General features: G+C 57.1%; 52 protein-coding genes and 4 pseudogenes (1 of these 56 running past the window's edge). 40 read left to right on the top strand and 16 right to left on the bottom strand.

What is annotated here, in order from left to right:
• The 4 genes from asnB to QRN22_RS14810 all read left to right on the top strand — a co-directional run.
• Positions 1-264: the 3' portion of an asparagine synthase (glutamine-hydrolyzing) gene (gene asnB, locus QRN22_RS14825; protein WP_042554261.1), read on the top strand. 1590 nt of this gene lie to the left of the window's left edge; 264 of the gene's 1854 nt are visible here — the last part of the coding sequence; its start codon lies off the left edge, out of view; the stop codon is at positions 262-264.
• An 84-nt stretch (positions 265-348) separates the two neighbouring features.
• A complete protein-coding gene (locus QRN22_RS14820; RefSeq protein ID WP_082045799.1) occupies positions 349-1545 on the top strand; it encodes an MFS transporter in 1197 nt (398 codons plus the stop codon).
• A 23-nt stretch (positions 1546-1568) separates the two neighbouring features.
• Positions 1569-2483, top strand: a complete 915-nt coding sequence (locus QRN22_RS14815; protein ID WP_042554262.1) for a LysR family transcriptional regulator — start codon at positions 1569-1571, stop codon at positions 2481-2483.
• Between the two features lie 507 nt (positions 2484-2990).
• On the top strand, positions 2991-3149 hold the full coding sequence (locus tag QRN22_RS14810; protein ID WP_156152710.1) for a hypothetical protein: 159 nt from the start codon (positions 2991-2993) through the stop codon (positions 3147-3149).
• A gap of 147 nt (positions 3150-3296) precedes the next feature.
• Here the strand turns inward: QRN22_RS14810 and QRN22_RS14805 are convergent, their stop codons facing one another.
• On the bottom strand, positions 3297-3515 hold the full coding sequence (locus QRN22_RS14805; RefSeq protein ID WP_156152711.1) for a hypothetical protein: 219 nt from the start codon (positions 3513-3515) through the stop codon (positions 3297-3299).
• 155 nt (positions 3516-3670) lie between these two features.
• On the opposite strand from QRN22_RS14805, the pseudogene QRN22_RS26655 reads away from it, so the two are divergent.
• A pseudogene (locus QRN22_RS26655) lies at positions 3671-4750 on the top strand (cache domain-containing protein); the annotation flags it as partial.
• A gap of 90 nt (positions 4751-4840) precedes the next feature.
• Complete coding sequence (locus QRN22_RS26650) at positions 4841-5608, top strand: methyl-accepting chemotaxis protein (RefSeq protein ID WP_502945150.1); 768 nt, start codon at positions 4841-4843, stop codon at positions 5606-5608.
• Between the two features lie 67 nt (positions 5609-5675).
• Here the strand turns inward: QRN22_RS26650 and QRN22_RS14795 are convergent, their stop codons facing one another.
• Positions 5676-6569: a LysR substrate-binding domain-containing protein gene (locus QRN22_RS14795; protein ID WP_042554180.1), complete on the bottom strand. Its 894-nt coding sequence runs from the start codon at positions 6567-6569 to the stop codon at positions 5676-5678.
• Between the two features lie 143 nt (positions 6570-6712).
• On the opposite strand from QRN22_RS14795, the gene ydiJ reads away from it, so the two are divergent.
• On the top strand, positions 6713-9742 hold the full coding sequence (ydiJ, locus tag QRN22_RS14790) for a D-2-hydroxyglutarate dehydrogenase YdiJ (RefSeq protein WP_042554179.1): 3030 nt from the start codon (positions 6713-6715) through the stop codon (positions 9740-9742).
• 151 nt (positions 9743-9893) lie between these two features.
• On the opposite strand, the gene fdhA is transcribed toward ydiJ, so the two are convergent.
• On the bottom strand, positions 9894-11093 hold the full coding sequence (gene fdhA, locus QRN22_RS14785; protein WP_042554178.1) for a formaldehyde dehydrogenase, glutathione-independent: 1200 nt from the start codon (positions 11091-11093) through the stop codon (positions 9894-9896).
• Between the two features lie 245 nt (positions 11094-11338).
• Positions 11339-12280 carry a LysR substrate-binding domain-containing protein gene (locus QRN22_RS14780; protein ID WP_042554177.1) on the bottom strand — a complete coding sequence of 314 codons (942 nt, stop codon included), beginning with the start codon at positions 12278-12280 and terminating at the stop codon, positions 11339-11341.
• Positions 12281-12758: 478 nt separating this feature from the next.
• Between QRN22_RS14780 and QRN22_RS14775 the strand changes: the two genes are divergently transcribed.
• Entirely contained in the window at positions 12759-13724 is a 966-nt protein-coding gene (locus QRN22_RS14775) for a GlxA family transcriptional regulator (RefSeq protein ID WP_231570161.1), read from the top strand.
• Between the two features lie 49 nt (positions 13725-13773).
• Here QRN22_RS14775 and QRN22_RS14770 read toward each other — a convergent pair whose 3' ends face one another.
• The 6 genes from QRN22_RS14770 to QRN22_RS14745 form a co-directional block, all read right to left on the bottom strand.
• Complete coding sequence (locus tag QRN22_RS14770; RefSeq protein WP_082045794.1) at positions 13774-14136, bottom strand: cupin domain-containing protein; 363 nt, start codon at positions 14134-14136, stop codon at positions 13774-13776.
• Between the two features lie 48 nt (positions 14137-14184).
• Positions 14185-15501 carry an NAD(P)/FAD-dependent oxidoreductase gene (locus tag QRN22_RS14765; RefSeq protein ID WP_042554174.1) on the bottom strand — a complete coding sequence of 439 codons (1317 nt, stop codon included), beginning with the start codon at positions 15499-15501 and terminating at the stop codon, positions 14185-14187.
• A gap of 320 nt (positions 15502-15821) precedes the next feature.
• Positions 15822-17168, bottom strand: coding sequence for a dimethylsulfonioproprionate lyase DddP (dddP, locus tag QRN22_RS14760; RefSeq protein WP_042554173.1), 1347 nt, complete (start codon positions 17166-17168; stop codon positions 15822-15824).
• Between the two features lie 69 nt (positions 17169-17237).
• On the bottom strand, positions 17238-18254 hold the full coding sequence (gene proX, locus QRN22_RS14755) for a glycine betaine/L-proline ABC transporter substrate-binding protein ProX (RefSeq protein WP_042554200.1): 1017 nt from the start codon (positions 18252-18254) through the stop codon (positions 17238-17240).
• A 55-nt stretch (positions 18255-18309) separates the two neighbouring features.
• A complete protein-coding gene (gene proW / locus QRN22_RS14750) occupies positions 18310-19263 on the bottom strand; it encodes a glycine betaine/L-proline ABC transporter permease ProW (protein ID WP_042554172.1) in 954 nt (317 codons plus the stop codon).
• A gap of 32 nt (positions 19264-19295) precedes the next feature.
• Complete coding sequence (locus tag QRN22_RS14745; RefSeq protein WP_042554171.1) at positions 19296-20456, bottom strand: quaternary amine ABC transporter ATP-binding protein; 1161 nt, start codon at positions 20454-20456, stop codon at positions 19296-19298.
• A 775-nt stretch (positions 20457-21231) separates the two neighbouring features.
• Here QRN22_RS14745 and QRN22_RS14740 point away from each other — a divergent pair.
• The 12 genes from QRN22_RS14740 (at position 21232) to QRN22_RS14685 (ending at position 33901) form a co-directional block, all read left to right on the top strand.
• Complete coding sequence (locus tag QRN22_RS14740) at positions 21232-22614, top strand: MFS transporter (RefSeq protein ID WP_042554170.1); 1383 nt, start codon at positions 21232-21234, stop codon at positions 22612-22614.
• A gap of 12 nt (positions 22615-22626) precedes the next feature.
• Positions 22627-22977, top strand: coding sequence for a cupin domain-containing protein (locus QRN22_RS14735; protein WP_042554169.1), 351 nt, complete (start codon positions 22627-22629; stop codon positions 22975-22977).
• 10 nt (positions 22978-22987) lie between these two features.
• Positions 22988-23329, top strand: coding sequence for a RidA family protein (locus tag QRN22_RS14730; protein WP_052493802.1), 342 nt, complete (start codon positions 22988-22990; stop codon positions 23327-23329).
• Between the two features lie 201 nt (positions 23330-23530).
• Complete coding sequence (locus QRN22_RS14725) at positions 23531-24922, top strand: NAD(P)/FAD-dependent oxidoreductase (protein WP_042554168.1); 1392 nt, start codon at positions 23531-23533, stop codon at positions 24920-24922.
• 10 nt (positions 24923-24932) lie between these two features.
• Entirely contained in the window at positions 24933-25901 is a 969-nt protein-coding gene (locus QRN22_RS14720; protein WP_042554167.1) for an NAD(P)-dependent oxidoreductase, read from the top strand.
• Positions 25898-27349: an aldehyde dehydrogenase family protein gene (locus QRN22_RS14715; RefSeq protein ID WP_042554166.1), complete on the top strand. Its 1452-nt coding sequence runs from the start codon at positions 25898-25900 to the stop codon at positions 27347-27349. The genes QRN22_RS14720 and QRN22_RS14715 overlap by 4 nt, the downstream gene beginning before the upstream one ends.
• Before the next feature lie 605 nt (positions 27350-27954).
• Positions 27955-29211, top strand: a complete 1257-nt coding sequence (locus QRN22_RS14710) for an aromatic ring-hydroxylating oxygenase subunit alpha (protein WP_042554165.1) — start codon at positions 27955-27957, stop codon at positions 29209-29211.
• Positions 29212-29219: 8 nt separating this feature from the next.
• Positions 29220-30356, top strand: coding sequence for an FAD-binding oxidoreductase (locus tag QRN22_RS14705; RefSeq protein ID WP_042554164.1), 1137 nt, complete (start codon positions 29220-29222; stop codon positions 30354-30356).
• Positions 30357-30596: 240 nt separating this feature from the next.
• Complete coding sequence (locus tag QRN22_RS14700; RefSeq protein ID WP_042554163.1) at positions 30597-31370, top strand: NAD(P)-binding domain-containing protein; 774 nt, start codon at positions 30597-30599, stop codon at positions 31368-31370.
• Between the two features lie 209 nt (positions 31371-31579).
• Positions 31580-32494: a dihydrodipicolinate synthase family protein gene (locus QRN22_RS14695; protein ID WP_042554162.1), complete on the top strand. Its 915-nt coding sequence runs from the start codon at positions 31580-31582 to the stop codon at positions 32492-32494.
• 110 nt (positions 32495-32604) lie between these two features.
• On the top strand, positions 32605-32895 hold the full coding sequence (locus QRN22_RS14690) for a DUF1330 domain-containing protein (RefSeq protein WP_042554161.1): 291 nt from the start codon (positions 32605-32607) through the stop codon (positions 32893-32895).
• A 115-nt stretch (positions 32896-33010) separates the two neighbouring features.
• Complete coding sequence (locus QRN22_RS14685; protein ID WP_042554160.1) at positions 33011-33901, top strand: DMT family transporter; 891 nt, start codon at positions 33011-33013, stop codon at positions 33899-33901.
• A gap of 83 nt (positions 33902-33984) precedes the next feature.
• Here the strand turns inward: QRN22_RS14685 and QRN22_RS14680 are convergent, their stop codons facing one another.
• Positions 33985-35388 (bottom strand): aminotransferase-like domain-containing protein, encoded by a 1404-nt coding sequence (locus QRN22_RS14680; RefSeq protein WP_042554159.1) that lies wholly within the window; start codon positions 35386-35388, stop codon positions 33985-33987.
• Positions 35389-35520: 132 nt separating this feature from the next.
• On the opposite strand from QRN22_RS14680, the gene QRN22_RS14675 reads away from it, so the two are divergent.
• Together QRN22_RS14675 and QRN22_RS14670 are read left to right on the top strand one after the other, a co-directional pair.
• Positions 35521-36294: a class II aldolase/adducin family protein gene (locus QRN22_RS14675; RefSeq protein WP_042554158.1), complete on the top strand. Its 774-nt coding sequence runs from the start codon at positions 35521-35523 to the stop codon at positions 36292-36294.
• Positions 36295-36337: 43 nt separating this feature from the next.
• A complete protein-coding gene (locus tag QRN22_RS14670) occupies positions 36338-37363 on the top strand; it encodes an ABC transporter substrate-binding protein (RefSeq protein ID WP_042554157.1) in 1026 nt (341 codons plus the stop codon).
• Between the two features lie 244 nt (positions 37364-37607).
• Here QRN22_RS14670 and QRN22_RS14665 read toward each other — a convergent pair.
• The 3 pseudogenes from QRN22_RS14665 to QRN22_RS14655 form a co-directional block, all read right to left on the bottom strand.
• Positions 37608-37814, bottom strand: a pseudogene (locus QRN22_RS14665) (PhzF family phenazine biosynthesis protein); the annotation flags it as partial.
• A pseudogene (locus tag QRN22_RS14660) lies at positions 37802-38570 on the bottom strand (AraC family transcriptional regulator); the annotation flags it as partial. The pseudogenes QRN22_RS14665 and QRN22_RS14660, both read right to left, overlap by 13 nt.
• Positions 38530-38613: pseudogene (locus QRN22_RS14655) on the bottom strand (hypothetical protein); the annotation flags it as partial. The pseudogenes QRN22_RS14655 and QRN22_RS14660, both read right to left, overlap by 41 nt.
• A 530-nt stretch (positions 38614-39143) precedes the next feature.
• Here QRN22_RS14655 and QRN22_RS14650 point away from each other — a divergent pair.
• The gene (locus QRN22_RS14650; RefSeq protein WP_042554156.1) at positions 39144-39782 is read left to right on the top strand and encodes an NADPH-dependent F420 reductase; all 639 of its coding nucleotides are present in this window, start codon (positions 39144-39146) and stop codon (positions 39780-39782) included.
• 181 nt (positions 39783-39963) lie between these two features.
• Here the strand turns inward: QRN22_RS14650 and QRN22_RS14645 are convergent, their stop codons facing one another.
• Positions 39964-40854 (bottom strand): LysR family transcriptional regulator, encoded by an 891-nt coding sequence (locus tag QRN22_RS14645; protein ID WP_042554155.1) that lies wholly within the window; start codon positions 40852-40854, stop codon positions 39964-39966.
• A gap of 192 nt (positions 40855-41046) precedes the next feature.
• Here QRN22_RS14645 and QRN22_RS14640 point away from each other — a divergent pair, with 192 nt between their 5' ends.
• The 17 genes from QRN22_RS14640 (at position 41047) to QRN22_RS14560 (ending at position 56329) form a co-directional block, all read left to right on the top strand.
• Positions 41047-42243 (top strand): MFS transporter, encoded by a 1197-nt coding sequence (locus QRN22_RS14640; RefSeq protein WP_042554154.1) that lies wholly within the window; start codon positions 41047-41049, stop codon positions 42241-42243.
• A 354-nt stretch (positions 42244-42597) separates the two neighbouring features.
• Entirely contained in the window at positions 42598-44592 is a 1995-nt protein-coding gene (locus QRN22_RS14635) for a conjugal transfer protein TraG (RefSeq protein ID WP_042554153.1), read from the top strand.
• Entirely contained in the window at positions 44589-45026 is a 438-nt protein-coding gene (locus QRN22_RS14630; RefSeq protein WP_042554152.1) for a CopG family transcriptional regulator, read from the top strand. Before QRN22_RS14635 ends, QRN22_RS14630 begins: the two co-directional genes overlap by 4 nt.
• Positions 45023-46030, top strand: a complete 1008-nt coding sequence (trbB, locus tag QRN22_RS14625) for a P-type conjugative transfer ATPase TrbB (RefSeq protein WP_042554151.1) — start codon at positions 45023-45025, stop codon at positions 46028-46030. Before QRN22_RS14630 ends, trbB begins: the two co-directional genes overlap by 4 nt.
• Positions 46027-46359, top strand: a complete 333-nt coding sequence (locus QRN22_RS14620) for a TrbC/VirB2 family type IV secretion system protein (RefSeq protein WP_042554150.1) — start codon at positions 46027-46029, stop codon at positions 46357-46359. Before trbB ends, QRN22_RS14620 begins: the two co-directional genes overlap by 4 nt.
• A complete protein-coding gene (locus QRN22_RS14615) occupies positions 46356-46622 on the top strand; it encodes a VirB3 family type IV secretion system protein (RefSeq protein WP_042554149.1) in 267 nt (88 codons plus the stop codon). The genes QRN22_RS14620 and QRN22_RS14615 overlap by 4 nt, the downstream gene beginning before the upstream one ends.
• A 10-nt stretch (positions 46623-46632) precedes the next feature.
• Positions 46633-49062: a conjugal transfer protein TrbE gene (gene trbE / locus QRN22_RS14610; protein WP_042554148.1), complete on the top strand. Its 2430-nt coding sequence runs from the start codon at positions 46633-46635 to the stop codon at positions 49060-49062.
• Complete coding sequence (gene trbJ / locus QRN22_RS14605; RefSeq protein WP_042554147.1) at positions 49059-49793, top strand: P-type conjugative transfer protein TrbJ; 735 nt, start codon at positions 49059-49061, stop codon at positions 49791-49793. Before trbE ends, trbJ begins: the two co-directional genes overlap by 4 nt.
• A gap of 190 nt (positions 49794-49983) precedes the next feature.
• Positions 49984-51144 (top strand): P-type conjugative transfer protein TrbL, encoded by a 1161-nt coding sequence (trbL, locus tag QRN22_RS14600; RefSeq protein ID WP_042554145.1) that lies wholly within the window; start codon positions 49984-49986, stop codon positions 51142-51144.
• Positions 51145-51156: 12 nt separating this feature from the next.
• On the top strand, positions 51157-51864 hold the full coding sequence (gene trbF / locus QRN22_RS14595; RefSeq protein ID WP_042554144.1) for a conjugal transfer protein TrbF: 708 nt from the start codon (positions 51157-51159) through the stop codon (positions 51862-51864).
• Positions 51861-52850: a P-type conjugative transfer protein TrbG gene (gene trbG, locus QRN22_RS14590; protein ID WP_042554143.1), complete on the top strand. Its 990-nt coding sequence runs from the start codon at positions 51861-51863 to the stop codon at positions 52848-52850. Before trbF ends, trbG begins: the two co-directional genes overlap by 4 nt.
• A gap of 3 nt (positions 52851-52853) precedes the next feature.
• On the top strand, positions 52854-54119 hold the full coding sequence (locus QRN22_RS14585; protein WP_042554142.1) for a TraB/TrbI/VirB10 family type IV secretion system protein: 1266 nt from the start codon (positions 52854-52856) through the stop codon (positions 54117-54119).
• The gene (locus QRN22_RS14580; RefSeq protein ID WP_042554141.1) at positions 54112-54345 is read left to right on the top strand and encodes a DUF2274 domain-containing protein; all 234 of its coding nucleotides are present in this window, start codon (positions 54112-54114) and stop codon (positions 54343-54345) included. Before QRN22_RS14585 ends, QRN22_RS14580 begins: the two co-directional genes overlap by 8 nt.
• Positions 54346-54435: 90 nt before the next feature.
• Positions 54436-54714: a type II toxin-antitoxin system RelE/ParE family toxin gene (locus QRN22_RS14575; RefSeq protein WP_042554140.1), complete on the top strand. Its 279-nt coding sequence runs from the start codon at positions 54436-54438 to the stop codon at positions 54712-54714.
• Positions 54715-54730: 16 nt separating this feature from the next.
• Positions 54731-55018 (top strand): HigA family addiction module antitoxin, encoded by a 288-nt coding sequence (locus tag QRN22_RS14570; protein ID WP_042554139.1) that lies wholly within the window; start codon positions 54731-54733, stop codon positions 55016-55018.
• A gap of 338 nt (positions 55019-55356) precedes the next feature.
• On the top strand, positions 55357-55653 hold the full coding sequence (locus QRN22_RS14565; RefSeq protein WP_082045793.1) for a helix-turn-helix domain-containing protein: 297 nt from the start codon (positions 55357-55359) through the stop codon (positions 55651-55653).
• 400 nt (positions 55654-56053) lie between these two features.
• On the top strand, positions 56054-56329 hold the full coding sequence (locus tag QRN22_RS14560; protein WP_042554137.1) for a pyocin activator PrtN family protein: 276 nt from the start codon (positions 56054-56056) through the stop codon (positions 56327-56329).
• On the opposite strand, the gene QRN22_RS14555 is transcribed toward QRN22_RS14560, so the two are convergent.
• The gene (locus tag QRN22_RS14555) at positions 56299-57483 is read right to left on the bottom strand and encodes a tyrosine-type recombinase/integrase (RefSeq protein WP_042554136.1); all 1185 of its coding nucleotides are present in this window, start codon (positions 57481-57483) and stop codon (positions 56299-56301) included. The genes QRN22_RS14560 and QRN22_RS14555 overlap by 31 nt on opposite strands.
• Positions 57484-57671 lie beyond the last annotated feature (188 nt).

Raw genomic sequence — 57671 nt, 5'->3', positions numbered from 1 at the left:
CCCGCATCAATCAGCGATCGCGTTAAGAGCCCCTATCCCTCAACTCAAGACCCTGCTTATGAACTGGCGCTTCGTGAAGCGCTCGCAGCTGTTCACGCTAATCGCAACGCACCGGTGACGCCGTTGCTTGACGATGCGCAGGTCCAGCGAGCGTTGGCCAAGCCGCTAGGCACCATCTCTCCCATGTACGAACGCATGGGCATGGAGCTGGCGGTCGGCCTCAATACCTGGCTAACCGAGTACGAGGTCAGCCTCGAACTTTAGCCCCGAACCGGTTACGGCTCTGGACGGGGCCGTAGCCACTCCTTTTGAGTCCAAGTGCGCCACGTGGCGCTATCGAGTATGAGTATGCCTACTCCGAACCAGTCACCCATTTATCTCATCGCCTTGGGGGCTTTCGCCCTCGGAATGGCTTCCTATGTCACCGCCGGCTTGATCCCGATGATCGAGGATTCCTTTGCGGTCTCCGTTGCGGTTGCGGCCCAGTTGGTCACGTCGTTTACCCTGGCTTACGGCCTAGGCTCACCGATATTTGTGGCGTTGACGCCACCACACCGCCAACGCACCGGCCTGTTGGTTGCACTGGGCATTTTTGTGATCGCTAACGTAGCAAGCGCGCTGTCTGAGAGTTTCACCGTGCTGATGATCTGGCGCGCGGTTGCGGGGATCGGCGCAGGCGTCTACCTAGCAATGGGGATTGGGGCGGCCGCAGCAGTCTCCACTCCGGAGCGGCGCGGTAAGGCCATCGCCATCATCATGGGTGGTATGGCAAGCGGCGTCGTGCTCGGCGTCCCCCTCAGCCTGCTCATCGCCGAACGACTGGGATGGGAAGCCGCGCTCTGGCTGGTCAGCGTTCTTGGACTAATCGCTTTCATCGGCTTGCTACTGAAACTCCCTGCCCTGCCCGCGGCAGCATCCAGTTCCTTGAGTCAGAAGTTCGCGATCCTGGGAGATGGCCACGTGGCAGTCATCTTGCTGGTTTCGCTGCTGGCGGCCATAGCTAGTCTGGGCATGTACACCTTCATCGCACCGTTGCTGGCTGACCCGAACTACGGGGCAGTTAGTTCAATCACGCCCTACCTGTGGGTATGGGGAATCGGTGGTGTATTAGGCAGCTTCCTGGTCGGACCGTTAGTAGACCGTTTCAAAGGTTCATTGCTCACCTTTGCCATCATGGTGATCCTGGCTGTCTCGCTGTTTGCACTCCCCTTCGCGGCCGCGCTGAGTTCCTGGCTGGTGATGCTGCCAATTGTCATATGGGGGGCAGTCGGCTGGGCCCTGCAAGTGCCGCAAAACAATGAGCTCATTCTGGCGCGCCAAGCACACGGCGATGACAACCTCGCGATTGCTCTGAATGAGTCAGCGTTATATCTCGGCAGCGCGATTGGCGCAGCAGCAGGCGGCTTTGTATTGCTCCTGCAAATGCCAACCTGGACGCTGGCCGCATGCGCCGGTGCGGTAGCCAGCTTGGGCGCCCTGCTGCAAATCATCAATCTACGTCGGCGCAACAGTGCCGTGGTCGGCGTGCCCCCTCATCAAAGCTGATAAACCATAAAGGAGGTTTGGCCGTGGAGCTGCGCCATCTTCGCTGTTTCATCGCCGTCGCAGAGGAATTGCACTTCGCTCGCGCAGCCGCGCGTCTGCACATCGAGCAGTCTCCACTCTCCAGGATCATCAAGGAGCTGGAGTATCGCCTTGGCGTGCAGCTGTTCGAGCGCACGACACGTCGCACGCGCCTGACCTGGGCTGGAGAAGTATTACTCGAAGAGGCTCGACGCATTTTTGCAGTTGTCGAGCAGGCTCAGGCTAGCGTCAGAAGTGCAGCGGCGGGTTTTCGAGGCCGAATTCGCGTTGCACTGTCTGACGGTATCCCCCAGACCCGACTCGCGGCACTGTTGGCGCAGTGCCGCGAGGAGGAGCCAGAAGTTGAGATCTGTCTGTCCGAAGTCGCTGTCAGCGAGCAGCTCAAAGGACTCGATGACGGACTTTTTGACGTGGGCTTGGCGCAGTACGAAGAGGTTGGTGAGGGGCTAATTGCCGAGCCAGTGTGGTTCGATCCTGTGGTTGTGACCGTCCCCTCACGCCACCCGTTGCTGACCTACAAGCGCATTCCACTAGAAGAGGTCGTGCGATACCCATTAGTGCTCTGTGATCCCAAGGTCTGCGAAGGATTCTGGAACCAGCTGCAGCGAATACTGGCAACAGTGGACACCCAGCTAACGATTGCTGATCAGGTGCCTACCCTGGATCTTATGATGGCATTGGTGGCTGCTGGATATGGACTTGGTTTCTCCAGTCAGGCTCGTATCACTGAGCTCAATAACCCTGACGTTGTTGCTAGGCCCCTTGCTGGTTGCCCCGCACTGCTGACCACATACCTGATCCGCCCCCGGAGGGAACCGGCCGAGCAATTAGCCCGCTTCATGAACCGAGTTAACCCGTCCGAAACTCGAACCACCCTCCCGCAACAGGAGACCGCCTGATGAACAAAATCATGCTGCTTTACGTTTGTGTTAACTGCATGCGAAAAGCCACTGCCGTTCGAGTCGGCGGAAGTGCTTGCGGAAAACTGTGCGCGCCTCGAGGAGCTAAACCAACTCTGTAAAAGTGACCGCGACAGAGTGGGCAACGTTCAGTGCAACGAAGTCACCAAAGTTGCATTATCACCAAGCACCGTGACTCGCGAGTTAATCGCTCAAGCGCTTCATGCTGCTGCAACGACCACCTCTCAATCACCGTCTCGTGTTAGCACCTAAAGGCCGCGTCATTGACGAAATCACCGAACGCCTGCCAGCGCACCGCTTCTCGAGCTAGGCGGGCAAGATAGTCGACTTCAAAAACGACGGTTTCCCGGATTCTCTCGCCAGCGTGATTCAGGTGCCGGGATTCGTACCGCTGCATCTGAGGCTTGGCAGAACGACGCCAAGGGCTTCTTCAAGGACGTAACGCTTGATGCAGTACCAGACATTCCCGTTGGTCGAAGCTCGAGCATGGGCTCTGGCGACCTTGATGGCCAGGGCAAGACCGACATTTTCATTGGCGGCTGGGGCGCACAAGCCAGGCTGCTGCTTACCGATAAACAAGGCAATCAGGAAGGCCTGCCCGGGCAGCAAAGATTGGCACCAGCTCGTAGCAAAGACCGCAACTAGAGCGTGTGACTTTATCCTCTTACCTGCGCATCGCCTCGCACGTCCGTGGCAGAACCTGTCCAAGCTCAGAAATCGTCAGGCGCTCATGACCGTCCACCTGGAGTGCCGTGGCATTGAGCTCGGCGCCAAGACCTTGATGTAGCCCAGTTAAAGCACTTCATCAATAATTTTTGGAATTTCACTGTGCGAACTCAAGCTCAGCGCGACGAAACTCCCGAAAAATGTCGCTCCTGTTATAGCAACGCCTGCTGGCACAGCCGACCATACGGCAAAGCCAAACTTCTTGAGTTCGAAGAACTCTCGGGAATTATTTTTTACCGGTTCTCTATTAGCAAGAGAGCTTGGATATTTTGCCTCATCATGCAACTAAGCTTCATCGCGAGCATTGAGCTTGATCGCCTCAAGCTCTCATCTTTGCAGCCGAATAACTACTCAGAGCATGACTGAATCTGCACACTCACGTTTCCTGCTTTAACGATAAAACCCATAAAAACGTTTTTTGACCCCGCAGGAAACCACCCGTGAACATCAAACAGAAACTGACTTGGGCCTTCGCGGCCATCGCCTGTGTGCCCGTCGTGCTGGTCGCCGTCGTTGTGGTGATCAACCTGCGCGCTCAAGCGCAGGACAACTTCCTCGACAGCAGTAATCGAGAAATTCGTCAGATCGAAAACGCCATGAATCAGTTTTTCGATGCCATTGCGCAGAACGTCGAATACTTTGCGAAGAGCCCACAAATACAGAATGCCCGAGATCTGAAGAACTACATCAGTCCGGATGCGCCTCAAACCCCCATGACAGAGACAGGCAAAGAGCTGTTACAGCTATTCGGTCAGTTCGCGTCCACCCACCCGACTACGGCGTATTTGTCCTTAGCCAATGTAGACGGCACTTACGTCAGTTGGCCTGATGACCCCAACTTCAATAGCTACGATCCGCGCGTGCGGCCTTGGTACAAAAGCGCCTTGGACTCGCCGGGCAAAGTGGTGCGCAGCCCTGCCTATGCCTATCAAGATGAAGTGTTAATGGCCACCGTCCGCACCGTTGACGACAGCCAGGGTAAAAACCTCGGCGTGATCAGCCTGGACGTTTCACTCAAGCAGCTCACCGAGCTGGTCAAGCAGATCAAGCTCGGCGATAGCGGCTACCTGATGCTGCTGGAAAGCAACGGCAACGTGCTGGTCGACCCTCGCGACCCCGCCCATGGCTTCAAGTTGATCAGCGAGCTGGGCGACGGCTACACGCAGCTGGCCGGCGTACAGAATGGCTTGGTCGAGGTAGAACTGGGCGGCGTGCCGTACATGGCCAACGTCTGGTCGTCGAGCACTCTGGGCTGGCGCTTTATCGGCCTGATCGAGCGCAGTGAAGTCATGGCCAAGGCCACCAGCCTGACCTGGCAAATCGCGATCATCGCGGCTGTGTTGGCCGTGCTGTTCGCCATCGTCGGTGCCAGCTTCGCCGGCCTGATTGTCAAACCGATTCGCAGCGTGGCCGGTGGCCTGGAAGGCATCGCCCAGGGCGAAGGCGACCTGACCCGCAACCTCGACGTGCGCGGCAATGACGAAACCGCTCTGCTGGCACGCTGGTTCAACCAGTTCCTTGGCGCCATCCGCACCCTGGTGCAACGCATCGGCAGTGCTTCGGCAGACCTGCAAACCGCCTCGGATGCCAGCACCCGTGTGGCCCGCGACATGAACAATGCCGCTGGCCGTCAGCGCGAGGCCGTGGAACTGGTATCTACCGCTTTTAATGAGATGGTCGCCACCGCCAACGAAGTGGCACGCTCCTGCAGCCACGCAGCCTCCTCGGCCGACTCCGGCCAGCGGCAGGTGCACGATGGTCAGTTGCAGATCGATGAAGCCACCGGCAGCGTCTCGCGGCTGAGCGAGAACCTGCAGAAGTCGGCTCAGGCCATGCAGGTACTGGAGCAGGACAGCAAGAACATCAATGCCATTCTCGACACCATCCGCTCGATCGCCGAGCAGACCAACCTGTTGGCCCTCAACGCCGCCATCGAGGCCGCACGCGCTGGCGAGCAGGGCCGGGGGTTCGCCGTGGTCGCTGATGAAGTACGTGCACTGGCCAAACGCACTGCGGATTCAACGGGCGAGATTGACAGCCTGCTTGGTGGACTGGCCAGACGCACCCAGGAGGTGACCAAACAGATGCAGAGCAGCCTGAGCATGTCGCAGCAGAGCGTCGAACGGATTCAGCAGGCTCGCGACAGCTTCGAGCAGATCCGTACCTCGGTGGACGAAATCCGCGATCAGAACAATCAGATCGCCACGGCGGCCGAAGAACAGCACCATGTGGCCGAAGACATCAACCGGCACATCGCGCAGATCCACACCGATGCACAGTTGGTCGAGGAACTGGCGCATTCGGCGCGCAGCGACTCACAGCGCCTGGAATCGCTGTCCGGCGAACTGAATGGGCTGGTGGGGCGTTTCAGAACCTAGCTAGCGGTAGCTGCTGACCCGCTGAAAATGAAGCGACGCCCTACCATCTGACCAACCGTCGACTGGCCTAGCTGTTCTCGAGCTCAGCCAGCAACCAGCGCCGGAATGCGTCAAGAGATGGCAGAGCGGCGTTGCGTGGTGGATAAACCAGGCAATACCTTCGCTGGCTCGAAACAGCGGCACCGACGGTGACCAGTACGCCTTGCCGCAGTTCTTCTTCAACCAATATGCGCGGCACCATACCGACGCCGATTCCAGCTCGCACGGCCTGGATCAAATGGGATGTAAGCTCGAAGTTCGACCCGCCACGCATCTGTTGCGGTGCAAGCCCCTGCTTCGCAAACCACTCCACCCAGAGCGGAGGATGGCTGGCGACTTGTAGTAGCGACTGCTGAGCGATCATCTCCGGTGTAGCCCCTGCGCTTGACGAGAAAATGGACGGGCTTGCCACTACAACCATCGATTCATCGAGAAGCGGATGCACCACCATATCCGGCCAATCACCGCTTAAGACACAAATCGCCGCATCAATCTCTCCTTCTTCGAAATTGACCGCCCGTATTCGCGAATGCACGTGTACCTGGACGCCGGGGGTAGCCGCATAGAACTGGTTCAACCTCGGCAGCAGCCAGGTCGAGCCGAAGGTTGGCAGCAGTGCAAGTCGTAGCGTACCTACGCTTGAACCATAAGCAACGGCTTGCAAGGTGGCGTTACGGATCTGGGCCAACGCGCCACTGAGCTCAAGCATGTATAGCCGGCCTACGTCGGTAAGTACGATTGCTCGACCTTCACGACGAAACAGCGATACGCCTAATTGGCTTTCAAGCGATTGGACTTGGCGACTCACTGCACTTTGAGTCAAGGAAAGCTCCATAGCCGCGCGGGTATAGCTTTCATGACGAGCGGAGGCCTCAAACGCTAACAGCAGCGACATAGATGGAGTGAGCCTACGATAATTCATTCATAAAGCTCATGAGTTACACTCCAAAAATACCGTTGTAGCATAGCGCCAGTGGCGTGAAAATCCCCTCTTAATACTAAAGAGCCCAAGATAAACCTTCGCATCCCGAAGGTATCAAGGCCGGCCATGAGAGAGATTTAGCCATGATTGCGCGCATCGCCGTACCGTCCGCACCTGCTGCTCCTTACCTAGCCTTTCTGGATGCGCTGCGCAGTAGTGGCTTTCGTGGCGAGATTGCTCAGGATCATGCCAGCCTTACGGTTCTGGCGACTGATAACTCGATCTATCAGCGCTTTCCGCAATCTGCGGTATTTCCATTAGATTCGCAGGACGTGCAGATGCTTGCCCGGATCGCCGCTGAACCAGAGCATCGGAGCGTGCGCCTGACTCCTCGAGGTGGCGGCACCGGCACCAATGGTCAGTCGCTAACCGATGGTGTTGTGGTCGATCTGTCTCGGCATATGAACGCAATCCTGGAGATCAACGTCGACCAGCGCTGGGTGCGTGTTCAGAGCGGCGTCGTCAAAGATCAACTCAACGCTGCGCTGAAACCCTACGGTCTGTTCTTTGCTCCCGAGCTCTCGACTTCTAACCGGGCAACTATTGGCGGCATGATCAATACCGACGCCAGCGGGCAAGGCAGTTGCACCTATGGAAAAACGCGAGACCATGTTCTAGAACTGGATACCGTTCTGCTAGGTGGGGAGCGCTTAACCAGCGGCCCTGTCGAAGCAGAGGTGTTGAGCCAGGAGCTCGCTCGAGGGGATAGAGTCGGAAATGTCTACCGCTGCGCTGAACGTATTCAGCGTGAGAAAGCTGAGCTGATTGATGCCTGCTTTCCCAAGCTGAACCGCTGCCTGACAGGTTACGACCTGGCTCACCTTCGCGAACCCGATGGACGCTTCAACCTCAACAGCGTCTTGTGCGGGGCTGAAGGTTCGCTGGGATTCGTTGTCGAAGCCAAGCTGAATGTTCTGCCCATACCCGAGTACTCGGTTCTAGTGAACGTACGCTACGCGGGCTTCATGGACGCCCTACGCGATGCACGCAATCTCATCACCATGACCCCGCTATCAATCGAGACGGTCGATTCCAAGGTCTTGCTTCTAGCGATGCAAGATATAGTCTGGCACGGCGTCGCAGAGTATTTTCCCCAGGGAGAGCAAGTGCCGACACTGGGTATCAACTTGGTTGAATTCAGCGGCAATGAGCCAGAAGAGGTGGACGCCCGAGTGGCTGGATTCCTTGATTATCTGCGCCGCGATAGCAGTGTGACGCGACTGGGCCATACTCTCGCAACCGGCCGAGCAGCTGTGTCACGTATATACGCAATGCGAAAACGCGCAGTGGGCCTGCTCGGAAACGTAGAGGGCGAAATCCGGCCGCAGCCTTTCGTCGAAGACACAGCTGTGCCGCCAGAAAATCTGGCGGACTTCATTACCGAATTCCGCGCCCTGCTCGACAGCCACGGTCTGACGTACGGCATGTTTGGCCACGTTGATGCTGGCGTGCTCCACGTTCGCCCAGCCCTGGACATGAAGGATCCGCTACAAGCAGCCAAGGTACGGCCGATCTCCGATGCAGTGGCACAGCTCACCCAGCGTTACGGCGGACTACTCTGGGGCGAGCACGGAAAGGGGGTGCGCTCTGAATATGCCCCGGCGTTCTTCGGCGCACTTTACCCATCACTGCAAGCGCTCAAGAGCGCGTTCGACCCCCACAATCAGCTCAACCCTGGAAAAATCGCCACACCGCTGGAGAGCAGTGAAACACTGCTCAAGATCGACGAAGTGACGCTACGTGGTGAGTTGGATAGGCAAATCGACGAGCGCGTGTGGCAAAGCTATGGAAGTGCCGTGCACTGCAACGGCAATGGAGCCTGCTACAACTTCGATCCGGACGATGCGATGTGCCCATCCTGGAAGGCGACACGTGAGCGCGTACAATCGCCCAAGGGTCGCGCATCCTTGCTTCGTGAATGGTTGCGCCTGCAGGGGCAGGCCGGTGTGGATGTCTTGGCGCCGGTAGCCGATGGCCCGGTGAATTTCTTGCGTTCACTACCAGAGCGCTGGCGTAACTCACGCAGCAACGATGAAGATTTCTCGCATGACGTTTACGACGCCATGGCCGGGTGTCTGGCATGCAAGAGCTGCGCGGGTCAGTGCCCGATCAAAGTCAATGTGCCTGAATTTCGCTCGCGCTTTCTTGAGCTATACCATCGGCGCTATCTACGCCCGCTGCGCGATTACATGATCGGATCACTGGAGTTCAGCCTACCATTCTTCGCCCGCCTGCCTTGGCTGTACAACTGGTCGATGGGTTCGTCCTGGATTCGCAAGGCGCTGGCTACCCATATTGGAATGGTCGATAGCCCTTTGATCAGCGACTTCGACTTTGGCGAGATTTGTCGTCAATGGAACGTATTACCGGCCACTCCTAAAGCCCTGAGAAAGCTGGGCGCCGCGGAGCGCGAAAACAGTCTGATCCTTGTACAAGATGCATTCACGCGATTCTTCGAAACGCCACTGTTTGCGGCCTACATTGAGCTGGCAACCCGACTGGGATATCAGGTTTTCCTGGCGCCCTACTCTGCCAACGGCAAGCCACTACATGTTCAGGGATTTCTTGGTGCCTTTAGCAGCACAGCCAAACGCAACGCCCGGCGCTTGCAGGCACTGGCGAAATTCGAAGTGCCGTTGGTGGGCCTCGACCCGGCCATGACGCTGGTATACAGACAGGAGTACACCAAGCTCACCGGGCTGGAATGCCCGAAGGTGCTGTTACCTCAGGAATGGCTTGTCGATGCGCTGCTCGCACCCACCAAGCGAGTTGGCGCGAATAGGAAATATCGGCTTTTGGCCCATTGCACCGAAAAGACCAACGCAGCGCCGAGTACCGCACTCTGGCATACCGTGTTTGAGCGCGCAGGTCTGGAGCTTGCAACCCAGGCCACTGGCTGCTGCGGGATGTCTGGTACCTACGGCCATGAGGCTCGCAATCTGGAAACCTCTAAAAAGATTTTCGCGCAGTCGTGGGCGCCTGCACTAAGCATGATCGCTGAATCAGAACCACTAGCCACCGGCTACTCCTGCAGGAGCCAAGCAGCGCGCTTACATGACCGCCAACTGCGTCATCCGATAGAGGCGCTATTGGATTCCGTCCGGATGACTTAGAAAAAGTTTAGGCGTCGACGTATAAAGATTTAGTTGGGCTGCCAGAAAGGCTGCTGAAGAAATAAATTACTTGCCGAGGTAACTATCACTCGCCTGAGATCGAAGAAAAAGAGGAGCCGAAGCTCCTCTTGAGACTTACACCACTCAAGCTTTAAGCACTGAAGCTCTTGTGTGGGTCGATGACGAATTTCTTCGGTACGCCGGCATCGAACTCACCGTAGCCACGCGGCGCGTCTTCCAGGCTGATCACCTGCACGCCAACCACTTCGGCTATGTTGATGCGATCCCACATGATCGCCTGCATCAGGGCACGGTTGTACTTCATCACCGGTGTCTGACCGGTATGGAAGCTGTGCGACTTGGCCCAGCCGAGGCCGAAGCGGATGCTCAGGCTGCCGATCTTCGCCGCTGCGTCCACCGCGCCGGGGTCTTCGGTGACGTAGAGGCCGGGAATACCGATCTTGCCGGCCACCCGCACCACGCCCATCAACGAGTTGAGCACCGTAGCAGGCGCTTCGTGCTGGGCACCAGCATGGCCATGACCGCGTGCCTCGAAGCCCACCGCATCGACGGCGCAATCCACTTCAGGCTCACCGAGCAGGTCGGCGATCTGTTCGTGCAGCGGCGTGTCCTTGGACAGGTCAGCGATTTCGAAGCCTTGGGCCTTGGCGTGGGCCAGGCGCACCGGGTTGACGTCGCCAACGATGACGACCGCGGCACCGAGCAGTCGTGCAGAAGCTGCCGCTGCCAGACCGACTGGCCCGGCACCTGCGACGTACACGGTGCTGCCTGGGCCAACGCCAGCGGTGACAGCGCCGTGATAACCGGTGGGCAGGATGTCGGAGAGGCAGGTCAGGTCGCGGATCTTCTCCATCGCCTTGTCGCGATCCGGCAGCTTGAGCAGGTTGAAGTCGGCGTATGGCACCAGAACGTATTCGGCCTGGCCGCCAGTCCAGTCGCCCATGTCGACGTAGCCATAGGCGCCACCGGCACGCGCCGGATTGACCGTCAGGCAGACGCCCGTGTGCTGCTCCTTGCAGGAGCGGCAGCGGCCACAGGCGACGTTGAAGGGCACTGACACCAGATCACCGATCTTAAGGTTCTCGACATCGCTACCCTTCTCGATCACCTCACCAGTGATCTCGTGGCCGAGCACCAGGCCGACCTGGGCGGTGGTACGGCCGCGCACCATGTGCTGGTCGGAGCCACAGATATTGGTGGAAACCACCTTGAGAATGACCCCGTGCTCGATCTTGCGACCACGCGGATCCTGCATCTTCGGATAGTCGATCTTCTGGACTTCGACCTTGCCAGCGCCCAAATAAACAACACCTTGGTTACCCGTGCTCATACCTTATCCTTCTTATAATTTCTTGTCGGTTCGGTTAATACCTCATCTCAGTGCTGGAGCAGACCTACAGCGAACTACCTGAGTGTAAGGTCTGCTCTACATGTCAATGAGCACAGATGAGGCTTCTCGGAGTATCGGAGTGGGCGAAAACACCGTCAACGCGCATATTTCTGCGCTTCGCATGACCTCTCGTTATACGAAACGCGACGGAAAAGAGGACGGAAAAGAGATGGTGAGCTTGCCTGCTACTCGATGTGCTCTAGCTTTTCGACAAGAGGCGAATCCCCCCGCAGCCATTCGATTACTGCACTTACAGACGGAGTGACCGCGCGGCCATTGGGCAAAACGACGTAATAGGAATCCTTGGCGGGCAACGTGAAGCTGGTCAGACGCACAAGCTCTCCGGTAGCCAGCATTTTTTCTAGTAGGCGGCCCCACCCCAGCGCCACGCCTTGGCCATGACGTGCGGCCTCGACAGCGTCGGTGTACAAGCTGCAGCGAAGGGCGTAGTTCAACGTAGCGGGCTTTGCACCGACTCCTCGAAACCACGCGGCCCAGTTGATCCAGCCTTCCGAGGTCATGTCAGAGTCGATCAGGTCTACTCCGGCCAGATCATCCAACGACTCGGGAGCTGGATTGGACGCCAGCCAATCGGGCGAGCAGATAGGAAATACCTCCTCACCGAACAGCAGAATCGAAGTGCCATCTGGCCACACCCCATTGCCATAGCGAACAGCCAAATCGATGTCGTGGTGACGCAGATCCGCAGTGAACATCTGGGTGGTCAGGCGCAACTTCAGGTTCGGCTGTAATCGCTTCAGTACCGCCAAGTTGGGAAGAACCCGGAACTGAGAGAACGAGCCAGTCGTGGTTATCACCAGTTCCTGACTACCTGTACCCGACGAGAGCGTGTCGAATACACCGGCTATTTTCTGCATGGACTCTGCCACCACCTGATACAGAGTCTCCCCTTCACGGGTGAGTTTTATAGAGCGGTGCAGCCTGTGGAAAAGCTTCACACCCAACAGGTCTTCCAAAAAGCGAATCTGCCTGCTCACTGCCGCCTGGGTAACCCCCAGTTCCTTTGCGGCGATGGTGAAACTATCGAGCCGGGCTACCGCTTCAAAATCAACCAGTGCCGTAAGAGAAGGAATTAATCGCCGATACCCTCTCATGTTTTTTTCCATATAGTGGTCGTCCGTATCAGGAATCGTTCTCTAAAGCTGTTAGGCCGCCGACTAGACAGGACGCCCACACATGATCGCCAAAGCAGCGAATGCCTTGCCGATTAGTATCTCGGTATCCGTGGATATGAAATAGGTGATGGCCTTTTCTTTATATAAAGAATCTGCCAACTGAAGCCGAACAGCTTCAAAGTAGCCCGACGCCCTCTCCGCTTGTCCGAAACGAAGCGCCATAAGTCCTAGATATTATATTTGATGTGTGCGGTGTTATATTTGGGACAGGCCTTCGCCCTCTACTCTAGCTACTATGGCGCGCGCAAAGCCCCGCGTTCGAGTCGCCCTGACTCGGCGCGAATTGGCTCTTCACGTCTCGCCATTCGCGAGGAAAATAATAATGAAAATAGCTAGCACATACGAGACAGCTGACGACGAGGGTACAGCAAGTCGGATCAAACCAGACTTGCGTGTCGGGTTCATTCTGATGAATCAGTTCACCTTGGTTCCGGTTGCCGGCCTGGTCGACTCCCTCAGATTTGCAGCCGATAAGTCCTTTCGCAGCCAACAGATTTTCTGCAAATGGGACTGGATGACCTGCAACGATCAGCCCGTTACGGCCAGTTGTGGCATGCCGATATCGCCTACCAAACCCCTGAGCGTCATCGGCGAATACGATTATGTGATCTTGGCCGGCGGGCTGCTCAGTGAAACACGTGATCCGCCGCAATGGCTGCTCCAGCTATTACGTGATCTGCGCGCCGCCAATACGCCGATAATTGCCTTGTGCTCCGGCTCCTTTGTGCTCGCTAAAGCAGGGCTGCTGGATGGTCGTCGATGCGCGATCCATTTCACCATCCGTGAAGAATTCATGCAGCGTTTTCCAGAAGCGGAGGTTCTGGTGGACAAAAGCTATGTTGATGACGACGGCATCATCACATGCCCAGGCGGCACCGCCATCGATCTGGCCGCCAGTTTAATAAGCCGGCACTGTGGGTCGATCAGAGCGCAAAAAGGCCTGGAATACCTTCTCGTCGACGATGACGAAATCCAACGCCAGGCAACGGGCGAGAAAGCTGCAGTGACCGAACTGCATGTTTACAAGAATGATCTTGTGGAGCGTGCGATCAGCTACATGCGCAGCCATATGGACGCCCCAGGATCACTGCGGGCGGTTGCTTTAAGCATTGGCACCAATGAGCGGCAGTTGCACCGCGCCTTCATGTCCAATACCAACGAATCGCCGGCACACTACTGGCGCAAGCTGCGTTTGGATCACGCCAAGAAACTGCTGATGAATACCAGCCAGCACGTGACGCAGATTGCCTACGCCACTGGTTTTTCGGACGCCTCACACTTCATTCTCTGGTTCCGCAAACAGTTCGGTGAAACGCCCTGCTCTTTCCGCAAACGGCGCCACGATGCAGAAAAACTGATCAATACCGGGCATTGACCGTCAGCCCTGAGCCAGTGATGGCGCAGGGCTTCTTCTTACAGGCATGCTAAGCGACAACCGATGGCTGGCTCTCTACGATCAGCAATACACATCCTGTAGGCGATGACAGGAGGTGGATCGATCCAGCGGGATAGACGACGGCTTCTGTGGTTTGGAAGATGCGTCTATCACAATCCTCAATCGATCCTTGCAGTACGACGACCATTTCGATTGCCGAATGGCGATGCATGATGGAGTGAGCGCCCGCCTCCATTTTCATCCAGTAGCTGCTCCAATGTTCAGGAACATCTACTAGGTTGCACACACTTACACCCGGCAGCCGAGTTTCACCGACGTACATAGGTTGCCAGTCGGCATCAACGATAGCGGTATGGCGACGCCCAACCAGATCAACATGCGAAAAACTCATCACACCACCTCGAACTGGCCTTGTAGCTCAGCAGTTATCGGAGCTTCGCTAGCTCTCCAGCCCCGCGCGGTGTTGGCCATACCACAGGTTGGCATTCACGCCCAGGGACAGGAACGGCTCTGGAGGGTTACGGCTTGGCCCGTCGGAGGAGATCAGGAAATCGATCAGCTCATTTCGATCACCGGCAAGCCAGTCGGCCAGAAGGGTTCCGGTGATGGTGCCACGCGTAATCCCAAGCCCATTGCAACCCAGTGCGCCATAGACGTTCTTGGCTAACTCTCCAAAGTGTGAAGCGTGGTTACGCGTCATACCCATCGCGCCGCCCCAGGTGTATTCGAAATCAACACCCGGGAGCATGGGGAAGCGACGATCAAAGGAAGTACGCTGCGCCTTGGCCGCCCGTTGCAAAAAGTGCTGGTTAGTCTTACCTGACATATGAAAGCTGAAGCTATTGCGAACCATCAGTCTTTGGTCAGGCGTACGTCGCAATGTGCTGCCAAAGGGATCAGCCGGAATAACGCCCCAAACCGGCTTGCCACCAAGACGCGCCTGTTCAGCGTCCGTCAATACGCGCGTCATGCTCGCATACGTGAAGACTGGCAACAGGCGCCCTTTCAGAAAGCCAAACTGTGAGGCGAAGGCATTGTTGGTCAGCACCAGCTTGTCGGCGATGATAGTGCCGGCGTCGTGCTTGAGGGTGATCGAGCTACCGTACTCGACGCTTTTGATTGGCGTTGTCTCGTAAAGGCTGACGTTTTTCGGCAAGCTCTCGGCAAGCCCCTTCACCAGCGCTGCTGGCTGAAGAAGAATGGTGCCCGGAGTGAACAGCGCTTTGCGGTAAAACGAGGTGCCAATATGTTCTGGCAGATCCTTCCCCTCTACGATCTCGTATGCCTGGCCAAGTTTTTCAAGACCACTCTTGTAAGCCTCGAGAACGCGAAGACCTTTATCCTCGATAGCCGCCTGATACTTGCCGACCGGGTTCATCTGACAGTCAATGCCATGCTGGTCAATCAGCGCACGGAGGATCTTCTGCGCAGCAAGATTGAGCTTCAGATTCAAACTTGCGGTGGCCGGGTCACCGATGTAGTCAGGCGCGCCGATGTCATGCGGCAAGTCGATCGCAAAACCTGAGTTACGCCCCGAAGATCCAAAACCAACCTGCTGAGCCTCCAGCAACACCACCTGGTCATTGGGAAACCTCATTGCCAGTTGCCGAGCTGCAGCCAACCCGGTCAAACCTGCGCCGATAACGGCCCAGCGTGCACGAGTGTGGCCTGTATGAGCGATCTTAGGGACTCTCGGCGGGCTGAGGTGAAACCAACCACAGCCATTATCGTCTGCAGGGAGCTCTTGTATCTTCATGGTGCTCGACTCTCAACCGTAATATGGCTGGATTATGGAGTCGCCAGCCTCCTCTGCCTGTAAGAAAAATGACGATTGTCGGCACGATTTTTCCGTTATACAGGTTTCAGCATTGAGCCATTAATTCGTGGCAAGACACGCATAAATCGACTCACCTATATCAGAAAATGGCGCACTGACCAGGATCTATCACAATGAGTCATATGGCCTCGAACAACGGTCGCAGGTATGTGGCAACAACCTAAAGCGTATTTTCCCGGCGCCGATCCTATCGCATGCTACGTTGCCGCTAGCGCCGTCTGCGGCGCACTCAAACCCGCTCAGTCGCCCAGGAAGCTTTGTTCAAATGGATACGTTGTCAGCAGTTCGTAGCCATCAGAGGTAACAAGCAACTGGTTCTCCAGCTTGATGCCGTCACGACCTCCCACTTCGCCAACATAAGCCTCGACACACAACGTCATCCCTGCCTGGAGCTCGCCTTCATAACCGTAGGATTGCAAATCTTCTGGGTAGCGAATGCATGGGTATTCATCGCACAGCCCAACACCGTGAAACATGACCCCGTAGCGCTGCGCTCGACAACTCTCAGGCAACCGATGCCCCCTTGCAGTCAGCTCGGTAAAACCAACTCCCGGCCTAACCAAGTCGGTATTGGTGAGGATGTGCTCATGCGCGATGCGGTATAAACGCCGCTGCTCGGCGCTCGGCTGACGGTCACCACAAATCCAACTACGTGACATGTCGACGCAAAAACCATAGACGCCGATCAGGTCTGTATCGAATGACAGGAGATCGCCATCACTGATCACCCGCGGGCCCGACTCCTGGTACCAAGGATTCGTACGCGGCCCGGAGCTTAAAATTCGGGTCTCGATCCACTCGCCCCCGCGCCTGATATTGCCCGCGTGCAAGACAGACCAAACGTCGTTTTCGGTCATTCCAGCGCGCAAGGCGCTATGCATCTCTTTCACCGCGGCCTCACAGGAAGAGACTGCGCAACGCATGCCAAGTATCTCGTCCGGCCCTTTGATCAGACGTGCACATTCCATGATTTCCTGACCGCTGTGCACCTCCAGACCAAGAGCGTCTAGCGCTCGAAGCCCTGCAACCTCAATACGATCTACGGCCAGCCGGCGATTTGTTCCAGAACGCTGACGCAGAAGCTCGTCGACCTGGCTAGCGAAACGCGTGGCATGCTCATCAGTACGGGTGCCTGTTTCGAAATAGAAGAAAGACGCGCCGCTGCGCAGCTCACTGACAAGCGGTAAATGCGCGGAAAGATGGCTGCAACCGTGAAAATCCCACAACACCACATAACCATCGGCAGACACGAAGCAAGCCCGTGCAGGGTTATGAGTTGTCCAGAGTTGCATGTTCGTGCTGTCGGTCGCGTACCGGATGTTAAGCGGATCGAATAGCAACACACCGCCGAGGTCGCGGGCGACTAACTGCTCGCAAATGCGCTGAAGGCGGTACTCACGCATCGCCACCAACGTGGGTAGCTGCAATCCGAGGTGCTTCCACTCGGAAAAAGCCAGTGGGGTTGGGCCAATCTCTACCCGGTCGTTGTCGTCGAGAGATCCATCTGCCTTTACCGGTAACAACATCTCTCTGGTCGGATCGATACGCCGAGCATGAGGGGGGATCGATAACGGTGAGCTGGTCATGATCGGCAGCCATCCCTAATCACTCTTTCAATTGGCCGCCCTTACCCAGGCGGCCGTGGTGGCATCACCTCAGTTTGCGGCCTGGCGGGCCGCCTGCAGCCATTGATCAAACTGCTGCCGATGAGCAGCGATCCACTCCTTGGCATGGCGCTGGATATCAGCGATGGTCTTCTCGCCTTCCTGCATTTTCAGGTTTTGGGCGCTTTCGTCAGCAGCGCTGATCTGCATCAAGGAGAGGAACTTCAAGGCTGCCGGATTCTCTTCCGCGAACTCGCGATTCAATACAGCCTCAACTTTATCCACTGCGAACCCGAGATTCTTACCTTGGTAAAGGGTATTGACGTCGTTCTTACCATCCGGAAGGTCGGTTTTGGGTACCTCGAGCCAGACGACATCACGGCCTTCGACCAATACGCCTGCGACCCACTGTGGAACCCACGTGTAATAGAAGACCGGTTTACCTTCCTTGAATCGGGTGATGGTGTCGGCCATCAGCGCAAAATACGACCCTTGGTTTACGTGAACAGTCTTATCCAGATCGTAGGCTTCGATCTGGTGGGAAATGATCAGCTCACATCCCCAGCCAGGGTTGCAGCCGGTAAGATCAGCCTTACCATCACCGTCAGCATCGAACAATTTGGCGATTTCGGGCTTTTTGAGATCGGTGATGTATTTGATGTTGTGAGCATCGGCGGTTTTCTTATCAATCAAGTATCCCTGCAATACGCCAGGCATGATATCCCCGGCCTTGACCATGTTCTCGTCGCCCCCGGCTTTCTCGTAGAAGCTCTTATGCAGCTGATCCCAAACGTTCACCGTGAAGTCGGCATCCCCGTACCCGACTGCGAGCACCATGGTTGCGTACTCGGTCTCTTTGGGTTTCTGGACGTTGTAGCCTAGCTCGCGCAACCCAGCCATCGCGATTTCACCACGAAATCGCTCTTCGTCCACGGACGGGAAAGCGGGTGTAACCTTGATGCCGTCACCCGGCTTCTCCGCAGAAGCGTTGGCACACAGTGACGCTACTGACAGTGCGAGAACCGAAACGCATTGGAGAATGCCGCGGGAGAGATTGGACTCAAACATGATCGCGTACCTAATGGGTTTATTTATGGGTATCAGCGGTTTAAAAAGGGCTAGCTCATGCGTCTTGCACAACGTTGCGGTTGGCCTTTCCCGTGAACAGTCGAAGCAGCAAGCCGAGGGGACCGGTTTGGTACCAGCGCTGGCTTGGATCGTCACTGGTACGCGCGCCCATAGCCTGCGTCAGGCGGTCGAGGAAAATCGCCAGTAATACCAGCCCGACGCCGCCGACTGTGGCCAAGCCCATGTCCAGTCGACCGATACCACGCAATACCATCTGCCCAAGCCCGCCGACCGAGATCATCGATGCGATTACAACCATCGAAAGCGACAGCATCAGGGTCTGGTTGACGCCCGCCATGATGGTTGAGGTGGCCAGTGGTAATTGCACTCGCTTGAGCATCTGCCAGGGCGTGCAACCAAATGCACGAGCAGCCTCGATCTTGTCCTCCGGCACCTGGCGAATGCCCAGATTGGTCAGGCGCACAAGAGGGGGCAAGGCAAAGACAATCGTCACCAGTACACCAGGAACGTTGCCGATACCAAACAACATGACCACCGGCACCAAGTAGACGAACGCCGGTAGCGTTTGCATGGCGTCCAGTACTGGTCGGATCACCCGTTCCAAGGCATCGCTACGCGCACAGATGATGCCCAGCGGAATGCCGATCAAGGCGCAGAAGAATACTGACGTCAGCACCAGAGACAATGTGGTCATTGACTCGGACCAGACGCCTATCAGACCGAGCAACGTGAGTGTGATGAAGCACAGCAACGCCATGCGCTTGCCCGCTAACTGCCAGCCAAGTAGGGAGGAAAGAATGATACCGATGGTTGGCGGAATGCTTTGCAGGATGAACTCAATGCCGTTGAGTACCTGATCGATAGGCCAGCGTATGGCACGAAATAGGTCGCGAAAGTTGTGCACCAGATAATTCAGGGTGCTTTCGACCCATTCACCTAGCGGGATAGTGGCGTACTGGAACGGATCCAGAAGGCTGAATTCGGACATGGGAGTTACCTCTCTCAGAGACCACGGAAAAATCAGTGGCGGCTCAAGGTATGGAGGAGCTGGCTCTTGGAAAGCGTTCCCTTGAGGACACCTTCTCGGTCAAGCACCGGCACCGGATACGGTAATGTGGCTGCAATGTGCAGCACCTCGTGCAGAGGCGTATCGACGTACACCGGTTGCTGCTCATGGAGGTTGTATCGAGCGCTGGTAGGAGAGCCTGCAGAATTGGTATCGACTACGCCAAGCAACTGGGCACGCTCGTCGACCAAATAGCCAAACGGCATTCCGGGTTTGAATTGCGGCGTCTTGCCATTGAGCTGACAGACGATATTGGGATCGAGACTTGCCACGTCTCCGGCGGTAAGAACCCGAGAGCTATCAAAGCTCTTGAAGAAGCTACGGACGTAATCGTTGGCCGGTTGACTGATCAGCTCCTGCGGCGTGCCTACCTGCACCACCTCACCGTCCTGCATGATCGCGATACGGTGACCGATACGGATGGCTTCTTCGATATCGTGGGAAATGAAAATAATGGTGCGCTGCTGCTCTGCCTGAAGGCGAATCAGCTCACCCTGCATCTCGCTGCGAATCAGTGGATCGAGGGCGGAAAAAGCCTCGTCCATCAGCAAAATAGTTGGATCGTTAGCCAGCGCCCGAGCCAGTCCTACACGTTGCTGCATGCCCCCGGAAAGCTGGTGCGGATAGCTGTTAGCGTGCTCACCCAAACCAACCTGGCTAAGCGCTTCGCGCGCTCGACCATGACGTTCTTTTTCGCTAACGCCCGCAATCTCGAGGCCGAACGAGGCATTCTCCAGAACGCTCATGTGAGGCATCAGGGCGAAGGACTGGAACACCATGCCCATTTCCTTACGCCGGACGTGGAGCAAATCCTTGTCCGAAAGCCCTGTGATCTCACGGCCATTAAGGTGAATGCTGCCAGACGTGGGCTCGATTAAACGGTTAAACAGTCGCACCATCGTCGACTTGCCCGAACCGGACAGCCCCATGATCACGAATATTTCCCCGCGCTTTACGGAAAAGCTCGCATTGAATACACCGACAACATGACCCGTCTTGCTGAAGATCTCGTTTTTATCGGCGCCTTGGTGCAACATATCCATAGCTAGCCCCGGGCTGGGGCCGAAAATCTTATAGATTTGCTTTACCGAAAGTATCTCATCGGCGTGGCTCATACGACCCTCTTTAATTATACTTATGACCAAAAAATTCACCGCACTCATTTCGCAAGCGAAACTGATCACGACAGCTGATTGGCAGGGCGCTCACAAATGAGCAGGTAAAAACTCAAGTAGAGTTCTTTTATTAGATTACGAATCACTGACCCTCAAAATTTTCCGGCATGCCAAATCACACTTTAGAAACTATAAATCTATCTTCGAGTCCCACGAACAAGTTTTAAGATAAATCACGCCCCCTAAAGTTATGCCTTCACTCTAGCCCTGGCATGCACTGGCAAAATAGAATATTCGCGTCAATTTATGGTATCTCGACGCAGCCCCGATCGCTTGATGACGAACGCTTTTTCGCACTATCTGACCATGTGGTCAACATAAATTAAAATTCGCAAAACCCTTACTACCATTGGCGTGGAGATATATTACGATACGCCATCACGGGCTATCCGCCCCCAAGTGACGCAATACAAGCAACCGGGGCCGGGGTCTATTTTTTGTCCTATATATCCCACCCACGACGTATGCGATACCCGCCTGCCTGCAAGCTCAACTCGAATTATTGAAGGTTCTTCATCACTCCCCATGGAGATGTACGGCAAAAAAATAAGATGACTCGTCACGGCTATTATATTTTTGCTCAACCAGGCCACCAAGCACCTCACTTATAATCCGCACCGTGCTCAGCCTTCATATCTTTGAGAGCGTAAGCGTCGCCTTATCTGGAAGATTGGTAGCTGCCCGCACGTAATACAAAAACAATGAGGTGGCTTGAATGCCAGGTATCAAAAATTCCGTCGAAGATGCACCACTCAACAACTTTCATCGGAAGCTCGCGGTCTATTCTGCAGGCGGTCCGTTTCTAGATGGCTACGTCCTAAGCATCATCGGCGTGGTGATGATGCAGATCAGTAGCGACCTGCAGCTCTCGTCACTGTGGGAAGGTTTGATCGCAGCCTCCGCACTGATAGGAGTATTCCTGGGCGGCTTTCTGGGTGGCTGGTTTACCGACAAATACGGCCGTAAGGTACTTTACCTTGTCGACCTCATCGCCATCGTAGGATTCTCTCTCGCTCAGTTTTGGGTCGAGTCGGCCTGGATGCTATTCATCTGGCGACTGCTTATCGGCATGGCGGTTGGCGCAGACTATCCAATTGCCACGTCCCTATTGGCGGAGTTCCTGCCACGCAAGGAGCGCGGCCCGCTGCTCGCAGCGATGGTGCTGATGTGGTTCGCGGGCGCAGCAGTCGCTTACCTGGTCGGAGAAATCCTCATTAGCATGATTGGGGAAGGCGCCTGGCGTTGGGTATTGGCCAGCGCAGTCGTGCCGGGCGCACTCTTTCTGCTCGCACGTAGCGGTACCCCAGAATCGCCACGCTGGCTGCTAAGCAAGGGCCGCACGGGCGAAGCAGATGGCGTGATAAAGCGCGTTTATGGTTCGGACTACTCGATTGCCGATCTACCCGAACCCAGCGATGGCCGCCCGGCTTCGGTCTGGTCGCTGTTCCACTCCGGCTATGGCAAGAGAATGGCGTTCATAACCTTGTTCTGGACTTGCGCCATCGTCCCGCTGTTCGCGATCTACGCGTTCGCACCCAAAGTTCTACAAGCCCTAAATCTGACCGGTGACTGGGCCAGTTATGGCTCGATTGCAATCACCGTTCTATTCACCCTGGGCTGCTTCGTCGCGACAAAGCTGATCAACCGCCTCGGCCGCCGAAAAATGCTGATCCACAGCTTCCTGTGGTCAGGTCTTGCACTGATGTTGCTGGGTAAGTTCCCGGACAGCGCACCAATGATCGTACTGATCATCTTCGGCTTCTACGCAGTCCTGATCGGCGGAGCCCAAGTGCTGACCTACGTCTATCCCAACGAGCTCTTTCCAACTGAAATTCGCGCCACAGCAGTTGGACTCGCCACTTCGCTGTCAAGGATAGGAGCGGCGCTCGGCACCTACCTGGTACCGATATCCCTTAGCAATCTGGGGATTGCCAACACCATGTTCATTGCCGCTGCAGTCTCCTTGTTCGGGGCACTGATTTCCTGGTGGCTCGCACCCGAGACCAGCAAGCTCGATCTGCAACAAGCCGCATCCCTGGCCGGCTCGACCGGCACAACCGCGCCCACAGCTCCTCAACCACTCGCTCGTAAAATCTGAAGGAGATCAAGCATGAGCCAAGTCCTTACCGTCGTCCGCAACGCTGCTGCATCCGAACTCGGTGACGCCGCGCCTGCACGCTTACCCATTGGTGATCCTGTCGCCAAAGCCGCAACAGGCCAGGCCCAGACCGACGATACTGTCGGTGCAAGCATAGGCGTCTGGGAAAGTAGCCCAGGCGTATTTCGTCGCCATCTGAAAAATCGCGAATTCAGTCATATCGTCAGTGGCTGGTGCATCTTCACACCCGACGGCGGCGAGCCGGTCGAGTTGCGGGCAGGAGACGCCGTGCTGTTTCCCGAGAACTGCGAAGGGGTCTGGGAGATTCGCGAGACCCTACGCAAAACGTACGTTCTGTTCTGAGGAGCACCTGATGATCGAACGCATCAACTCCGGCGCCCGGGCCAGCCAAGTAGTGCTGGCAGGCGGCCGTATAGAAACATCCGGCATCGTTGCCGAGGCTCCTTACGGTGATATCACCAGCCAAACCCAAAATGTGCTGGCTCAACTGGAACAGTGGCTATTGCAGGTGGGTGCCAACAAGGAAAATCTGACGCGCATTCAGATTTGGCTGTCGGACATGTCCGAATTCGCGGCGATGAACGAGGTATACGATGCCTGGGTTGGCGAGCATCCCCCTGCTCGCGCCTGTGTCGGTGCGGCGCTGGCGACGGCAGACTATCGAATCGAAATTCAAGCATTCGGCCAACTCTGATCGCCGCCAGAAAACCAAGCCGCCGAAGTCTTCACGACTGACAGCGGCTTTTTTGCGTTTGAGCCTGGCCAAGCCGTTGTGGCCGAGTGTTAACGACATGCACGCAGGGGCGTTCTATCAATTGTCATGGCTGTAATATCGCCAATCCGGGCATGCGGAGGATCATTTACAGAGATATCAACATGCTCAAAGGCACTCACTATGTACCGCGGATTCTGGTATGCCCAGGCACTTGACCTGGACAGCGACCTCGCCCCTGCTTTGCAGGAATCGATTCAGGCCGACGTCTGCATCGTCGGTGGTGGCTATCTTGGACTGTGGTCTGCGATCCGCCTGAAAGAGGCCAATCCAGAGAAAACGATCGTTATCGTCGAGCGTGACCGCTGCGGCTCCGGCGCCAGCGGGCGCAATGGTGGCATCGCCACCAACTGGTGGGGCAAGTACCTGTCGCTGAGAACCATTTGTGGCGACGTCGAGGCCAAACGCATCTGCGAAGCAGCTGAATCGGCGATCGATGAGATTGGGAGCTTCTGCAAGGAGCACGAGATCGACGCCCAGTACCGCAAGGATGGCTGGTTGTGGACGGCGACCAATCAGCGCCAGATGAACTCCTGGCGCGTGCTCACCGAAGGACTACAGAACCTTGGCGTGAATCCATTCCAGGATCTTGACCGCCAGACGATCCAAGGTCGCGTTGGCTCGCCACTCGTCCTTGGGGGAATCTACGACCCCAATGCTGCTACTGTGCAACCGGCAATGCTGGCGCGCGGCCTCAGGCGTGTCGCGCTGAAGCTCGGTGTGAAGATATACGAAAAATCACCGTTCACTCATCTGGAGCGCGGCCCTAATCCTGTTGTACACACACAGAAAGGGCGCGTGAAAGCCGATCGCGTTGTCCTGGCGCTCAACGCATGGGGGGCCAAATTCCCTGAGCTGCGCAGAATGATCGCCATCATGTCCAGCGACATGGTGGCCACGGCACCAGTCAAGGACAAGCTCGATGCCATGGGCTTCAGCCGCGGAGAGTGCATGACGGACTCTCGCACGGTATTGAACTACTGGCGCAATACCCCCGACGGCCGGGTGGTGTTTGGCAAACCACTGGGACAGTTCGCGTTCGCCGGACGCATCGGCAATTTGTATGAGAAACCCTCCCCTGCAGCTGACAGGGTCGCAGCTGAGCTGCGCAGACTTTACCCGCAGCTTGCCGAGGTTCCGGTGGTCAGCAGTTGGACTGGCCCTATTGATCGCGCAATGAAAGGCCTGCCAAATTTCGGCTATCTCGATCACCACCAGAATATTTGCTACGGCATCGGCTTTTCCGGTAACGGCGTCGCGACCACGGTGTTTGCCAGCCGCATCATCAAGTCACTGGTCGCACACGCGAATGACGAATGGGCCAACTGCGGCCTGGTCAATCAAAGTATGAAGCTGCTCCCCCCCGAGCCCTTCCGCTTCTTTGGCTCCCACATGGTTCGTGACGCCCTGGTACGCAAGGAGTCCCTCGAAGACCATGATCGGGACGCCGACTTCGTGACTCGCCGACTGGTGGCCATGGCCCCCGCAGGCTACGTGCCCGCGCAAAAAAAATGAGGATCACGTCATGACTGAACACGTTGTATTTCTCGACGATGAGGGGCTGGCGCCCTCCACCCGTTTGAAGCGCCCGAATTGTGAACATAGCTGGGAGCAGTACGGGTATACCCATCCGCGCGACGTACTCGCTCATCTCAAGGATGCCACCATCGCCTTGACCTGTAGCGTACCGTTACGCGAGGAACACCTGTGTCAGTTGCCCAAACTGAAGATGATTTCGCTAGCCTTGACCGGCCGAGACATCGTCGACGTCGACTACTGTCAAGCCAATGGCATCGAGGTCTCCAGCGTGCCCGGCTATGCTGCCAATACCGTGGCCGAGCACAGCCTGGCGATGATCCTGGAGCTGTTCCGCCGGCCTGCCGCGTTCAGTCGCTTGATGCGCCAGGTACATGCAGGCAAGGCACAGTACAAAAATATCTATTTTGACCATCGCATACGCGATGTGCGCGGCAAACAGCTAGCCATCATCGGCAGTGGGCCAATTGCTCTGCGCCTAGCCGAACTAGCCCGCGCAGTGGGTATGCAAGTGCTGTTCGAGAACCGCGGCGGCAGGCGGCAGGGAGGCGATTACCGCCCTCTCAACGATCTGCTAAAGAGCTGTGACGTGCTGTCGATCAACTGCCCGCTAACACCCGAGACCCACAACCTGATCGATGCAAAAAAACTCGCGCTGATGAAGCCCGATGCATTGCTCATCAACACCGGCCGTGGCGGCATCGTGAACGAAGCGGCGCTTATTACTGCCCTTGAACAGGGTCGACTGGGGGGCGTGGCTCTCGACGTCGTGGAGCAAGAGCCGCTGCATCCAAGCAATCCTTTGTTCAAGCTGATAGACCGTGACGACTTCATCCTCAATCCACATATTGCCTGGAGCAGTGAGGATGCCATGCAGCAGTTGATGGATAGCGCGGTAGATAACATCAGTGATTTCGTTGCCCGCAAGACCTCTGATAAAAGGATCCGTAGCGCATGACCCTCGAGACCAAGAGCAGCTATGTCAACGGTGCTTTCGTCGCGTTGGACAGCGGCACCGATTTGCTGGAAAACCGCAACCCATCGAACCCCGGCGAAGTTGTCGAGCGCTTCGTACGTGCCGACCAAGTCCTTACCGAGGTGGCGATCGATGCGGCACGTCGAGCCGCCCCTGCTTGGGCTCGCAGCAATCCTCAACAACGCGCTGACGCACTGGACTTCATCGGCAGTGAAATTCTCGCTCGTCGCGAGGAGCTGGCTACCCTGCTGGCTCGCGAGGAAGGGAAAATCGTCCGTGAAGCACTTGGCGAAGTGGATCGTGCCGGCCGCTCCTTCAAGTTCTACGCTCAGGAAGCCTTGCGGGCTGAAGGTGAAAAATATCAGTCGGTACGCCAGGATGTGGGCATAGATGTATTCACCCAGCCTCTCGGAGTGATTGGGATAATCGCGCCATGGAACTTCCCGATCGCTATCCCTGCGTGGAAGATCGCTCCTGCGCTTTGCTTCGGCAATTGCGTAGTCTTTAAGCCTGCCGAACTGGTGCCCTCCTCGGCTTGGGCGCTGGCTGAAATCATTTCCCGCGCAGGTCTTCCTGCTGGTGTTTTCAACATGCTGATCGGCCCTGGTCGAAGTGTTGGAGACACCATCATCCGTTCGCCCAAGGTCGACGGCATCAGTTTCACTGGCTCCGAGCACACAGGCCGGCAGATCGCCAAACTAGCAGCTGACGGCATGAAAAAAGTGCAGCTTGAAATGGGCGGCAAAAACCCACTGATCGTGCTGGACGATGCAGACCTCGAGCAAGCCGTGGACATAGCACTCAATGGTTCGTTCTTCAGTACGGGCCAACGATGCACGGCCAGCTCCCGGGTAATAGTCACCGAAGGTATTCACGACGCGTTCGTGCAGCGCCTGGCGGAGCGAACCCGCGCGCTGAAGGTCGGCAATGCGCTACAGGCAACTACCGATATCGGCCCAGTGGTCGATGCGCGCCAGCTGGAACAGAACTTGATGTACGTGGCCAGCGGACGTGAACAGGGCGCAAAATTGGTGTGTGGCGGTGAGCGCGTGGAGAATGCTGCCGGTGCTTACCTGTTCACGCCGGCGTTGTTCACCGAAGTAAAAGCGAATATGCGCATCTACCGGGAAGAGATCTTCGGCCCTGTGCTGAGCGTGTTGAAGGTACGTGATTACGAGGAGGCGTTCAGCGCTGCCGAAGACACTGCCTTCGGATTGTCTGCGGGTATCGTCACCACCTCGCTGCGTCATGCCGAACACTTCAAACGCAATAGCTCAGCCGGAATGGTCATGGTCAACCTGCCGACAGCAGGCGTCGACTACCATGTACCGTTCGGCGGCAATGGTGCCTCGAGCCTTGGCTCTCGCGAACAAGGCACCCACGCTCGTCAGTTCTTCACCCGCGTCAAAACCACATACCAATTGGCTTAATTCAAGGCACTCGCCTCGCGTGCAGGCTCACTCACCCCCGCTTGTTCAAGCGGGGGTGAGTCCTCACGATCAAAAAATCCAGTCGATCGTGAGCCACACCCTGAAAGGGCATTTGACATGCCCCGTGCGACGTCGCATCGGACTGCATGCAGAGCACTGATGTCTTTTAGATCTCGCCTGAGATAATACGATTCTGCGTTTTAGGGAAAACCCGCGCCAAGCAATTTCGGAATGGCCAGCCGCCCTACTGCCCAGCTCAAACTCCGCTTCTTCCTGAACCACTCCATCACATCGCTATCAAGCGTTTTCTCAGTAAAGAGAATGCTTGGAGAAACCCATTTTCGAGCACGTGGTTCAGGGGTTCCCTAGAGCGCACGAACGATGGATTGTTTCGTCGCCCAGCATCTGAGAGATGCCTCGTGAATTGGCAGATAGCCTCATGAACAAAGGCTTACAGGATGGTCACCACCGCTCCATCCAGGTCGTTTTCTTGCATAACCTAAAGTAATGCGAGCAGCAAAATTAGGCGCGTTGACGCTCCGCAATCCCCCTCGGAGAATGTGGCTACATCGTGATGTACCTACAAAAAGCCCGTCGAGGAAACAATGAACATTACGTCAGTTAAATCACATCGTGAACTGGTTGCATCGCGGCAGCCTGGCTTCGGTATGAACGGCGAGCTATTTGGTCGCCAGGACATATTCGACACCGACGTTGATATCTTTTTCACCAAACACTGGATACTTCTAGGCGTCACCGCCGACGTAGCCGAGCCTGGCGATGTGTCGACCATCGACATCGGCAAGTCGTCGATCATCCTGGTACGCGACGACGACGAGCAGGTACGAGCCTACCGCAACGTCTGTCGGCACCGGGGTGCGCGCCTCAAGGAGGCTGGCAAGTCTACCGTTGGCATGCTGGTTTGCCCCTACCATCAATGGACGTACGACCTCGACGGAAGCCTCAAGCACGCGGCGCATATGGGGAAGGATTTCGACCCTAAGTGCCGCAGCCTAATGCCTGTTCACTGCAAGGTCGTTGGAACGCATATTTTCGTATGCCTCAGCGACAACCCGCCTGAGGACATCTCCGTTCTGGAGGAGACGATGACTCCCCGGTTCTCACCCTACGATCTGACCAACACAAAGATCGCTTACGAGTCGGAAATCATCGAGAACGGAAATTGGAAGCTTGTGATGGAGAACAATCGCGAGTGCTACCACTGCGCTGCGACTCATCCAGAACTCACCGCGTCATTCCTTCCTGAGGACTTTGGTTTTTGCACTGACGGGCTTGGCGAAGACTCGCTCAAGGCCCTCGACGAATACCACCAGCGCAACGCCAATACTCAGAAGAATTGGGAAGACGAAGGCCATATTTGCTCTCCGGTCGAATACCTAGGCGAAGACGCTGTGACCCAATTTCGTACTCAGCGCCTGGTGATCGCCAACCGCGGTGAGTCTCAAACTATCAGTACCGAGGTCGCCTGCACGAAACTGCTCGGCGAACTTAGTCGTCGCGACCTGGGTGACACCCATATGTGGACGCACAACTCGTGGACCCACGTAATGAGCGACCACGCAGTGATCAGCTACATCATCCCACTGTCACCGGATCGAACCCTGGTTCGTTCCAAGTGGATCGTGCGAGCGGACGCTATTGAGGGTGTGGACTACGACCTCAAGACCCTGACTGAAGTGTGGGCAGCAACCAATTTGCAAGATGCGAATCTGGTCGGAATCACACACAGCGGCACTCAGGATCCTGCTTACTCGCCAGGTCCGTTCTCCGCTTTTACCGAGAGCTACGTCGACCAGTTTTCTCGCTGGTACGCCGCACGCCTAGCCGCGCATAACGTGTGAGGTCGACGATGAACGCCTTTCAAAATCTCGCCACCATCGACGATGACAAGCGCTTCGCTGATACCGATCACTGGAGCGCCTTCGGCGCACTTTGGCCGAGCGGTGACAGCAAACAGATCCAATGCCTGAGCGTTGTAGATGAAACACACGACGTTAAGACCTTCAATTTTCGTTGCCCGGATTACACTGCTCTTGCTTACGAACCCGGGCAGTTTCTCACCGTATCTCCGATTATCGAGGGGCAGACGGTGTCGCGCTGTTACACCCTGTCTTCGACGCCAACCCGGCCTTTCGCCTTTTCCATTACAGTCAAGCGAGTGCCGGGCGGGGTTGTCTCGAACTGGCTTCATGACAACCTCCAGGCCGGACATACTCTCGTTGCCTCTGGCCCCGCGGGTAATTTCACACCGGTGGCAGGCCCTGCGCGCAAGTTGCTCTTTCTGTCGGCAGGCTCGGGCATAACGCCGCTGATGGCCATGAGCCGAGCCGCTAGCGATTTATTCGCTGCGCTGGATATCGTATTCGTGCACAGCGCCCGAACGCCTAAGGACATCATCTTCCGAGAAGAACTGCAGCGCCTTGAACGCACTCAGACTCGAGGTCGCTTTCGCACACTGTTCTTCTGCGAAGGCTATGGCGACGAGCCCGACTGGAGCGGAGCGATAGGTCGGTTGTCGCTAACCGAGCTGCAAAATCAGGTTCCTGACTTCAAGGAGCGAGAGGTATTCACCTGCGGGCCTCAGGGTTACATGAATGCGACTAAGGCGCTGCTTGGCGAAGGTGGCTTTGATCTAACTCACTACCATCAGGAAAGCTTCGACATATCGGCGGAGGCGATCATCGAACCAGCCCCTGTTGAAGCTACGCCGGATCAGGCGCAGGGTACTTTCACCGTGCGCCTGGCTCGCTCGGGCAAGGAGTTCACCATGACGGCTGAACAAACCGTGCTCGCCGCGGCGAAGAAAGCTGGTGCAATCGTGCCCTCCTCCTGCAGCCAGGGTGTGTGTGGCACCTGCAAGACTGCAGTACTCGAAGGAACTGTGGAAATGAATCACAACGGCGGTATCCGTCAGCGTGAAATCGACAAAGGGCTGCGCCTACTGTGCTGCAGCAGGCCTACTTCAGATTTGGTTGTAGACCTCTGAAGTCACGCTCCAAATCGCCCCACGTCATAAGAGACAGATCGTCATATGACCTGTCCCGTCTGTTCTATGGTTAGCAAACCGAGCGATGAGATAGTCAGCTCGAAACGCAGCCTAGAAAGACGGGGCTCATTGGCGTATCGCGCACTTCGTCGCCATGGCTGACGTACACCTACAGTGGATCGGATCAGCCGATTTCGCTAGTCCCTTATCGATACGAAGCGAACAGCCGAGGGAGATCCAATGCAAAACCTGGGCATTTTGGGCGTTGGGGAGCTTACCGAAAAGGTTGTTTACGGCCTTCGCCGTAGTGGCTTCTACGGCAACATCTACCTTTCACCACGTAATCAGGAGCGCTCAGGGCGACTGGCTACTGACTACAACTGTCAGTTAATGGATAGCAATCAGGCCGTCGTCGACCACGCTGACATTTTACTGCTGGGGGTACGCCCGGACGCGGTTAAGAATCTGGCCCAGGAAGTCACTCTCTCTCCAGATCAGCTTCTGATCTCACTGGTGGCCGGTATCAGCCTGACGACTCTGAGCAACTACTTTCACAAGGCAAACTGCACAAGGGCGATGCTTTCTTACGCGGCGCAGATCAACCAGTCAGTCGTCGTGGTGTGCCCGCCGAACACAAAAGTCGAAGACTTGCTCAGCCCTCTTGGCAACCTGGTCGTAATTGAACAGGAGTCTGCTTTCGAACTGGCGACTGTCGCAGCCTGCATGAACGGCTGGTTCTATTTCCTGCTACACGATTTGCAGCAGTGGCTAGCAGAAAAGGGTTTGACTCCAGAGCAGGCTAGAGAGCTGGTATTGGGAAACTTGCAGGACTGTGTGGCCAGCGCCAAACAGCAACCCAAACAGAGCCTTAAGTCGCTTGGACTGAGCATCGCCACACCGGGAACATTCACCGCCAGCGGACTCGATGTGCTCAGGCATCAGCACTCAAGCGCAACATGGGGCGCAGCGTGCGAGGTGGTGCTCGATGCCCTGCAGGCGAGCAATTGCCGCTGAATGAACTGATCTGCCTCGCCTTGGGTGTTCGCACCGGAGGGCCACCTCATATCTGATTACACCTGTAACACCAGCCCCTACGCTGCGCCCCACTGAGGGTGCCTAAGTGGCTAACGCTCATCGCAAGCTCACCGCGTAAGCGCTACTCAGGCGAAAGGCCTGTCTATCTTGCTGTTTCTCGCTGCACAAACAAAAAAGGAGAACGAACCGTGAAATTTGAAGGTATCTATACGCCGGCCATCACACCGCTCACCTCTGATGGGCAGATCGATTTACCGGCGTTTGGTGAAGTACTCGAGTACCTGATCGAGTCCAAGGTTAACGGCATCATTATTGGCGGCTCCACTGGCGAGTATTACGCACAGACCGCCCAGGAACGGCTCAACCTGGCCAGCAAGGCCAAGGACGTCATCAATGGCCGACTGCCTTTGATCATTGGCACAGGCGCCATTCGAACCGATGACTCGGTGGCATTCGCCAAAGCCGCCAGGGAAATAAAAGCTGACGCACTTTTAGTAGGTACCCCGCCGTACGCCCTGCCAACTCAGCAGGAAATCGTGACTCACGTGCAGGCAGTTGATAACGCTGCTGGACTTCCAATCATGCTTTACAACTATCCAGGTCGCATGGGCGTCGCTATGGGCGAAGAGGTATTTTCAGCCCTCGCGTGCAACAAGAATATTGTTGCCATCAAGGAGAGCAGCGGAAACGCTGCCAGCCTGCACCTGCTGGCTAGCAAATACCCGCAGATCGCCTTGTCCTGTGGCTGGGATGACCAGGCATTGGAGTTTTTTGCCTGGGGCGCTCGTAGTTGGGTCTGCGCCGGCTCAAACTTCATACCAAAAGAGCACGTCGCCCTTTACCAAGCCTGCGTGGTCGAGAACGACTTCGTCAAAGGCCGACGCATCATGACTGCCCTGCTGCCGTTGATGGACTTTCTGGAAACCGGGAAATTCGTGCAGTCGATCAAGTACGGCAGCGAAGTGGCAGGTCTCAAAAGCGGCGGCGTACGTGCGCCGCTGCAGGCGCTCAGCGACGAAGAAAAGCAGACACTCACAGGCATAATCACGACGCTCAAACAAAACGTCGCAGGCATTACCGGTGAGACCCGACCTGCTATTTAGCTCAGCAGGAATCTGCGGGAAAGGGGCAACGCCACGCAGGCGAAATAGGAACCGGCAACATTCAATAAAACCTGATCGTGCCAGGCACTTCCAGATAGCAGGAGCAGCTCATGAAAGGTTACTGGATAATCCTCGCCACCGAAATTAGAGACCCGCAAGCACAGCAGGCATATGCTCAACGTTGGAAACCGATTGCCGACAAATACGGTGCGGCTCTTAAATTGCTGGATGCCTGCGTACTGAAAGAACAAAGCCACAGCAGTCGTGTGACAGCAGTGGAGTTCCCCTCCTACGCACATGCCAAAGCCTGTTACGAGGATCCTGCGTATGCCGACGCGAAGATATTTGCACTCAGTGCATCGAGTCGCGAACTGCTCATTATTGAGGGGGATCTTGCTTAAACCTGCGCTAACGAACACCCGCTTACGAACGTGCACAGGCCCTGACGTAATCTACCGGGCCAACCAGCATCGCTTGAGCAAGAACTCTTCCTAGTTTGGGTAGCGAGACAACAGCATGAGTGCGATCGCAAAGAATGCGAACGAAGTGGAAAGGTCAAAAGCGTCCCTGATAGGAATTGGACTTTGCCTGCTTTCGATGTTCGTTTTCGCCATGCAGGATGGCATCACCAAGGTGCTTGTAAAAGACCTGCCCATCGCCGAACTGGTGATGGTTCGGTACTGGTTCTTCCTGCTCTTCGCGCTCGTTTTCGTAACGTTCAAGGGTGGTCTGAAGTCAGCTGTCAAAACCGCTCACCCATGGCTGCAGATGGCCAGATCGCTACTGGGCGTATTGGAAATCGCGGTGTTCGGCCTGGCTTTGAAGTATCTAGGCCTTTCCGAAACCCATGCTATCTACGCGATTTTCCCGCTGATAACGTTGGCGCTCGCAGGTGTACTGTTACGTGAGTATGTGCGCCCGCGGCAATGGCTCGCAGCGATCATCGGGTTCGGGGGAATACTCGTGATCCTGCGGCCAGGTGCAGGCGTTTTCAGTATCGAGTCGCTCATCCCGCTGCTGGCAGCGTTAATGTTCGCCCTCTTCAATATACTCACGCGCAAAATCAGTACGGCCGATAGCTTCGCGACCAACATGCTCTATATGGGTTTCTGGGGCGCAATCACGGCAACTATCCTGGGCCTCCCTCAGTGGGTAACGCCGTCTCACAGTCAGTGGGTACTGATCCTGATCCTTTCCTCGACAGGTATCTTGGCTCAGCTCTTACTGCTACAAGCCTTGAAATATGCGTCCGCAGCGACGCTCCAGCCTTTCAATTACACACTTCTGTTGTTCGCATCGCTGCTGGGCGTGGTCTGGTTCAGTGAGGTTCTCAGCGCTGACCTAATAATCGGCGGTGCGCTGGTAGTTTTCGGCGGGTTATTGGCTCTTCAGCGCCGTAGTCATTGACCGCCATGCTAAAACGATAAGTACCTGCAAGTGGCCTTACGGCTCGTCCATCAAGTAAGCATTCGCCGCCATGCTCTGCCGTTTCACCCCTTGCCTCGCTCCTCAAGGTATCTGGCTAATAGTTCGTATACGCGATCATCACCTGCCTGCGCGACGTTAAAACGCGTCCAGGGCATCGCGTGCCCGTCCGGCATGAACAGCTGCCCGGGGAACAACAGCATCCCCCTGCCCCGCGCCCAGCAAGCCAACTCATAGCTATCGCTTATCTCGGGGTGCCGGGCCCAGAGGAAGAGCCCCGCGCGCGGTTCGTGAAAAAGCTCCATCCCCGCCGACTCAAGACGCCGCGCTACATCTTCGTGGGCCTCGCCAAGGCGCTCACGCAAGTGGCGAACGAACTTACGTTGCTGCCCCTGCAAAAGGATGTTCAACGCGAGGCTTTCGGTCAGTTCCGAACTGGTTAGGCCGCTGGCCATTTTCAGTGGCAGCAATTGCTCTATCAGCTCTCGATGTGCACTTATCCAGCCCACCCGCAGCGCCGGGGCAATGGTTTTGGAAAGGCTGCAAATGTGGATGACACGTTCCAGCTGATCCAGACTGGCCAGCGTCGGTTGCGCGATCGGAGCGAGATCCGCATAAATGTCGTTCTCGACAATCAACACATCGTACTGCTGCGCCAGTTGCAACAGCCGATGACACGTCGGCAGCGACAGGCTCGTGCCGGTTGGGCTATGCAGCCGTGACTGGATGAACATCACTCGAGGATGATGTTCACGCAGTAAGTGCTCGAGACGTTGCAGATCCAATCCCCCAACGCCGCGGGGGACGCCCAAGAGGCGCGCACCTTTCAGATGCAAGTTGAGGAAAAGATTGTGGTAACCCGGTTCTTCAACCAGCACAGCGTCGCCGCTACGTACTAACAAACGCACTACCAGATCCAGTGCTTGGCTGGCCCCTGTAGTAAGCAGCATTTGCTCCGGGCCCACTGCGATCCCAGCCTCAGCGAGCCTATCGCAAATCCTTGTCCGCAGCGCCGGCAATCCCTGCGCGTGACCATAGTTGCTGAAATCGTGTGGCCGCTGACGCGCCAGGGTACGCAGCCCACGCTGCATGCCCTCGCCATCCAACCATGTATCAGGCAGACGCCCAATACCTGGGCATAGCTGCATGCCTAAGGGCGTGAACACCTTGTGCAATAAAAGGTGGGTGTCGAAATTCAAGGGCGAGGCTTCGCTGTACGCCGCCGCCTCATCCAAGGTGCTGCGCACGAAGAACCCGGCATTGGGCAAGGCGATCAGGCATCCACGGGCTACCAGCCGATCATAGGCTTCGACCACGGTGAAGTGGCTTATTCCATGGACAGAAGCGAACTTGCGAATCGACGGTAGCCGCGCGCCGGAGCGAAGACGCCGCAAGGCGATAGCTTCGGCCACGCCCTCAACAATTTGGGTAACCAACGGAATAGTCGAATCAGCATCGAGTATCAGCATCACGATAACTCACTGTACAGGTCGCCAGGCCTATACAGCCTTGCAGTAAACGAACAGAAGCTGTGCATGGTGCCCTTCGTGCCCGGTACCGCACTATCAGGTAGCGGACGATATACATAACAAGGAACAACCATGCATGACTTCGACTTCAAGCTGGATCCGGGCTCGATAAGCGATGAGGAATGGCATGCCCGATGTGAGCTGGCCGCGCTGTATCGGTTGATCGCGCATTTCCGCTGGACTGACCATCTGGACACACACGTTTCAGTCCGGGTACCGAATGAAGATGATCATTTCCTTATCAACCGCTATGGCGTGATGTTCCATGAGATGCGCGCCCGCGACCTGATCAAGGTCAACCACGCTGGCGACGTGGTCGATACCCGCGCCAACCCCGGCAGCGTCAATCGGGCAGGTTTCAATATCCACTCAGCGTTGCATCTTGCGCGCGCAGATATCAATTGCGTCATCCATACCCACACCGCTGCGGGTATTGCGGTGTCAGCGCAAGCGGAAGGCCTGCTACCCATCAGTCAACACGCTCTAAAGTTTCATCGACGCCTGGGTTACCACGACTACGAAGGTTTGTCGTTGATCGAAGAGGAGCGCGGCCGTCTGAGCCGCGATCTTGGGCCACACATGGCCATGATTCTCCGCAACCACGGCTTGATCGCAGCGGGTGGCTGCATCGCCGAAGCCTTTTACAACCTGCACTTCCTCGAGCGCGCCTGCCAGGCACAGGTTCTGGCCTTGGCTGGTGGCCGAGAGCTGAACTTTCCGCCGAAGGATATCTGCGAACGCGCGGCTCTCCAGGAAGAGAGCGCCATTCTCGAAGGCCAGCACTTGCTCGCATGGGAAGCGGCTCTGCGCCTGATCGCACGGGACGATGACGACTACCGCATCTGACTGACCCCACATCCATCACTGATAACAACATCAAGAGGTGAACATGAAACACTCCATATTAGCGGCCCTGCTGATGGGCCTCACCGGCACCGCACTAGCCACCGACCTTACCGTGGTGTCTTTTGGCGGCGCCAGCAAAGCAGCCCAGACTCAGGCTTTCTTCAAGCCCTTCGAAGAGCATGCCAACAAGAAACTGGTCATAGGCGAATGGAATGGCGAGATGGGCAAAATCAAAGCAATGGTCGACACCCAAAGCGTGGTTTGGGATGTGGTACAGATCGAAGGCCCCGAGCTGATGCGTGGCTGTGAAGAAGGCCTGTTCGAGAAACTCGACCCAGCGGTATTCGGTGATGCCGCCAACTATGTGCCGGGTACCTTAACCGAGTGCGGCGCCGGCGTACTGGCCTGGTCAATGGTCATGGCCTACGACAGCAGCCGACTGAAAGATGCACCCAGCGGCTGGGCAGATTTCTGGGACACGCAGAAATATCCGGGCAAGCGCGCGCTACGTAAAGGCGCCAAATACACCCTGGAGATCGCTTTGCTCGCCGATGGCGTAGCGCCTGATCAACTATACAAAGTGCTGGCTACGCCCCAGGGCGTAGAACAGGCATTCCGCAAGCTAGACCAAATCAAGTCTTCGATCCAATGGTGGGAATCGGGCGCACAACCCATGCAGTTTCTGGCCAGCGGCGATGTGGTCATGAGTACGGCCTACAACGGCCGGGTATTCGCCGCCCAACAGGAAGGCGCAGCGATGAAGCCAGTATGGAATGGCAGTCTGTATGCGATCGACTCATGGGCGATTCCTAAAGGCAGTGCCAACAAAAACCTCGCCGAAGAGTTCATGGCTTTCTCGTTGCGGCCAGAGCAGCAGAAGATCCATACCGAGCAACTCGGCTATGGCTCGACCAACGTCAAGACCAACGCCTTGCTAGCACCGGAACTGGCGGCTCAGTTAAACACCGCACCACAGAACATGGCTCAAGCTCTGCCCATCGATATGAGCTTCTGGGTCGATCACGGGGAGGACCTGGAAGAGCGTTTCAACGTGTGGGCAGCACGCTAGACAGCACTTTACCCCACCGGGCAGACTAGCCTGAGTAGATTCGACTAGGGTGAGGATAGGCGCGTACCTGTTGGCAAAACCGTCGTGTGCGCGCCTCTGATCACACAACGCACACCCGAGCGATTTCGCCTTGCTTGAGTTGCAGTCGCTGGACTGTGCCATAAGGGCATGTGAGCCAACGCACAACGGAGGGAGAGAAACGGAGCAGTGAGGGGCAAGTAGCCCTCACCTGGATGCACTGACCTCAGATAAAAATAGTGCCACGCAAGTACAGTGCGCCGTGCCCACAAATTATCACCCTGCCGCTGTCCAGAACTTCACAGTGCAAGCGGCCCTTGCGCGCCCCACCATGTTCAGCACTCAGGCGGCGTTTGCCCAGGCGCTCGGCCCAAGAGGGCGCCAGAGAAGTGTGAGCGGAGCCCGCGACCGGGTCTTCATTCACGCCCAATCGGCTCTACTGCACAATGTGACGATGTCCCTTTTGTGTGAACAGCCAAATGCTCTGCTGTACTCGCGGCTAAACTGGGATGGACTCTCGTAACCCACTCTGAACGCAGCGTTGAGGCATCTAGATGCTCACTCAGCATCAAGCGCTTGTCCTCGCTTAGCCTGAGCCACTTTTGGAACTGGAGCGGGCTCATTTCCGTAGGTTGGCGGAAGTGCTGATGAAACGAAGGGGCACTCATCTGCACTCGCGCAGCAAGTTCCTCCACTCGAAGAGGGGCAATGTAATTGAGCTTCAACCAGTCGATTGCTCTGGCGATTCGGTACCCCTGCCCGTCGACGGATGCAATCTGCCGCAGCTTGGCTGCTTGGTCGCTTGCCAATAGCCGATAGTGAATTTCCCTCTGGATAAAAGGCGTCAGGGTTTGGATAGCCTCTGGTTCATCCAGAAGCTCGAGCAGCCGTGTAAACGGAAGCAGTATGCCTAGTGTTGTTTCACCAATCCCCACACTGGGATCTGCGGGCCATGCCCGGTGTGGTTGAAGACCACCATGACCGATCAATTCCGCAATGATTCGTAAACCGACTTAAGTGTAAGTCCAACGCACGGCACCTCTCTGCTTGCCGTTACCACCTCAGAATCAGCCGGAAGATCCAAGGACGTAATCAAAAAGCGAGTGGTGTTGTATGGGTAAGCCTCACCACCCAGCCAGAGCCGCTTGGTGGGTATCGCTGACGTAATCGTCGAGGCTTTCGGGAAGCAGGGTGCTTTGGCCTCGGTGTTCACCCTGGATTAACCGTTTCATGGGTTTCCCTTGCGATGAATTTCTCAGAAATCATAACAAAGGTTTGTCCGAGCGTTATTACACACTCTGGGCCAATTGCTACCCGTTGTCGGGCCTTTGGCGCGACACAAAAAAGCCCGCTGTTAAGGCGGGCTTTCAGGTGTCTCCAAGGGGAGGCTATATGCCAACGAATTCTCGGAGCAAGCGACCTGAGAATAAACGGAATATCACCTCTGCGGGACAGCGATCAAACACCCGTAGCTTCCAGTCCAGTCGGTAGCACCTTGGTTCACCCGCACGGTTCTCGTTTGATCCCCCCCGATACCAAGAAGCCGCTGGAGTGAAATAGTTACCTAAAGCAAGGTGCACGGTAGCGGGGCGTCCTGGGAGATTGGACGGAAGCGTGGGTCGGGAATTGGTTAGCCGCCGGGAGCGCAATCAATCGAAAACTCATTGTAAATAGGCAATAAAATAAGCGAATTGCTATACCAGCCCAAGATAATTCCAGAAGAAAATCATTCTTTTCAGTCTGATTTTGCTGGATCTGTGACATGAAGATCGGAATCCTCGGCTCGGGAAGCATGGGGGGACAGCTTGGGGTCATCTTTTCCAAGCTGGGCCACGAAGTGACGTTCAGCTATTCCCGCAGCGAGCGGAAGCCGGCGAACCTGGCGGCGGCAGGTGGCAATGCCAAAACTGGCACGCCAAGGGAAGCTGCCGAGCACGCGGAACTGGTGCTTCTCGCCGTGCATTGGCTGGATCTTGATGACGTTCTCGCCCAAGCCGGCGACCTGCCAGGGAAGGTCGTGCTCAGTTGCACCATGCCTCTGGACGCAGGCAATAGCGAACTGGTGGTTGGCCACACGGATTCGGGCGCTGAATCCATCGCGTGCCGACTGCCTTCTTCCCATATTGTCGCCTCGTTTCAGGCCACGTCCAGCGAACTGCTGTTCGACGTGTTCGAGGCACGGGACTCGTCCCCGCGTCCCTGCATCGTTTACTGCGGCGACCACGCGCCGAGCAAGGCGCGCGCTGCCGCGCTTCTCGCGCAGATCGCATTCGACCATGTGGACGCCGGCCCCCTGCGCATTGCGCGGCTTGCCGAGCCATTCGGAATGCTCGCCACCGCGCTCGCCTACGGACATGAGGAAGGGCCGAAATGGGTTTATCACTTCAGTCGCTTAGAGTGATGGAGTGCATAAACCGCCTACATCGCTTCTGATCGATATTTCTCAGTGACGAATTAAGCTTGCGCGTCCGGCAGGCCAGGCCTGGCTGTAGGTCAGCCGGCACCGCTGTATATTCATGCGCGAAGGCCGAGCTTGAAAGAATCGCGTGCTTCGGGCTTCGCGTAACAGGAACCGCCCTCACCTAGCTGCGTTTTAGAAAGTTATCGGACAGATAGTCAACTAACGCGCGCATCTTCGGAGAGGGAAACTTGCTGGCTGGCCACAGCAGGTAGAAGGCCTCTCTGATATCGACCTGCTTCTCCAGCACTCGAACGAGATTTCCAGACTTGATTGAATCCCGAACCAAAAAATCCGGTAAATAGGCAAGGCCGTGTCCCTGCGTAGCAAAAAAAACACGGGTTTCGGTGTTATTGCTGATCATGGTGGTCGGCAGATCAACTTCCATCGCCCCGGATTTCGACTTCAGTGGCCATTCCTGTAGCTTTCCCGAATTGGGAAAGCGGTAGTGGATGCACTTGTGCTTCCTCAGATCGCTGGCAATTCGTGGCGTGCCGAGATCTTCTAGGTAACGAGGTGATGCCACGAGAACCACTTTGAATGAACCAAGGTTGCGAAATGTGAGACGCGAGTCGGATGGCTTTCCGGTTCGGATGACTGCATCAAAGCCTTCATCAATGACATCGACTAACCGATCCGTGAAGTCAATATCAAGCTCGATATCAGGGTAGCGTTTCATGAAATCACTGAACACGGGGGCGAAAAGGGTGCCAACGGCAGGAAGGCTGATTCTTAGCCGTCCTTGAGGGTGGGTGCTTGATTGCTGCAACTCGGCCTCGGCATCTTCGATTTCAGCAAGGATGTGCTTGCAGCGTTGCAAGAAACGCACTCCCTCTGCGGTCAGCGTGATGCTGCGTGTGCTTCGATGAAACAAGCGAGTTCCCAAGCGATTTTCCAGACGCGCGATGGCCTTCCCAACCGCCGACGCCGATAGGCCGACTGCCTGGGCTGCGCCCACAAAACTTCGCGCCTCGGCGGCTCTTACAAATACGGCCAAGCTGTTCAGGTGCTCCACGCCCTCTCCAAATTAAGGAATAATATTCTTTTAAGTAAGGAACTGCAGCCTCTTTTTCTCTAATTGTCGCCCACCTATCCTTACGGCTTTAGAGGAGATATCGATCATGTTCGTAGAGTCAGAGATGCCATACGCGCAGCAATGGTTGCGGCCCATTGCGCACATTGGGGCCGTCAAGAGGGAGGTGAATCCATGAGCAACGCGCCCACAAGCAAGGCAGGGAGGGCGATGTTTTTCATCGCCTTGGGAATGTTCGGCCTCTACGCGGTGGAGTTCGGCGTTGTCGGCATCCTTCCTGCCATCATGGAGCGCTACCAGATAAGCATCGTGCAAGCGGGCTGGCTGGTCGGATTCTTCGCCCTCGTCATTGCGATATGCGGCCCCTTCATGGTGCTATGGCTGTCAAAGTTCAACCGCAAGAAGCTGTTGGTGAGTGCGTTGATTGTATTCAGCGTATGCAGTGCGCTTTCAGCATATGCGCCAACATTCGCGAGCCTGATGGCACTAAGAGTCCCGGCCGCCTTGCTGCATGCGGTCTTTTTCTCGGTTGCATTCACCACGGCAAAATCGCTCTATCCGCCGGAGCGAGCAGCTCACGCGACCGCACTTGCGTTTACCGGAACCAGTGTCGGGCTGGTGCTGGGTGTGCCCGCGACGGCATGGGTTGCCGCAAGCTTCAGTTACGAAGCGGCATTTCACTTCTCTGCTGTTGCCAATCTGATCGCGGCCATCGGCATCTGGGCGATGCTCCCGTCCGGCGAACAGGCCAAGAAGAACGCGCAATCACCGCCGCTGGGTGTGCTGAGAAACGCGGGGCTCTGGTTGGCTATCTTGCAGACCATCTGCGTGTTCGCAGCGATGTTCTCGCTCTACAGCTACGCAGTGGAGTATTTGGTGCAAACCACGGGAATGGATGGCCAGAAGATCAGTTTCTTGCTTGTGGTCTTTGGCGTCGGCGGCGTCTTGGGTAATCTGTTCGCCGGCCGCACGCTGGGTCGTGCGCTCCTTGCAACGGTCTTTGCCTATCCACTGATCCTGTCGGCTTCGTACCTCATTGTCATGGTGTTCGCCTCCGCTTCATTCACGTCGATGCTGGCAGTTTGCTTTGTCTGGGGCGCCGCGCACACAGCAGGAATGGTGATCAGCCAAGTCTGGACCGTCTCATCAGCGCCCGAGGCGCCCGAGTTCGTGACGAGCTTGTTTGTCTCTGCTGGCAACCTTGGCGTACTGGCAGGGTCGATGACGGGTGCATGGTTCATCACCTGGGCAGGAATGAACGGGGCAATCTGGAGTGGGTGGCTGTTTTCTGCGCTGGCGACTTTACTTGTGGTGATATCCGTTCGGTTGAAACGCCTGCAACGCATACCTCAGTGTGTGCCTGCTAGCTAAGATCCAGACATTGTGCCGGGGCAGCTTGCCTGCCTCGGCGAGCCGTGAAGGTTATTCAGTTATTCAACTTGCATCTAGGAAACCCGGGCTTTGCGTTTGGGCTGCATTGATCCATTCGGTGCTCGCACAACGTCAGGTCCCGGCGACGCACCGAATAAACGGCTTTTTGCGGCTAAACGATGAACGCTCCGGCGCACCTGGTTTTAGCGACCTCGCGAGTTCAGCTCCTAATCTTTCCTTTACGCTCTGAATCGTCCCCGAAACGGTCTTTGACCCTGCCCCGCGCAGCACCGAATCTCACGCCCACGGCACCCTTAGGTGCCGTGGATATCGCAAAGGAGATGAGGTTCGGCAATGCGAGGCACGACAGTACTGTACGGCCAGGTACTGATAGTTTTGGGCATCACCCTTTCGGGGGTGTGGATCGCAACCCAGTGGACGGCCTCCAAACTGGGTCACCAGCCACGCCTGGGATCGGCATGGTTCGAACTGGGTGAAACCCCCATCTACCATCCGTGGCGATTGCTGGAGTGGTGGTTCTTCTTTGATGCCTACGCGCCGGAAATCTTCAATGCCGGCGGTGCCATAGCGGCCAGTAGCAGCTTGCTGGCTCTGGCCGTTGCCATTGTCATGGCCATCTGGCGTGCGCGTCAGGCCGGTCGTGTCACCACCTACGGCACTGCCCGCTGGGCCGACGCGGATGAGGTGCGAGAGGCGGGGTTAAGCCAATCGGCCGGGGTATTCCTCGGGCTATTCGAGCATACCTACTTGCGTCATGAAGGTCCTGAGCACGTCTTGGCTTTCGCCCCAACCCGCTCAGGTAAAGGCGTGGGACTGGTAGTTCCTACCCTGCTTTCCTGGCCGGCGTCCGCGGTCATCCACGATATCAAAGGCGAGAACTGGAGCCTGACTGCAGGCTGGCGCTCACGGTTCTCGCACTGTTTGCTGTTCAATCCGACAGACCCGGCGTCAGCCGCCTACAACCCTCTCCTTGAAGTGCGTCGCGGTACCCACGAGGTGCGCGATGTACAGAACATTGCCGACGTACTGGTCGACCCTGAAGGTGCACTAGAACGCCGAAACCATTGGGAGAAAACCAGCCACGCGCTGCTGGTCGGCGCCATCTTGCACGTGCTCTACGCAGAGCAGGACAAGACACTCCGCGGCGTGGCCAATTTTCTTTCGGATCCAGCCTGTCCGTTCGAAGTGACCCTGCACAAGATGATGGTCACCCCGCACCTGGAAAATGCACCACATCCGATTGTTGCGTCTGCAGCGCGGGAGGTTCTGAACAAGAGTGAAAACGAGCGCTCGGGCGTACTGTCCACGGCGATGTCCTTCCTCGGTCTCTACCGAGACCCGACCGTTGCACAGGTCACGTCACGCTGCGATTGGCGGATCGCAGATCTCATTTCCGCCGAGCACCCGGTGTCGCTGTATCTGGTCGTCCCCCCATCCGATATTAGCCGTACCAAGCCGCTCATACGCCTGCTCCTCAATCAGATCGGACGGCGACTGACCGAGTCGCTCGAAGCTAATGACAGCCTCGCACGTCGGCACAAGCTGCTGCTCATGCTCGACGAGTTTCCGGCTCTGGGTCGCTTGGACTTCTTCGAATCTGCGCTCGCCTTCATGGCCGGCTATGGGCTGCGTGCATTCCTTATTGCCCAGTCGCTCAACCAGATCGACAAGGCCTACGGCCAGAACCACTCGATTCTGGACAACTGCCATGTACGGGTGACGTTTGCGACCAACGATGAGCGCACCGCAAAGCGCATTTCCGAAACCCTGGGCACCGCAACAGAGCTGCGTCTTCAACGCAACTACGCCGGCCACCGTCTAGCCCCTTGGCTGGGCCATTTGATGGTGTCCCGTCAGGAGACAGCCAGACCCTTGTTGACGCCTGGGGAAGTAATGCAGCTTCCAGCCGACGAGTCCGTCGTGATGCTCGCAGGCCATGCGCCGATACGGGCCAAGAAGTTGCGCTACTTCACCGATGACAACTTTCAAACGCGCGTGCTGCAGGCACCTCAATTGGAGCCTGGACGATATGCCGATGCACCCACACCTCGTGCTGATGACTGGAGCAATTTGCAGCTGCCCGAGGCGCAAGAGGCCCAGCCGATCGGCGACTCGACCCGCTTGGCGCCAGTCGAAGGCAGCCACCTGGATTACCAGCACGACCTGATCGAATCACGCCAGCTGCAGGCTTCAGCTGACGTCTCCAGTGATCTTTTCCTTCTCGATGAAGACGACATGCCTTGTGCATTCCCATGCCAGCCAGATCCTGACTTTCAACGTTCGGCAAGGCTGGCTGCCCTTGATCCTGACGATGGAGTTGCCTTATGAGTCGCGCCCGTTTGAACCTATTCATTCAGCCCGAGCATGCAAAACGCCTCAATGAACTCGCGATCAAAAAGGGCGTATCCAAGTCCTCGATCGTGGCCACTGCCCTCGCCTCCTGGCTTGCGCCCCAGGCTGGCGAGCAGCGTGACACGGCCATAGCCAAACGACTGGATCGTCTGTCACGACAATTCGAACGCCTGGAACGCGATCAGAACATTCTCGTTGAAACCATGGCGCTCTACATCCGCTACTACCTGACGGTCAGCACACCGGTGCCCGAGGCACACCAGGAGGCAGCACGTGCACAGGGCAAGCTGCGCTTCGCTCAGTTCGTAGAGCAACTGGGCCGTCACCTTCAGCGAGGCCGCAGTCTGGCCACAGACCTGCAAGCGGCTGAGCCTCAGAGCACTCAACACCATGGCGGTGATCATCAATGAGCAGCGCCGCCTTCTCCGTAGCGGCTGCCGCTGAAGCCTCATTGGATCGCCGCACCCGCATGCTGCGTACCGCGATGGGCCCGCTGATCGCTGCCGCACTCGACGATCCCGACGTGGTTGAAGTGATGCTCAATCCCGACGGGGTGCTCTGGTCAGATCGACTTACCCAAGGTCGCGTCCGTCTGGGCACGCTGCCCCCTGAGCATGGTGAACGGATCATTCGCTTGGTGGCTGCGCACGTTGGCGCCGAAGCACACCGTACAAAGCCTTTGCTCAGCGCTGAACTGCCAGAGACGGGTGAGCGATTCGAAGGCGTCCTCCCCCCCGTGGCAAGTGCCCCAACCTTCGCCTTGCGCAAACGCTCCTGCGGCGTCATCTCCCTGGGGCAGTACGTAGCTGATGGAATACTCAGTTGCGATCAAGCGCAGTACCTGCAGGCAGCGGTGCGCGACCGGCAAAACATTCTGGTCGCAGGTGGTACGGGTACCGGCAAGACGACGCTCGCCAACGCCATGCTCGAGGAAGTTGTCAGCACCAATGATCGCGTCCTGGTGCTTGAAGACACCATCGAACTGCAGTGCCCAGTCCATGACCACGTTGCTCTGCGAACGAAACCCGGACTCGTATCCATGGCGGATCTGGTGCGGAGCACGCTGCGCTTGCGACCTGACCGGGTCGTGGTGGGTGAGGTGCGCGGAGGCGAAGCGCTGGATCTGATAAAGGCCTGGGGAACTGGCCACCCGGGTGGTATCGCAACCATCCATGCCGGCTCTGCTCAAGGTGCCCTGCTTCGTCTCGAGCAACTGATTCTCGAGGTTGCGCTCACAGCGCCCCGCGCGTTGATCGCCGAGACGGTCAACCTGGTGGTTTTCCTGTCCGGCCGCGGGCGAAGCCGGCACGTCCAGCAGATTGCCCGTGTCATGGGACACGACAGCCACGGTTACCAGCTCGCGTCCATCGACACCCTACTTCGTACCCGTGATAGCCAGGGAGAACGGTCATGACACGTCTCTTCGCTCATGCTCGCCAGCGCATCTTTCACGCGTTACTGGGAGCCATGATCTACCTCAATCTGCCAGCAATAGCCCTTGCTGCCGGGTCAGGCATGCCGTGGGAAGGGCCGCTGCAGTCAATCCTCGACTCGGTACAGGGGCCTGTGGCGCGAATCATCGCGGTGATCATCATTATCGCCACGGGGCTGGCCCTTGCGTTCGGCGACACCAGCGGCGGGTTTCGCAAACTGATCCAGATCGTTTTCGGCCTCTCTATCGCCTTCGCGGCTTCGTCGTTCTTTCTCAGCTTTTTCAGCTTTGCAGGGGGAGCGACGGTATGAACGGTGAACGCATGACCGGCTTCGAAGTGCCGCTGCACCGCTCGCTGTCCGAGCCAATCCTGCTCGGCGGCGCACCACGCAATGTCGCGATCCTCAACGGCACACTAGCAGCGGTGGTAGGCCTGGGCCTGCAGCTATGGATTCCTGGCTTGGTGCTATGGGTCGTCAGCCATTCGCTTGCGGTATGGGGCGCGCGGCTGGATCCCCAGTTTCTGCCGGTCTTCGCAAGGCACATCAAGCAGCGCGCGTTGCTGGACGTGTGAGTGCAAGACGATGATGAATCTCTCCGAATTCCAGCGCCGCCCCGCCCAACTTGCGGACTGGCTACCTTGGGCAGGACTCATAGCCCCTGGCGTCGTATTGAACAAGGACGGCGCGTTTCAACGCACCCTACGCTTTCGTGGCCCCGACATGGACAGCGCTACACAGGGTGAGCTGCTGGCCCTTTCAGCTCGACTGAACAATGCATTGCGCCGGCTTGGCTCAGGCTGGGCGCTGTTCATCGACGCTGAGCGTCTCGCAGCGAGCGATTACCCCCAGAGCTCGTTTCCCGATGCTCTGTCCTGGCTGGTTGACCACGAGCGCCGGGCAGCATTTGAAGCGCAAGGCAGCCACTTCGAAAGCGCCTATCACCTGACGCTGCTGTATTTGGCGCCGGAAGAAACGCACTCGCGCGCGGCTGGCTTGTTGTTCGAACGGCAGACCCAGCAGCGTGTTGACTGGCGCGAACAGCTGGCAGGTTTCATCGCCGAGAGCGATCGCTTCTTCGATTTGCTGGACGGCCTGATGCCGGAACTCGCCTGGCTCAGTGACAGACAGACACTGACTTATCTGCATACGACCATTTCGACACATCGCCAACGACTGGCGGTTCCCGACGTCCCGTTCCACCTTGATGCCTTACTGGCCGACAGCCCCCTGACCACAGGCCTCCAGCCGCGGTTGGGCGATAAGCATCTGCGCGTACTGTCTGTACGCGGTTTTCCATCGACGACCTGGCCTGGGGTGCTCGACGAGTTGAACCGTCTGGGCTTCGCCTATCGATGGGCGACCCGCTTCATCTGTTTGGAAAAGGATGAGGCCGAACGGGAGCTGGTTCGTCTGCGCCGCCAGTGGTTCGCCAAACGCAAAGGGGTCTTGGCGCTGCTGCGTGAAGCCATCTTTCAGCAGGAGAGCCCCCTGGTCGATAACGACGCGGCCAACAAGGCAGGCGATGCTGACGCAGCCTTGCAGGAACTTGGGGAAGACCATGTCGCGTTCGGCTACGTCACCACCACCGTAACGGTCATGGACGAGGACGCTCAGCGCGCGGATCAGAAGCTACGGCTGGTCGAACGCGTGATTCAGGGTCGCGGCTTCGTGACCATTGCCGAGAGCCTCAATTCGGTTGAGGCCTGGCTGTCATCGATACCCGGCAACGCCTACGCCAATGTCCGGCAACCACTGATTTCAACGTTGAATCTGGCACACCTGATGCCTGTCTCGGCAGTCTGGGCCGGACCGGTACGTAATGAGCATCTGGATGGGCCGCCACTGATGATCACCCGCACCGCTGGTGCGACGCCCTTCAGGTTGGTAAATCATGTCGGTGATGTGGGCCATACGTTGGTCGTGGGCCCCACGGGCATGGGCAAGTCGGTGCTGTTGGCCACGCTCGCCCTGCAGTTCCGTCGATACGCAGGCTCGCAACTCTTGATGTTCGACATGGGCCGCTCCCTGCGAGCTACCGTACTGGGCATGGGTGGTGAGCACTACGCGCTGAGCAATGATGGAGGCCTGGCCTTCCAGCCTCTGGCGCAAATAGATCAAGCCGGACACCGGGCCTGGGCAGCCGAATGGCTGGCGGCGCGATTTCTCAAAGAAGGCGTAGCCATCAATCCAGAGCAGAAGTCAGCGCTCTGGACAGCGCTGGACAGCCTGGCCGGTGCCCCCGAAGCACAACGCACGCTGACTGGTCTGTCTGTGTTGCTGCAAGACAACAATCTGCGCCAAGCCCTGCAGCCGTACCTCCTTGGCGGAGCCCACGGCCAGCTACTGGACGCGGATAGTGATCGTCTCGGCTGCGCCGATGTGCAGTGCTTCGAGATGGAGGAACTGATCCACAGCGAGGCGGCGGTGGCCGCTGTGCTGAGCTATCTGTTCAAGCGGTTCGAGCATCGGTTCGACGGCTCGCCAACGCTTCTGATCCTCGACGAAGCCTGGTTGTTTCTTGATGAGCCGCTGTTCGCCGCGCGCATTCGTGAGTGGCTCAAGACCCTGCGCAAGAAGAACGTCTCGGTGATCTTCGCGACACAGTCGCTCGCGGACATCAAGGACTCCACTATCGCGACAGCAATCATCGAGAGCTGTGCCAGCCGCATCTTCTTACCGAATCCCCAGGCTCGAGAGCCTCAGATCCGCACCATCTACCAGGGCTTCGGACTTAACGAGCGGCAGATCGACATCGTTGCCGAGGCAACGCCCAAACGTGAGTACTACTACCAGTCCCGCCTGGGCAATCGCTTGTTCGATCTGGATCTGGGCCCCTTAGCGCTGGCCTTCGCTGCCTCTGCCAGCCCAGCACAGCAACGTGAAATGGACCGGATCCAGCAGGCCTCCCAGTCCCTGGACTTCGCTGAAGCATGGCTTCGGCATTGCGGCCTGGATTGGGCCGGCGACTTGTTCGCTCATCATTCCCAAGTAAGCACGGAGTACACGTCATGAGATGCCTAACCCGCCGTTTTCAACGCTCCGCCCTGCTGGTCACTGCCCTGCTCAGCTCAGTGTCGAGCCAGGCCATGACAGTGGTCGATCCTGCCAACCTGATTCAAAACACACTCACTGCAGTGCGCACGCTGGAGATGATCAACAACCAGATCAGCGAGTTGCAGAATCAGTCCCAGATGCTCAAGAACCAGGCCCGCAATCTGTCACGCCTCGATTACAACGCGATGGATCAGTTGGCTGCGAGCTTGGCCAACACCGAGCGCCTGATCAGCCAGGCACAGGGGCTGGCCTATGAAATTAAACGCCTGGATCAGGAGTTCTCGCGCCTCTACCCAAACCAGTACTCAGCCGACACCAGCAGTGAAGAGCTTGCCCTTGAAACGAGAGAGCGCTGGAAGAAGGGGCTCGACAGTCTTCAGACCGCGATGCGCGTGCAGGCGCAGGTGCGGCAAAATCTTGGGCAGGATGAAGCCACTCTCGCCAATCTCGTGAATCAGAGCCAATCCGCCGAAGGAGCGCTGCAAGCTTCTCAGGCGACCAACCAGTTGCTGGCCCTGCAGGCCAAGCAGTCCATTCAGTCCCAGCAGCTGCAGATCACCCAGAACCGGGCTGTTGCCACCGAGCTTGCACGTCAGGCCGCCGCGCAAGAGAAAGCACGCGAGCTAAGCCGCCGGTTCATGGGGAGCGGGACGCCCTATACCCCTCACCCCGTCCAGTTCTACCGGTAGCGAGCTGCGTTATGAAGGCCCCAACGCTGCTGTATCTGGTCGCTTTGACAGCGTGCAGGTACGACCACTCGCCGACTGCAAAGCCTGAGGATCCCGTGGATCGTTTCTACTGCGGCTGCGCCCCGGACGGCGAGTTCCTAGATGCAAGCGAGCTGCCGGACATTCCACCGAGCTTCGATGAGGTCGTGCCATGAATGACGTCAGCGTGATTGACCGATTTCTCGACGTGTTCGCTCAGTACATCGATTCGGGCTTCGGCCTGCTCGGTGATGAGGTCGCATTTCTTACGCTGACCCTCGTGGCGATCGACATGACGCTGGCGGGACTGTTCTGGGCCATGGGCGGTGAAGACGTAAGCGCCAAATTGATCCGCAAGACGCTCTACGTGGGCGCCTTCGCCTTCATCATCGGCAACTTCAATGCCCTGGCGAAAATCGTCTTCAACTCCTTTGCGGGACTGGGCCTTCTTGCCTCAGGGTCTGCGCTGAGCAAAGACGAGTTCCTGCAACCGGGGCGGCTGGCAGCGACTGGCGTTGAAGCCGGAGCACCGCTGCTGGAGGAGATCAGCCGACTGAGCGGCTTCCCGGAGGTGTTCAGCAATATCCACAGCATCCTGGTGCTGTTCCTGGCGTGGCTGGTGGTCATCATCAGCTTCTTCTTTCTGGCCATTCAGCTGTTCGTCACGCTGATCGAGTTCAAGCTGACCACCCTCGCCGGCTTTGTTCTGGTGCCATTCGCTCTGTGGAACAAGACGGCATTTCTTGCTGAGAAGGTGCTCGGCAACGTAGTCGCCTCCGGCATCAAGGTTCTTGTGCTGGCGGTGATCGTCGGGATCGGTACCGGGTTATTTGCCGAATTTCAGGCTGTCCCCGATGAACCCTCCATCGATAACGCGTTGGTGATCATGCTCGCTTCGCTTGCGTTGTTCGGCCTGGGTATTTTCGGACCAGGGATTGCCACGGGATTGGTCTCCGGTGCACCACAACTGAGCGCTGGTTCGGTCGCCGGTACCGCACTCGGAGCAGCAGGGATGGCAGCAGGCGCAGCAGCTGTGGCGTCCAGTGTGGGCGGCGCTGTTATGGCAGGCGCTCGAATGACTTCGGGAGCAGGCCGCCAGGCGATGAGGGCTTCGAATTCCCTCACGGGGGCTTCTGCTCGCTCATCGGCGGCGCAGTTGAGTGCTGGTTCCAATTCATCGACAGCTACTACCACTCAGCCTGACTGGGCCAGGCGCCTGCAACGCCGGCAGCAGCTTTCACAGGCAGCTACCACCGTTGCCCACACCCTGCGTGGCGGCGACGGCGGTGGCTCATCATCGGGTGCGGTTGTACGCGACCCATCGAATTCGTGAAGGAGGACACGGATGCGATTCAAACGTCCAGGGGTTCGCTACAGCGACACCCCAATACCCGTAACCCCTTACCAGAGAGCCGGACAAGCCTGGGATCTGCGTATGGGTAGCAGCCTGGCGCAGGCCCGGAATTGGCGCCTCATGGCATTCGGCTGCCTGAGCTTGTCGTTGGTGATGGCGTCAGGACTCGTCTGGCTTTCCCTGCAGTCGCGGGTGACACCCTACGTCGTGGAAGTCGACACGCTCGGGCAGGTACGCGCTGTTGGTGAAGCCACCAGTCCCTACCAGCCCCAGGACGCCCAGATTGCCCATCATCTGGCGCGGTTTATCGGACTGGTCCGCTCTCTTTCCATCGACCCGGTGGTCGTGCGGCAAAACTGGCTGGAGGCCTATCACTTCACCACCGACCGAGGCGCTGCAACCCTCAATGACTATGCCCGAAGCAACGATCCATTCACGCGGGTCGGCAAGGAATCGGTAGCCGTCGAAGTGACCAGCGTCGTGCGTGCCAGCAATGAAACGTTCCAGGTGCGCTGGGTCGAACGCCGCTACGTGAATGGGGCCCCGGCCGGGTCAGAACGCTGGACGGCAATGATTTCGCTAGTGCTGCAGCGTCCCCGCACGGAGGAAAAACTGCGGCGTAACCCGCTGGGCATTTATGTAAACGGGCTGTCTTGGAGCCGAGAACTGGACACCTCGGAAGGAGTGAAGAAACCATGAAAATGTCTTCGAGCCTCTGCCTTCTAGTCGTACTGATGACGCTGTTATCAGGCTGTGCGGGCCCTCAGAAGCCACCCAGAATTGTGCTGGACGAGCCCGTTGAAGCTAAACGAATACCGGATCCGCCTAAGCCTGTTGAAGTCGTGGAAGTACCCAAACCTCTTGCGCTACCGGCGCAGCTCAAGCCGCTGCCGGAAGCCGGCAAACGCAAGCCGGCAAACGAGCCAGTCGACGAAAAAGCCCGAGTCTCGCGTGCCAACCGGGACGCACGGGTGGCGCCTACGCAGGAAGGCTACATCAACGCCATCCAAGTCTGGCCTTACTCGGATGGGGCGCTGTACCAGGTGTATACCAGCCCCGGTCGGGTGACCGCGATCAACCTGCAGGTTGGAGAGGAACTGGTAACCGTTGCAGCTGGGGACACCGTACGCTGGATCCTAGGTGATACGGCTACAGGCCAAGGCGATAGCCTACGCGTCAACGTATTGATCAAGCCGACCCGCACTGGTCTCAAGACCAACCTGGTGATCACCACAACGCGGCGCACGTACCTGATCGAGCTGACCTCGACCGAGCAGGCGTGGATGGCATCAGTATCCTGGGATTACCCAAAGGATCAGATGCTGGCTCTGCAACGTCGCGCCGGCGAAGCCAAGGTAGCCGAGCCTCTGGATACAGGCCTTGCACTGGAGCGCCTGCGCTTTCGTTATGCAATCAGTGGTGATGATCCAACGTGGAAACCACTGCGCGCATTCGATGATGGTAGCAAGGTGTATATCCAGTTCCCGGCGGGCATTTCCAACACCGATCTTCCACCACTTTTCGTGATCGGCGCCGAGGGCGATGGGCAGCTGATGAACTACCGCTTCCGCTCTCCGTATTACATCGTGGATCGGCTTTTTGGCGCCGCCGAGCTCCGGCTGGGCGCAGACAAAGGCGACATCGTGCGCATCGAGCGCAACGATGGGGTGGCACGGGGAAACTGAGCCATGACCGACGAGATCAACCAGCCCTCCCCCTCGTTGCCACCGAAGGAATCACCCGAGTCTCTCGAGCTGCGCGCACAGCCAAGGCCGATCACTCGCCTGAATCCGCGCGTGCTTGCCGCGATCATCGGCGGCCTATCAGCCACAGTGCTGGGCGCGATGCTTTGGTCGCTGCAGCCCCAACAGCAGCGCAAGAACCAGGAGCAGAACGAGCTGTACAACGTTGACCGGGTGGCACGCTCAGAATCGCTCGAACAATTGCCTGCGGATTACTCGCAGTTACCGCCGACGCCCGTGACTCCGACAGACGTGCCTCAATTGGGCCCACCACTGCCAGGCGACCTTGGTGCCCCCATCTTGAAAGCCGAACAACGCACCCACGGCTATGAGTACGACCACACGGCGGCCGACAACGCTGAGGCGGAGCGTCTAGCGAGACTGAAGGAGGCCGAGGAAGCAGCATTGTCGTCGGTATTCTTTCAGACCAACAGATCGGGTGGATTGGGTGGTGCATCGGCTGACCCTCAGCACACTACGCCGAGTGGTTTGGCCTCAATAAGTACCGGCTCAGCTACAGGGTCATCGGTGCATGGCAGGGACAAGCGGACTCTCAGTAAATCCGTAAATACAGAAATCAGTAAGTCCGGTTTGCTGCAAGAACCCGCCTCGCCCTACCAGGTGATGGCCGGCACGCTCATCGCTGCGGCACTTGTCACCGGTATCAAGTCAGACCTGCCAGGTGATGTGATTGCAACCGTCACTGAGCCGGTCTACGACAGCGCAACAGGGCAGCACGTACTGATACCACAGGGCTCGCGCTTACTCGGCCGTTACAACAGCCAAGTCAGCTATGGACAGAGTCGCGTACAGGTCGTGTGGCAACGCGTAATCCTACCCGACACCTCCTCGTTCGAGCTCGACGACTTGGTCGGCAGCGATGCCGCCGGGTATGCAGGCCTCGAAGACGGCGTCGACTGGCACTGGGACAGGCTCGTCGCGGGCGCTGCGATGACCAGCTTGCTGGGCGTGGGCGCCGAACTCGCCGCTCCTGGAAATCGAAACGACGGTGACCGGATCATCATTGCAGGGCGCGATAGCCTTCAGGACACGGTGAACCAGGTCGGTCAGGAAGTCACTCGGCGCAATCTCGACATACAGCCCACCCTCACCCAGCGGCAAGGCCTGCCGCTGCGCGTGATCGTCAACCGCGATCTGGTACTGCGCCCCTATCAACCCTTGTTCACCCAGCAGAGGAACCGCAATGAGTAACGCCAAGCTGCGCCTCGGCCCACTACCGAAGACCGAGAGCCTGAAACTGACATTCACCTGCCCTGCGAGCCTGAAGTGCGACCTGGAACGCTACGCACAGATGCATGCCCAGACCTACGGTGAACCCGTTGATGTGCTCGCGTTGATCCCACATATGCTCGAAACATTCATGGCAAGAGACCGAGCGTTCCGGAAAACAAGCTCTCGAGCAATTCGCAGCAGTTGATCACGACGGTTGCATTTCGCGCCCTAGATTGCCAGGGGAAACATCCATCTCGCGGTTGAAAACCGTGACCTAATACATCACACTTTAGCCATGATCATTAGCTTTCGTCACAAAGGTCTACGCATTTTTTTTGAAACAGGCTCCACCAAAGGCATCCGAGCCGACCACGCCAAAAGGCTGGCTCGGATGCTCAGTTTTATGGATAGAGCCTTTGCGCCTGCGGATCTGGATATACCGGGTTGGCGGTTGCATCCCCTCAAAGGGGAAATGGAAGAGTTTTGGTCACTCACCGTCAACGGTAACTGGCGAGTGATCTTTCGTTTTGAGGGCAGCGACATAGAACTCGTCGACTACCTCGATTACCACTGAACAGGAGGGCTTAATCATGGCCATGTTCAACCCACCGCACCCCGGTGAAACGTTGCTCGAGGACGTGCTCCCCGAACTTGATATCAGCATTGCGGAGCTTGCGAGACGGCTTGGCTTTGCACGTGAAACGCTGTCGCGGATCCTGCATGGCCGCGCGCCTATCAGTCCGGATCTCGCAGTTCGCTTGGAGCTGGCGGGTATCGGCAAGGCTCGCACTTGGCTTAGCGTGCAGACCGACTATGACCTCTGGCAAGCCCTGCATCGAGAGCAGCCTCCGATCGAGCGGTTCGCAGCGATTGCTTAGACGTTTTGACCACGCCCAGTTCGTAAAGCCCGGCTTCGCTCGCATCGCACGCTGGACATCGCCTTAGACGATGCACTTACTAACATCGATTGTTCTGCTCACAGGCCGCTTGTAAAGCCCCTGCGTCCGGAAAGGCTGGTAACGAATGTGAGTGTGGATCTTCGTCAAAAGGACACTCGTACTAAGTTGTTCTGAATGAATTAAAAAATCAGTAGCCCTCAAATCGGTCTCCGCCTTAGATCCATCCAGGACGTAAAGACAATGGATCATATTTGAACCAATAAATACCTAAATCACATATAATTGATCAGATGTGAACCATTAAATAAGGTTGTCCATTGGCTCTAACCCATTCTCTGCTCGCTCCAGGCGAACTGGCCCAGAAGATTGGTGCCAACGCCCGAGAAGCGCGACTCGCACAAAACCTCTCCCGCAAATCCTTGGCGAAGATGGCGGGTGTGTCCGAATCGACCATCAAGCGATTTGAGTCCAATGGGCAGATCACCCTTGATGCTCTGGTGCTCATCGCTACAGCACTTGGTGCCACACGCCAAATCGCTGACCTGTTCAAGCATGAGCGGCCTGTCTCGCTTGAAGAAATAAAACAAACAGGACGTACCCGGGGGCGCCAATGAAATCCATCAACGTCGTAGAGGTATTGCTCGCAGGCACACCGGCCCGGCGCAAAGTCCATACGAGTTGAACCAGGTTACGTGGATCCCAAGCGACGCAGTTGCTGTGCCAATGCGAACTCTTGGTGTGTCTTAATCTGATGGAAAGGTGGCAGCAAGTTTTACCCGATAAGAGTGAGATCCATACAGCGTCGCGGGCCATACCCGTTTTACAAACCTGTGGTCAGGTAGCTGATATCGATGTGCTTTACCGAGACGTCAGAGCACAACTTTCAGACATTGCCGAGGGTTGTACAAGGAAAATCCCGTCGTCCCTTTCTACGCCAGGCTGCGACACAGCCGGTTTTCATTCAACGATCTGCCCCATAGGCTAAAGGCACCAAACCGCTTGTAGGAAGGAGCAATGAAAACCCTCTTACTTTTGATGGCTCAGTACGACGGTCAAGCCGTGATACCAATCGACTGGGTATGCAGAGACTTTCTCGGTCTTTCAGTCGACAAGTTCAAGCGCAAGCGCCTTATGGGTGAAATCGATCTTCCTGTGATGAGGCTTGGCACCAGCTCGCAGAAGGCCAACCTGGCCGTGCACCTAGAAGATCTCGCTGCCTACATCGATAGGCAGCGAGAAGCTGCACTCAAAGAGCAGAATCAGTTGGGGGTGCGGCGGCGCCTCGCCTGAAGCTTAACCCCTGGGGCGGATGTAGCTTCAGGGGTTACGACCCTGATTCCGAGTTCTACGGGAGCCTCAACAATCTTGTCCAACCAGCCCCAGCCCTCGTAAGGATCACCCACCCCCTTCAGATGCGTATAGCGGCGCATGGCATTCCAATCGCGGTGGCCCGATACACTGGCAACTCGCGGAATGTCCCAACCCATTTCAAAAAGCCGACTCACCCCATCATGGCGCAGATCGTGGAAACGCAGATCCTTGATCGCCAGGAAGTGGCAGGCACGGGTGAACGCTGCAGAAATCGAAGTTGAGTCATAAGGGAATATCTCACGGCAGGCCTTGGGCATGCTCTGAACGATTCTCCAGGCCTCATCCGGGAGATGGCACCAGACGTCATTACCAATTTTCTGGCCAGGGTTTTTCATGTCTCGAATGAGCACAGCCTGCCGCCGAGCATCCCGATCCTCCCAGCGGATCCGAGTAATTTCTTCCTGCCTGCGTGTCGAGAAAATTGCGAACGCCAGGACCTTGGCCATATTGATGGAGCGTGGTCTGCGCCGTTGAATATCAAAGAAGTGGTTGAGTAGCTTATCCAATTCGTCCTGGGTCGGCCTACGGTCACGCTCTTTACTGCGGCTGACCATTCCCAGCTTCCGGAGCACCTTTCGGGCATCGGGCATGGCTGTGGCATCGATGAGATAGCCCCAAGCGGGTTTGGCCACTGAGAGCACGGCGCCAACATGCGCAAGATCGTTACCGACGGTCTGCGCCTGAACGCTGCCGCCGTGTTCACTCATCCGCCACTGCGCATATTCAACCAATTTCTGGCTTGTTAAGTCGGCACCAGCCACATCACCCAACCAAGATTCACTAACTGCCTTCAAGGTCGCCCGCTTGGTTTTCCCAAGTGGGCGGATTCGCTCGTACTCATCCAGGTAGCGATCAATGATCGTTTTCAGAGGGACATCCTCGCCCTTGGTTCGATCCAGAGCGCCCGGTGACCCAAGCTCCGCCTCCCGACGAGTCAACCATGCACGTGCTACGGCCTTACGATCGAAGGTCTGGGTTTCTTGATAGACTACGGCCCCGTTGCGACGCAGCCGAATCTGCGCCGTGTACGTGGGTTTACCGTTTTTTTTAACGCGCTGAGTGATGGTTCCCAAGTTGCCTCCCACCAGTGCTACAAAAAAAATCTCAGTGCTACATTTTAGCACTGAAGGCCAAAAAACGGCCAAAAATAGCCTTTTTTAGCACTGAAACGACATGAGCCAATGCCTTCAGAATTAGCCTCAAAGCCAGTAAATACGGGCGCTCAGCCCTCCCGCCGCTTTTCCGTGGCGCCGATGATGGA

The sequence above is a fragment of the Pseudomonas sp. MEJ086 genome, from assembly GCF_030209025.1.
In the GTDB taxonomy this organism is placed as follows: Bacteria; Pseudomonadota; Gammaproteobacteria; order Pseudomonadales; family Pseudomonadaceae; genus Aquipseudomonas; species Aquipseudomonas fulva_A.
This window is presented reverse-complemented; position numbering and strand designations above follow the sequence as displayed.

What these genes read in the sequence shown, in the direction of transcription:
- QRN22_RS14820 (WP_082045799.1), top strand. Translation starts at nt 349, where the DNA reads ATGCCTACTCCGAACCAGTCACCCATTTATCTCATCGCCTTGGGGGCT.
- QRN22_RS14810 (WP_156152710.1), top strand. Translation starts at nt 2,991, where the DNA reads ATGGGCTCTGGCGACCTTGATGGCCAGGGCAAGACCGACATTTTCATT.
- QRN22_RS26650 (WP_502945150.1), top strand. Translation starts at nt 4,841, where the DNA reads ATGAACAATGCCGCTGGCCGTCAGCGCGAGGCCGTGGAACTGGTATCT.
- QRN22_RS14795 (WP_042554180.1), bottom strand. Translation starts at nt 6,569, where the DNA reads ATGAATTATCGTAGGCTCACTCCATCTATGTCGCTGCTGTTAGCGTTT.
- ydiJ (WP_042554179.1), top strand. Translation starts at nt 6,713, where the DNA reads ATGATTGCGCGCATCGCCGTACCGTCCGCACCTGCTGCTCCTTACCTA.
- fdhA (WP_042554178.1), bottom strand. Translation starts at nt 11,093, where the DNA reads ATGAGCACGGGTAACCAAGGTGTTGTTTATTTGGGCGCTGGCAAGGTC.
- QRN22_RS14780 (WP_042554177.1), bottom strand. Translation starts at nt 12,280, where the DNA reads ATGGAAAAAAACATGAGAGGGTATCGGCGATTAATTCCTTCTCTTACG.
- QRN22_RS14775 (WP_231570161.1), top strand. Translation starts at nt 12,759, where the DNA reads ATGAATCAGTTCACCTTGGTTCCGGTTGCCGGCCTGGTCGACTCCCTC.
- QRN22_RS14770 (WP_082045794.1), bottom strand. Translation starts at nt 14,136, where the DNA reads ATGAGTTTTTCGCATGTTGATCTGGTTGGGCGTCGCCATACCGCTATC.
- QRN22_RS14765 (WP_042554174.1), bottom strand. Translation starts at nt 15,501, where the DNA reads ATGAAGATACAAGAGCTCCCTGCAGACGATAATGGCTGTGGTTGGTTT.
- dddP (WP_042554173.1), bottom strand. Translation starts at nt 17,168, where the DNA reads ATGACCAGCTCACCGTTATCGATCCCCCCTCATGCTCGGCGTATCGAT.
- proX (WP_042554200.1), bottom strand. Translation starts at nt 18,254, where the DNA reads ATGTTTGAGTCCAATCTCTCCCGCGGCATTCTCCAATGCGTTTCGGTT.
- proW (WP_042554172.1), bottom strand. Translation starts at nt 19,263, where the DNA reads ATGTCCGAATTCAGCCTTCTGGATCCGTTCCAGTACGCCACTATCCCG.
- QRN22_RS14745 (WP_042554171.1), bottom strand. Translation starts at nt 20,456, where the DNA reads ATGAGCCACGCCGATGAGATACTTTCGGTAAAGCAAATCTATAAGATT.
- QRN22_RS14740 (WP_042554170.1), top strand. Translation starts at nt 21,232, where the DNA reads ATGCCAGGTATCAAAAATTCCGTCGAAGATGCACCACTCAACAACTTT.
- QRN22_RS14735 (WP_042554169.1), top strand. Translation starts at nt 22,627, where the DNA reads ATGAGCCAAGTCCTTACCGTCGTCCGCAACGCTGCTGCATCCGAACTC.
- QRN22_RS14730 (WP_052493802.1), top strand. Translation starts at nt 22,988, where the DNA reads ATGATCGAACGCATCAACTCCGGCGCCCGGGCCAGCCAAGTAGTGCTG.
- QRN22_RS14725 (WP_042554168.1), top strand. Translation starts at nt 23,531, where the DNA reads ATGTACCGCGGATTCTGGTATGCCCAGGCACTTGACCTGGACAGCGAC.
- QRN22_RS14720 (WP_042554167.1), top strand. Translation starts at nt 24,933, where the DNA reads ATGACTGAACACGTTGTATTTCTCGACGATGAGGGGCTGGCGCCCTCC.
- QRN22_RS14715 (WP_042554166.1), top strand. Translation starts at nt 25,898, where the DNA reads ATGACCCTCGAGACCAAGAGCAGCTATGTCAACGGTGCTTTCGTCGCG.
- QRN22_RS14710 (WP_042554165.1), top strand. Translation starts at nt 27,955, where the DNA reads ATGAACATTACGTCAGTTAAATCACATCGTGAACTGGTTGCATCGCGG.
- QRN22_RS14705 (WP_042554164.1), top strand. Translation starts at nt 29,220, where the DNA reads ATGAACGCCTTTCAAAATCTCGCCACCATCGACGATGACAAGCGCTTC.
- QRN22_RS14700 (WP_042554163.1), top strand. Translation starts at nt 30,597, where the DNA reads ATGCAAAACCTGGGCATTTTGGGCGTTGGGGAGCTTACCGAAAAGGTT.
- QRN22_RS14690 (WP_042554161.1), top strand. Translation starts at nt 32,605, where the DNA reads ATGAAAGGTTACTGGATAATCCTCGCCACCGAAATTAGAGACCCGCAA.
- QRN22_RS14685 (WP_042554160.1), top strand. Translation starts at nt 33,011, where the DNA reads ATGAGTGCGATCGCAAAGAATGCGAACGAAGTGGAAAGGTCAAAAGCG.
- QRN22_RS14680 (WP_042554159.1), bottom strand. Translation starts at nt 35,388, where the DNA reads ATGCTGATACTCGATGCTGATTCGACTATTCCGTTGGTTACCCAAATT.
- QRN22_RS14675 (WP_042554158.1), top strand. Translation starts at nt 35,521, where the DNA reads ATGCATGACTTCGACTTCAAGCTGGATCCGGGCTCGATAAGCGATGAG.
- QRN22_RS14670 (WP_042554157.1), top strand. Translation starts at nt 36,338, where the DNA reads ATGAAACACTCCATATTAGCGGCCCTGCTGATGGGCCTCACCGGCACC.
- QRN22_RS14650 (WP_042554156.1), top strand. Translation starts at nt 39,144, where the DNA reads ATGAAGATCGGAATCCTCGGCTCGGGAAGCATGGGGGGACAGCTTGGG.
- QRN22_RS14640 (WP_042554154.1), top strand. Translation starts at nt 41,047, where the DNA reads ATGAGCAACGCGCCCACAAGCAAGGCAGGGAGGGCGATGTTTTTCATC.
- QRN22_RS14635 (WP_042554153.1), top strand. Translation starts at nt 42,598, where the DNA reads ATGCGAGGCACGACAGTACTGTACGGCCAGGTACTGATAGTTTTGGGC.
- QRN22_RS14630 (WP_042554152.1), top strand. Translation starts at nt 44,589, where the DNA reads ATGAGTCGCGCCCGTTTGAACCTATTCATTCAGCCCGAGCATGCAAAA.
- trbB (WP_042554151.1), top strand. Translation starts at nt 45,023, where the DNA reads ATGAGCAGCGCCGCCTTCTCCGTAGCGGCTGCCGCTGAAGCCTCATTG.
- QRN22_RS14620 (WP_042554150.1), top strand. Translation starts at nt 46,027, where the DNA reads ATGACACGTCTCTTCGCTCATGCTCGCCAGCGCATCTTTCACGCGTTA.
- QRN22_RS14615 (WP_042554149.1), top strand. Translation starts at nt 46,356, where the DNA reads ATGAACGGTGAACGCATGACCGGCTTCGAAGTGCCGCTGCACCGCTCG.
- trbE (WP_042554148.1), top strand. Translation starts at nt 46,633, where the DNA reads ATGATGAATCTCTCCGAATTCCAGCGCCGCCCCGCCCAACTTGCGGAC.
- trbJ (WP_042554147.1), top strand. Translation starts at nt 49,059, where the DNA reads ATGAGATGCCTAACCCGCCGTTTTCAACGCTCCGCCCTGCTGGTCACT.
- trbL (WP_042554145.1), top strand. Translation starts at nt 49,984, where the DNA reads ATGAATGACGTCAGCGTGATTGACCGATTTCTCGACGTGTTCGCTCAG.
- trbF (WP_042554144.1), top strand. Translation starts at nt 51,157, where the DNA reads ATGCGATTCAAACGTCCAGGGGTTCGCTACAGCGACACCCCAATACCC.
- trbG (WP_042554143.1), top strand. Translation starts at nt 51,861, where the DNA reads ATGAAAATGTCTTCGAGCCTCTGCCTTCTAGTCGTACTGATGACGCTG.
- QRN22_RS14585 (WP_042554142.1), top strand. Translation starts at nt 52,854, where the DNA reads ATGACCGACGAGATCAACCAGCCCTCCCCCTCGTTGCCACCGAAGGAA.
- QRN22_RS14580 (WP_042554141.1), top strand. Translation starts at nt 54,112, where the DNA reads ATGAGTAACGCCAAGCTGCGCCTCGGCCCACTACCGAAGACCGAGAGC.
- QRN22_RS14575 (WP_042554140.1), top strand. Translation starts at nt 54,436, where the DNA reads ATGATCATTAGCTTTCGTCACAAAGGTCTACGCATTTTTTTTGAAACA.
- QRN22_RS14570 (WP_042554139.1), top strand. Translation starts at nt 54,731, where the DNA reads ATGGCCATGTTCAACCCACCGCACCCCGGTGAAACGTTGCTCGAGGAC.
- QRN22_RS14560 (WP_042554137.1), top strand. Translation starts at nt 56,054, where the DNA reads ATGAAAACCCTCTTACTTTTGATGGCTCAGTACGACGGTCAAGCCGTG.